This window comes from Halomonas sp. 3A7M, assembly GCF_014897875.1.
Classification (GTDB): domain Bacteria; phylum Pseudomonadota; class Gammaproteobacteria; order Pseudomonadales; family Halomonadaceae; genus Vreelandella.
On sequence record NZ_JABUZD010000169.1, the window covers coordinates 1 to 57,671 of the forward strand.

At 53.5% G+C, this 57,671-nt stretch carries 47 protein-coding genes, 2 tRNA genes and 1 pseudogene (1 of these 50 running past the window's edge); 36 read left to right on the top strand and 14 right to left on the bottom strand.

Annotation, left to right across the window (positions count from 1 at the left end; genetic code table 11):
- The first annotated feature begins 381 nt into the window (after positions 1-381).
- Positions 382-1,347, top strand: a complete 966-nt coding sequence (locus INT19_RS16625; RefSeq protein ID WP_193061561.1) for a L,D-transpeptidase family protein — start codon at positions 382-384, stop codon at positions 1,345-1,347.
- Here INT19_RS16625 and INT19_RS16630 read toward each other — a convergent pair.
- From INT19_RS16630 to INT19_RS16645, 4 genes are read right to left on the bottom strand one after another with little or no spacing between them, the layout of a single operon-like run.
- Positions 1,340-2,044: a response regulator transcription factor gene (locus INT19_RS16630; protein ID WP_226924686.1), complete on the bottom strand. Its 705-nt coding sequence runs from the start codon at positions 2,042-2,044 to the stop codon at positions 1,340-1,342. The genes INT19_RS16625 and INT19_RS16630 overlap by 8 nt on opposite strands.
- Positions 2,041-3,573, bottom strand: a complete 1,533-nt coding sequence (locus INT19_RS16635; protein ID WP_193061562.1) for an ATP-binding protein — start codon at positions 3,571-3,573, stop codon at positions 2,041-2,043. The genes INT19_RS16630 and INT19_RS16635 overlap by 4 nt, the downstream gene beginning before the upstream one ends.
- Before the next feature lie 6 nt (positions 3,574-3,579).
- On the bottom strand, positions 3,580-4,269 hold the full coding sequence (locus INT19_RS16640; RefSeq protein ID WP_193061563.1) for a 2OG-Fe(II) oxygenase: 690 nt from the start codon (positions 4,267-4,269) through the stop codon (positions 3,580-3,582).
- Positions 4,266-4,925, bottom strand: a complete 660-nt coding sequence (locus INT19_RS16645) for a CoA pyrophosphatase (protein WP_193061564.1) — start codon at positions 4,923-4,925, stop codon at positions 4,266-4,268. Before INT19_RS16645 ends, INT19_RS16640 begins: the two co-directional genes overlap by 4 nt.
- Before the next feature lie 93 nt (positions 4,926-5,018).
- Here INT19_RS16645 and INT19_RS16650 point away from each other — a divergent pair, with 93 nt between their 5' ends.
- Positions 5,019-5,576: an NUDIX hydrolase gene (locus INT19_RS16650; protein ID WP_193061565.1), complete on the top strand. Its 558-nt coding sequence runs from the start codon at positions 5,019-5,021 to the stop codon at positions 5,574-5,576.
- 60 nt (positions 5,577-5,636) lie between these two features.
- On the opposite strand, the gene INT19_RS16655 is transcribed toward INT19_RS16650, so the two are convergent.
- A complete protein-coding gene (locus tag INT19_RS16655; protein WP_089038794.1) occupies positions 5,637-5,948 on the bottom strand; it encodes an NGG1p interacting factor NIF3 in 312 nt (103 codons plus the stop codon).
- Between the two features lie 95 nt (positions 5,949-6,043).
- On the opposite strand from INT19_RS16655, the gene INT19_RS16660 reads away from it, so the two are divergent.
- From INT19_RS16660 to INT19_RS16730, 15 genes and pseudogenes are all read left to right on the top strand, one after another.
- On the top strand, positions 6,044-7,000 hold the full coding sequence (locus INT19_RS16660) for a sugar-binding transcriptional regulator (RefSeq protein ID WP_089038793.1): 957 nt from the start codon (positions 6,044-6,046) through the stop codon (positions 6,998-7,000).
- Between the two features lie 260 nt (positions 7,001-7,260).
- Positions 7,261-8,583, top strand: coding sequence for an ABC transporter substrate-binding protein (locus INT19_RS16665; RefSeq protein WP_193061566.1), 1,323 nt, complete (start codon positions 7,261-7,263; stop codon positions 8,581-8,583).
- Positions 8,584-8,661: 78 nt separating this feature from the next.
- Positions 8,662-9,552, top strand: coding sequence for a carbohydrate ABC transporter permease (locus INT19_RS16670; RefSeq protein ID WP_193061567.1), 891 nt, complete (start codon positions 8,662-8,664; stop codon positions 9,550-9,552).
- Between the two features lie 32 nt (positions 9,553-9,584).
- Positions 9,585-10,439: a carbohydrate ABC transporter permease gene (locus tag INT19_RS16675; protein WP_089038790.1), complete on the top strand. Its 855-nt coding sequence runs from the start codon at positions 9,585-9,587 to the stop codon at positions 10,437-10,439.
- A gap of 11 nt (positions 10,440-10,450) precedes the next feature.
- Positions 10,451-11,608, top strand: coding sequence for an ABC transporter ATP-binding protein (locus INT19_RS16680; RefSeq protein ID WP_193061568.1), 1,158 nt, complete (start codon positions 10,451-10,453; stop codon positions 11,606-11,608).
- Entirely contained in the window at positions 11,605-12,303 is a 699-nt protein-coding gene (locus tag INT19_RS16685; protein ID WP_193061569.1) for an HAD family hydrolase, read from the top strand. Before INT19_RS16680 ends, INT19_RS16685 begins: the two co-directional genes overlap by 4 nt.
- A complete protein-coding gene (locus tag INT19_RS16690) occupies positions 12,287-13,072 on the top strand; it encodes an L-iditol 2-dehydrogenase (RefSeq protein ID WP_193061570.1) in 786 nt (261 codons plus the stop codon). The genes INT19_RS16685 and INT19_RS16690 overlap by 17 nt, the downstream gene beginning before the upstream one ends.
- A 7-nt stretch (positions 13,073-13,079) precedes the next feature.
- Positions 13,080-13,700, top strand: a complete 621-nt coding sequence (locus tag INT19_RS16695) for a nucleoside/nucleotide kinase family protein (RefSeq protein ID WP_193061571.1) — start codon at positions 13,080-13,082, stop codon at positions 13,698-13,700.
- A gap of 37 nt (positions 13,701-13,737) precedes the next feature.
- A complete protein-coding gene (locus tag INT19_RS16700) occupies positions 13,738-15,225 on the top strand; it encodes a mannitol dehydrogenase family protein (RefSeq protein WP_193061572.1) in 1,488 nt (495 codons plus the stop codon).
- A complete protein-coding gene (gene xylB, locus INT19_RS16705; protein WP_193061573.1) occupies positions 15,225-16,709 on the top strand; it encodes a xylulokinase in 1,485 nt (494 codons plus the stop codon). Before INT19_RS16700 ends, xylB begins: the two co-directional genes overlap by 1 nt.
- Positions 16,710-16,798: 89 nt before the next feature.
- A pseudogene (locus tag INT19_RS16710) lies at positions 16,799-17,645 on the top strand (fructosamine kinase family protein).
- 379 nt (positions 17,646-18,024) lie between these two features.
- Entirely contained in the window at positions 18,025-19,494 is a 1,470-nt protein-coding gene (locus INT19_RS16715; RefSeq protein ID WP_193061574.1) for a TolC family outer membrane protein, read from the top strand.
- Between the two features lie 91 nt (positions 19,495-19,585).
- Positions 19,586-20,854, top strand: coding sequence for an efflux RND transporter periplasmic adaptor subunit (locus INT19_RS16720; protein ID WP_193061575.1), 1,269 nt, complete (start codon positions 19,586-19,588; stop codon positions 20,852-20,854).
- Positions 20,854-24,039 carry an efflux RND transporter permease subunit gene (locus tag INT19_RS16725; RefSeq protein WP_193061576.1) on the top strand — a complete coding sequence of 1,062 codons (3,186 nt, stop codon included), beginning with the start codon at positions 20,854-20,856 and terminating at the stop codon, positions 24,037-24,039. The genes INT19_RS16720 and INT19_RS16725 overlap by 1 nt, the downstream gene beginning before the upstream one ends.
- 206 nt (positions 24,040-24,245) lie before the next feature.
- Positions 24,246-24,920, top strand: coding sequence for a hypothetical protein (locus INT19_RS16730; protein WP_193061668.1), 675 nt, complete (start codon positions 24,246-24,248; stop codon positions 24,918-24,920).
- A 26-nt stretch (positions 24,921-24,946) separates the two neighbouring features.
- On the opposite strand, the gene INT19_RS16735 is transcribed toward INT19_RS16730, so the two are convergent.
- Positions 24,947-25,879, bottom strand: a complete 933-nt coding sequence (locus tag INT19_RS16735; RefSeq protein WP_193061577.1) for an alpha/beta fold hydrolase — start codon at positions 25,877-25,879, stop codon at positions 24,947-24,949.
- A 62-nt stretch (positions 25,880-25,941) separates the two neighbouring features.
- Positions 25,942-26,553 carry a TetR family transcriptional regulator gene (locus INT19_RS16740; protein ID WP_193061578.1) on the bottom strand — a complete coding sequence of 204 codons (612 nt, stop codon included), beginning with the start codon at positions 26,551-26,553 and terminating at the stop codon, positions 25,942-25,944.
- A gap of 209 nt (positions 26,554-26,762) precedes the next feature.
- Between INT19_RS16740 and INT19_RS16745 the strand changes: the two genes are divergently transcribed.
- A complete protein-coding gene (locus INT19_RS16745; protein ID WP_095602439.1) occupies positions 26,763-27,794 on the top strand; it encodes a succinylglutamate desuccinylase/aspartoacylase family protein in 1,032 nt (343 codons plus the stop codon).
- A gap of 311 nt (positions 27,795-28,105) precedes the next feature.
- Complete coding sequence (locus tag INT19_RS16750) at positions 28,106-29,560, top strand: catalase (protein ID WP_193061579.1); 1,455 nt, start codon at positions 28,106-28,108, stop codon at positions 29,558-29,560.
- A gap of 66 nt (positions 29,561-29,626) precedes the next feature.
- On the opposite strand, the gene dusA is transcribed toward INT19_RS16750, so the two are convergent.
- Positions 29,627-30,655: a tRNA dihydrouridine(20/20a) synthase DusA gene (gene dusA / locus INT19_RS16755; RefSeq protein ID WP_193061580.1), complete on the bottom strand. Its 1,029-nt coding sequence runs from the start codon at positions 30,653-30,655 to the stop codon at positions 29,627-29,629.
- Between the two features lie 334 nt (positions 30,656-30,989).
- Between dusA and INT19_RS16760 the strand changes: the two genes are divergently transcribed.
- Positions 30,990-31,571: a hypothetical protein gene (locus tag INT19_RS16760; protein WP_193061581.1), complete on the top strand. Its 582-nt coding sequence runs from the start codon at positions 30,990-30,992 to the stop codon at positions 31,569-31,571.
- A gap of 22 nt (positions 31,572-31,593) precedes the next feature.
- On the opposite strand, the gene INT19_RS16765 is transcribed toward INT19_RS16760, so the two are convergent.
- On the bottom strand, positions 31,594-32,118 hold the full coding sequence (locus INT19_RS16765; RefSeq protein ID WP_193061582.1) for a helix-turn-helix domain-containing protein: 525 nt from the start codon (positions 32,116-32,118) through the stop codon (positions 31,594-31,596).
- A 285-nt stretch (positions 32,119-32,403) separates the two neighbouring features.
- On the opposite strand from INT19_RS16765, the gene gltX reads away from it, so the two are divergent.
- The 3 genes from gltX (at position 32,404) to INT19_RS16780 (ending at position 34,246) form a co-directional block, all read left to right on the top strand.
- Positions 32,404-33,882, top strand: coding sequence for a glutamate--tRNA ligase (gene gltX, locus INT19_RS16770; RefSeq protein WP_193061583.1), 1,479 nt, complete (start codon positions 32,404-32,406; stop codon positions 33,880-33,882).
- 137 nt (positions 33,883-34,019) lie between these two features.
- Positions 34,020-34,095 (top strand) — tRNA-Ala (locus INT19_RS16775).
- Positions 34,096-34,170: 75 nt separating this feature from the next.
- Positions 34,171-34,246 (top strand) — tRNA-Glu (locus tag INT19_RS16780).
- Between the two features lie 420 nt (positions 34,247-34,666).
- Here the strand turns inward: INT19_RS16780 and INT19_RS16785 are convergent.
- Positions 34,667-35,548 (bottom strand): NAD(P)-dependent oxidoreductase, encoded by an 882-nt coding sequence (locus INT19_RS16785; protein WP_193061584.1) that lies wholly within the window; start codon positions 35,546-35,548, stop codon positions 34,667-34,669.
- Positions 35,549-35,690: 142 nt separating this feature from the next.
- On the bottom strand, positions 35,691-36,977 hold the full coding sequence (gene gltA / locus INT19_RS16790) for a citrate synthase (protein WP_083002030.1): 1,287 nt from the start codon (positions 36,975-36,977) through the stop codon (positions 35,691-35,693).
- A 486-nt stretch (positions 36,978-37,463) separates the two neighbouring features.
- On the opposite strand from gltA, the gene sdhC reads away from it, so the two are divergent.
- From sdhC to sucD, 9 genes are all read left to right on the top strand, one after another.
- Positions 37,464-37,841 carry a succinate dehydrogenase, cytochrome b556 subunit gene (sdhC, locus tag INT19_RS16795; protein ID WP_171880175.1) on the top strand — a complete coding sequence of 126 codons (378 nt, stop codon included), beginning with the start codon at positions 37,464-37,466 and terminating at the stop codon, positions 37,839-37,841.
- Entirely contained in the window at positions 37,835-38,182 is a 348-nt protein-coding gene (sdhD, locus tag INT19_RS16800) for a succinate dehydrogenase, hydrophobic membrane anchor protein (protein ID WP_038482412.1), read from the top strand. Before sdhC ends, sdhD begins: the two co-directional genes overlap by 7 nt.
- Positions 38,183-38,185: 3 nt before the next feature.
- Positions 38,186-39,958, top strand: coding sequence for a succinate dehydrogenase flavoprotein subunit (gene sdhA / locus INT19_RS16805; RefSeq protein ID WP_009722512.1), 1,773 nt, complete (start codon positions 38,186-38,188; stop codon positions 39,956-39,958).
- Between the two features lie 27 nt (positions 39,959-39,985).
- Positions 39,986-40,696: a succinate dehydrogenase iron-sulfur subunit gene (locus INT19_RS16810; RefSeq protein ID WP_009722513.1), complete on the top strand. Its 711-nt coding sequence runs from the start codon at positions 39,986-39,988 to the stop codon at positions 40,694-40,696.
- A gap of 434 nt (positions 40,697-41,130) precedes the next feature.
- A complete protein-coding gene (locus INT19_RS16815) occupies positions 41,131-43,965 on the top strand; it encodes a 2-oxoglutarate dehydrogenase E1 component (RefSeq protein WP_089040890.1) in 2,835 nt (944 codons plus the stop codon).
- Between the two features lie 38 nt (positions 43,966-44,003).
- Positions 44,004-45,569, top strand: a complete 1,566-nt coding sequence (odhB, locus tag INT19_RS16820; RefSeq protein WP_193061585.1) for a 2-oxoglutarate dehydrogenase complex dihydrolipoyllysine-residue succinyltransferase — start codon at positions 44,004-44,006, stop codon at positions 45,567-45,569.
- Between the two features lie 114 nt (positions 45,570-45,683).
- The gene (gene lpdA / locus INT19_RS16825) at positions 45,684-47,123 is read left to right on the top strand and encodes a dihydrolipoyl dehydrogenase (RefSeq protein ID WP_089038765.1); all 1,440 of its coding nucleotides are present in this window, start codon (positions 45,684-45,686) and stop codon (positions 47,121-47,123) included.
- 149 nt (positions 47,124-47,272) lie between these two features.
- A complete protein-coding gene (gene sucC / locus INT19_RS16830; RefSeq protein ID WP_009722517.1) occupies positions 47,273-48,439 on the top strand; it encodes an ADP-forming succinate--CoA ligase subunit beta in 1,167 nt (388 codons plus the stop codon).
- Positions 48,439-49,311, top strand: coding sequence for a succinate--CoA ligase subunit alpha (gene sucD, locus INT19_RS16835; RefSeq protein ID WP_009722518.1), 873 nt, complete (start codon positions 48,439-48,441; stop codon positions 49,309-49,311). Before sucC ends, sucD begins: the two co-directional genes overlap by 1 nt.
- A 66-nt stretch (positions 49,312-49,377) precedes the next feature.
- Here the strand turns inward: sucD and INT19_RS16840 are convergent, their stop codons facing one another.
- From INT19_RS16840 to INT19_RS16850, 3 genes are all read right to left on the bottom strand, one after another.
- Positions 49,378-50,418 (bottom strand): lysylphosphatidylglycerol synthase transmembrane domain-containing protein, encoded by a 1,041-nt coding sequence (locus INT19_RS16840; RefSeq protein ID WP_193061586.1) that lies wholly within the window; start codon positions 50,416-50,418, stop codon positions 49,378-49,380.
- Complete coding sequence (locus tag INT19_RS16845) at positions 50,396-51,514, bottom strand: glycosyltransferase family 4 protein (RefSeq protein ID WP_193061587.1); 1,119 nt, start codon at positions 51,512-51,514, stop codon at positions 50,396-50,398. The genes INT19_RS16840 and INT19_RS16845 overlap by 23 nt, the downstream gene beginning before the upstream one ends.
- A 132-nt stretch (positions 51,515-51,646) precedes the next feature.
- The gene (locus INT19_RS16850; protein WP_089040889.1) at positions 51,647-53,587 is read right to left on the bottom strand and encodes an exoribonuclease II; all 1,941 of its coding nucleotides are present in this window, start codon (positions 53,585-53,587) and stop codon (positions 51,647-51,649) included.
- A 254-nt stretch (positions 53,588-53,841) separates the two neighbouring features.
- Between INT19_RS16850 and INT19_RS16855 the strand changes: the two genes are divergently transcribed.
- The 4 genes in view from INT19_RS16855 to ptsP are tightly spaced (at most 29 nt apart) and all read left to right on the top strand, a layout consistent with a single transcriptional unit that may run on beyond the window.
- Positions 53,842-54,576, top strand: a complete 735-nt coding sequence (locus tag INT19_RS16855) for a GntR family transcriptional regulator (protein ID WP_089038762.1) — start codon at positions 53,842-53,844, stop codon at positions 54,574-54,576.
- Between the two features lie 8 nt (positions 54,577-54,584).
- Complete coding sequence (nagA, locus tag INT19_RS16860; RefSeq protein WP_193061588.1) at positions 54,585-55,700, top strand: N-acetylglucosamine-6-phosphate deacetylase; 1,116 nt, start codon at positions 54,585-54,587, stop codon at positions 55,698-55,700.
- The gene (locus tag INT19_RS16865; protein WP_089038760.1) at positions 55,701-56,720 is read left to right on the top strand and encodes an SIS domain-containing protein; all 1,020 of its coding nucleotides are present in this window, start codon (positions 55,701-55,703) and stop codon (positions 56,718-56,720) included.
- A gap of 29 nt (positions 56,721-56,749) precedes the next feature.
- A protein-coding gene (ptsP, locus tag INT19_RS16870) for a phosphoenolpyruvate--protein phosphotransferase (RefSeq protein WP_193061589.1) crosses the window boundary here: on the top strand, positions 56,750-57,671 show its 5' portion. Its footprint extends 1,658 nt past the window's final position; only the first 922 of its 2,580 coding nucleotides appear in the window; the start codon lies at positions 56,750-56,752; its stop codon lies beyond the right edge, outside the window.

Sequence of the window (57,671 nt, forward strand, 5' to 3'; positions counted from 1 at the left end):
TCTGTGAGAGGGATGAGGCGGTAACGCCTCACCCTACTCGATATGATTTTTTCTGGGTACGCAATAGCCGCTTTAGGCATTTATGAAAAGGCGTTTATGAAAGATAGATGCTATGCACTGTCTAGCAATGCTAATGAAGCACGCATAGTTAAGATCAAATTAAATGGACATCAGCGTCAAACCAGGGCGTGTTAGATTTATTAATAAACGTTAAAATCACTCTCAATGAAACGTCTCACCCACGTTGGTCGTTGAGATTGCTGCGACAGTCTGTCGAATTGACCCATTCAGACCGCTTGTTCATATTCGTACGCAAATTGCCCCACAGTGGCTTGCTTAACAGCAGGTAGCGCCTTGGGGCTATATAATAAAGGAGACCCCATGACAGTTGCCGCACGGTATCAAACGCTTCGACAGGTTAAAAAATTGTGGGCTAGCAGTGTCGCTTTGGGAGCTTGGTTGTTTGCATCCAGTGCCGTTGCCAGTGAAAGTGAATTACCCCAAGGCCACTTTTTGCTCCCTGATGAAGGGAATATGGTGGGCGAGGTGTATACCGTTACGGCGAAAAAAGAGGATACCCTGCTCGACATCGCTCGCGAGCATAATGTGGGTTACGAAGAGATTCGCATGGCCAACCCGGATACCAGTATTTGGATACCAGGCGAAGGTACTGAGGTGACAATACCCGGCCAATATATTCTGCCAGACGAGCCGCGTACGGGTATTGTGATTAATGTTGCTGAGCTTAGGCTTTACTATTACCCAGAGGTAGAAGAGGGCAAGGCACCGCGGGTAGAGACGTATCCTATTGGAATTGGTCGCGATGCGTTCAATACGCCGCTGGGCATTACTAAGACCACCATGCGTCTTGAGAATCCGGCATGGTATCCACCCGAATCTATTCGCCAAGAAGCTGCTGAACGCGGTGATCCTGCGCCCGCGGTTGTTCCTCCTGGTGAAGATAATCCATTAGGGCAATACGCTATTTTGCTGGATATCCCTGGCTACTTAATTCATGGCACTAATCAGCCTGACGGTGTTGGCATGCGCGCTAGCCGTGGCTGTATTCGGATGCACCCAGAAGATATTGAATCGGTATTTTGGCGTATTCCAGTCGGCACGCAGGTAAACATTATCGACAGCCCCGTTAAGGTGGGCTGGGGGAGTAACGAAAATGCCTATGTTCAAGCTTTTACGCCCACGGATGAACAGAGTTTTGGAATGGAAACGCTGTTAGAGGTGGTTAGCCTAATTGAGGCTCACGAGGGTGATGAGCACGGCATTGATTACGAGCAGGTGCGTAATGTGCTGGAAAAAGCCAATGGCCAGGTTGTGCCACTTAGCTAGGCCGTTCGCTATCAATAGGGGGGGCGCTGAGCGAGGAAACGAGCTCCAGCGCCACCGCTTGCCGCACCAGCTCTGCCAAATTTGCAGCGTGCATGGCCTTCATGGCTCTTAACCGATAGACCTCGACGGTTTTACCGCTAATCTCCATGTGCTCGGCAATTTCACGACTGGTCATTCCTTCTGCTACATGAATCACAATGCGCTGCTCTTTCGGGCGTAGCGATTGGTAACGTGTTCGCAGCATTGCCAACTGCTGCTGAGCGCGCTGCTGTTGGTGAGCGCTGCCCAACGCCTGTTGCACGCTGTCAATCAGCTGCTGGTGGTTAAACGGCTTTTCAATAAAATCAAATGCGCCGTTCTTTAGTGCAGCCACTGCCATGGGGACATCGCCATGCCCTGTCATCATAATGACCGGCAGGGTAGCGCCTTGGTCAACCAGCTGCTGCTGCACTTGCAGTCCACTCATGCCTGGCATGCGAACATCAAGCAGCAGTGCGCCCAGTTTATCGTGCTGACTCGCTAAGAATTGTTCGCCGTCATGAAACGCTTGAGCGGTTAATCCGACGGACTCAAGCAGCCAAACCAGCGATTCACGCAATGCTTGATCATCATCAACAACCGCAATGGTGGCGGTAGACTGTCGTTCAACACTGCTGGTCATTACTGGCCCCTGTTGATGCACTGATTGCGCAATCATACTGTTTCTGTGCGAAGTGTGATGTCAAAGCATGCGCCTTTCGCGTTTTGCTGGGGGCGCAGAGTCAGCGCCCCGCCCATGCTCTCGATTAGCGAACGGCTAATTGCCAAACCCATTCCCAATCCTTCATCGCGGGTGGTGAAAAAGGCATCAAAAATGGTGTCTTGATGGTCTGGCGCTACACCTGGACCCTGGTCTTCAACGCTAAGGGTCAGCTGTCGATTGCCGCTTTTTTGCGCGGCAACGATGACCTGATCGGCATCAGGGAAGTCACGGCTCGCGGTTAGCGCGTTGAGCAATAGGTTAACGATTACTTGCTCAAGGGCAATAGGGTCCGCATAAATACGTGGCAGCCCGTGGGGTAATTGCTGAATAAGCTGAACGGAGGCCTGCTTATACTGCCAGTCGCACAGTTGAAAGGCGGCGGCAATGACGTGTTCAAGTACTAGGGGCCTGACACAGTGGCTGCGTTTACGCACAAAGCTGCGCATATGGCGGAGTCGTTGGGCAAGACGCTGTACCTGCTCATCAATACGGGCCAGTGGCAACTGTAGTTCGCTGGCGGGTAAGTTAGGCGTATGCGTCGTTTTCAAAAGGGCGCCACTGGTGTAGTTGGCGATGGCACCAAGGGGCTGATTGAGTTCATGGGCAATATTAGACGCAAGCTCTCCGGCGGCGGCTAACCGGTTGGCATGGGCAATTTGTTCTTGGTGCCGGCGTGCCTGGGCTTCGGCAGCTTTACGCACGCTAATATCGCGATTAATTAAGGCAAAGTGCCCAGGTTCTACCCCGCGGCTGCGGTGGGTAAGCACGACGCTGAGCACAGGAACCGAGCCGTTTGTGCTGAGCATTTCCAGCTCGCCGCTCCAGGAGCCATAGCGTTCCACCGCCGGAAAGACGACCTGCTCCAGTAGTGCCAACGAGTCACTAGGGTAAAGCGCTGACAGGGCAACTTGCATGGCATCTCGTGGGAGTGAAAAACAGCGCCGTGCCGCTTCGTTGGCACTAAAAATATACTGATTAGGCCCTAAAAAAAGTACGTAGTCGGTAGTGGATTCGACCACCTGTGCTAAACGCTCTCTTGTGGCTTCGGCATGGACTCGGCGGCTCACGTCCCGAGAGACGCATAAAATATCAATTAGCTCGCCTGTGGCGGCATCTCGGCGGGTTCGGCTGGTGGTTTCAAACCAGATGTAGTGACCTGCCTTAGCCCGAAAGCGATACGTTTGCTGATAAAAACCGTCGTGATAGTAGACCCGAGGTGATTTGTTCAACAGATCACTTAGATCAGCAGGATGAAACAGCTGATAGGCCGATACGCCAATCAGCTCTTCCGGTTCGTACCCTAGTAAGTCTCGCGCCGCCTGGGAAGCATATAAAAAAGTACCGTCGCGGGCATGGCGAGATATCAAGTCAGTGGTACTTTCTGCCAGCCACTGATAATGACGCTTCTCTTCTTCCAGCACTGCATTTTGCGCTTCTAGGGCTTTGATTCTGGCGCTTAATGTGGCTTCGTTACTGGTGTCCATAGTGTTTCAACGCGCCGGGTCGAGCACGCCATCCAGCGAGGCGTTACGCCTAAACCAGCCAGCAATGCTGGCACGCGGATGCTGGGTTGGCAGCACCTCGTGGGGAATGGTTTCGGATAAAAAGCAGGCAAACGTACCTGCTTCAGGCACTACGCGGGCGACTTCCAGAGAAGGGGTGTCGGGGTGATAAATGACCATCTCTCCGCCGCCATCTAAGGGCCACTGAGGATTTAAGTAACCGACGGTTGAAATAACCCGGTTAGCTCGCCCTCGAAAACTGTCTAAGTGGCGTTGATAAAATGCGCCTGGTGGGTAGTGGGCAAAGTGGGCCTCATACTCAAACAACCCCAGGAAAAGCGCTTGATTGAGAGATAGCTGGAGTTCTGCCATGGCGTCAAGATAGCGACGCTGGGCTGCGCTTTCTCTATCCAACCAGTGAATGGCATCGCCGCGAATATCTTTGCGAAGATGATGTTCTTTGCCGCGGCCAATGCCAGCCTCATCAAGCACATCGTGTTCGGCCATATGGTGCAGCTCTCGGTGCAGCGCTTGGCAAAGATCAAGGTCTATCACGTTGTTACCCACGTACCAGCCTTGCTCAACAAGCGCATCAACCAGGGCAATATGGGCGATAGGGTTGATCGCTGGAGGGCTATTGCCATTGGGTAACGAGTTTGGCGCTGCAGAGGCAATCATTTCATGGTTCTCTTAGTCGGCATGCGAGCTGCTTTTGGTAGGCGGCTGCTTCTCTCAGGATAGTGACGTAACGCCCCTGGTGGGCGCTGGTAAAGGTCAATTGGCATGCCAAACCCTTCCGCCAGTAGTTCTACCAGCATCATGGCAGAAAGCCCCCAGATCACGTGGCCGTCGACATGGTAGCTAGGTACGTAGTGAGCAACGCCATCTACCGTTATTACATCGGTGTGGGTGCGCTTGTCGTCTAGAAAGTGGCTGAGTGGCACTTCAAAAATGGTGTCTAATTCTGAGGGATCTGCTACTAACGGTAAATCTGGCGGAATAATGCCGACCCATGGCGTGACTCGGATGCCATGTAGCGAAATAACGTCTGATAACCTTCCCAAGGGTTGTACAAGGGAAGGCGCTAGCGCAATCTCTTCTTGTGCCTCGCGAAGAGCCGTAGCATAGAGGTCGACATCGCAGGCCTCGCGTTTGCCGCCGGGAAACGCGACTTGGCCACTGTGAGTGCTGAGATGGCTCGCTCGCCGTGTAAACAGCAGTGTGGGCGATGGACGCTCAACAATAGGCATTAGCACGGCAGCCTCGGGCATTACAACGTGGTCTAGCCGTTGGGGGGAGTGCTGTTGCAGTTGTTTGCGCAGTTTCTCTAACATAGGGCTTCCATTTACTTTGTTCTCTTTTACCCAGCAGCGGTTATTGACGTCAAGTACGTTAAAGCCTTGCCCCATCAGCCGTAGAGAAACGCGATGAATTTTTGTAGTCAGTGTGGTGAAAAAGTCCGTTTTGCTGTTCCTGAAGGCGATGACCGTTCGCGCTATTTATGCGATGCCTGTGGCACTATTCATTACCAGAACCCGCGTATTGTGGCGGGGACGCTGCCGGTGATTGACGATAAAATATTGCTGTGTAAACGGGCGATTTCTCCGCGTAAAGGGTATTGGACACTCCCCGCGGGCTATATGGAAAACGCCGAAACCACTCAGCAGGCCGCCGCACGCGAGACCTGGGAGGAGGCCGTTGCAGAGGTCAAGCTGGAGGGGTTATACACGCTTATTGACCTGCCTCATATCAATCAAGTGTATATGATTTTTCGTGCAGAGCTTCTCGGTGGCTTTAGCGCAGGCCCTGAAAGCTTGGAAGTTGCGCTGTTCGAAGAGCATGAAATTCCTTGGGACGAGCTTGCTTTTCCAACGATTGAGCGCACGTTACAGCACTTTTATGAAGACAGTAAAAATGCCCACTACCCGCTGCATATCAGCTCAATTACCCCTGAAGATAGGGAGCGATATTTTGGCAGTGCCTAAGTTATATTGCTGTTTAGGCGTGGCTAGCAAGGTGATCTATTAAAGCCTTGTATTGCTGAATTACAGGTCGGCCAATTGCCAAACATCATAGGCCACCTCTTCATAGGGGTGGGCTAACTTCAATGCCGCAATCGCTGCCCGTATATACTCATCGCGGCAAACAAGTTCAACCTTCACTTCTTCGACAGTTTCCAGTGACCCTACGTGTCCAATATGAGGGTGCGCGCCCTCTAGTGGGCGGAACTGGCCGGTACCGCGGGTTTGAAAACAGCAGGCCTCATAATCACCAAGTCGGCCAGCGCCTGTTTCAAAGACCGCTTCTTTAACACTCTCGGCATCTTCAACGGGAACAAAAAAAGCAAGCTTGTACATAGTCATCTTTATCCTTATTAATAAACCATGGCGCAAGAGCCCTAGTGAAGGCGTTGTGCGACAATATTTCAAATTATAGGGCAGTGAGTGTGTCAATGGATAAGTTTGAGGTGAAGCTTGATCAGGCGGCCAGAGCTGCTTGGATGTCTTATGTCGGCGGTATGACTCAGGATGAAATTGCCAACCAATTAGGGGTTTCTCGACCCGGTGTCCAGCGCCTGTTAGCGCTCGCAAGGCAAGAAGGGTTGGTGAAGGTCCATATTGACCATCCTATTTCTACCTGTATGACATTAGGCAGCGTGCTTCGCGATCATTTCGGCTTGGCATATTGCGATGTTGTGCCCGCCGATAGCCAGGCTCCTGAAAGTGCTGCGTATTATTTAGCTGTTGCAGGTGCTGAACGGATGGCTCGTTTGGTGGAGCGCAGCGATCCATTAACGCTGTCTTTGGGGACTGGGCGCTCGGTTCGGGCTGCGGTAGAGGCTCTTAGCCGTATTGAGCGGCCCCAACATCGCTTTGTTTCTCTGGTAGGGAATGTTGCCAGGGATGGTTCGGCTAACCGCTACGACGCGGTCATGCTGCTGGCGGATAAAACGGGTGGCGAGCGCTTTTTACTACCTGCACCCGTGGTAGCGGAGTCGTTAGTCGAGAAAGAGGCCATGCTGACACAGCGCCTGTTTAAGGCGATTGCCGATGTGGCGAGAGAATCTGAAGCTGCCTTTATTGGAGTCGGCAGAATTGACCGGCAAGCCACGCTGTTTCAAGACCACTTCATCAGCGAAAGTGAGCTAGATGAGCTATTAAGCCTTAAAGCAGTAGGTGAGTTGCTGGGCTGGCCGCTTAACGACCAGGGAGAAGTGATTGATTGCTCAATAACACGGCGAGTGACCAGTTTGCCTCTAGAGCGGTTCGGTAAGCATCTTATGGTGGCAATAGCGGGTGGGCACGATAAAGCGCCCGCCATACGGGCAGCATTGCGAGGAGGCTGGTTAAAGGGATTGATAACGGATGAAATTGCGGCGAGACAAATCGTTAACACTATTGCTCAATGATTTATAGCGCAGTGCAACATGCAAATAGCTGAATGGATTAGCATAAAGTCTAAAAGGGTAGGCTTTGCTTTTTTTTGGCTTTCGTACGATCATTTGATCGACAGTTGATCAATTTGATCAATTTGATCAGTTTGGCTGCGGTGACAATAGCGACATTGCCAGTAACCACAGTCCTTAATAACCAGAGCCCTAATAACGACAATTCCAGTAATCGCTGTGCCGATAAAAACAATGCCAATATTTGCCAAGAGGAAAGCTGTATGCGTCTCGCACGTCATTTACCTGTCACGACCCTAGCGGCCGCTATTGCGGTAGCTGGCCAAGCCCACGCTCAAACAGAAATCACCGTTGCCACGGTAAACAATAACGACATGGTCATCATGCAGAGCCTGACCGATGCCTTTGAGCAAGCGCACCCAGACATCACTCTGGACTGGGTCGTGCTTGAGGAGAATGTGCTGCGTCAGCGTATGACCACGGATATTGCCACCGGTGGTGGGCAGTTCGATGTGATGACTATCGGTACTTATGAAGTGCCCATCTGGGCAGAGCGTGGCTGGCTTGAACCGCTGGAAAACTTGCCCGATGACTACAATGAAGATGATTTGCTGGCATCGGTACGCGATGGCCTAAGCCTAAATGGCACGCTGCACGCCCTGCCGTTCTATGCGGAAAGCTCCATGATGTATTACCGCACCGACCTGTTTGAGCAGGCTGGTATCGAGATGCCAGCGCAGCCCACCTGGGAACAGGTGCGCGACTGGGCCGAGCAGCTACACGGTAGCGAAGAGAACCTGGCAGGTATTTGCTTGCGCGGTAAGCCGGGGTGGGGCGAAAACATGGCCTTTGTCTCGACGCTGGTGAACACCTTTGGTGGCCGCTGGTTTGATGAGCAGTGGAACCCGGAGCTTAACTCCGAGGCCTGGAACAATGCGATTGCGTTCTATGTTGACCTGCTAAGCAACTACGGTCCGCCCGGAGCCAGCTCCAACGGCTTCAACGAAAACCTAGCGCTCTTTTCTCGTGGGAACTGCGCCATGTGGGTTGATGCCACCTCGGCAGCAGGCAAGCTCTACGATGAAAACGAGTCGGACGTGGCAGGTACGCTAGGTTTTGCGCCAGCACCCATCGCCGAAACCCCTAAAGGCTCTCATTGGCTGTGGTCCTGGGCGTTGGCGATTCCCGCTTCCTCTGAGCACAAAGAAGCAGCACAGGAATTCATTACCTGGGCGACTTCACAGGAGTACATCGAGCTTGTTGGTGAAACGAACGGCTGGACCAGCGTACCGCCGGGGACTCGTGAGTCGACCTATGCCAACGAGCAGTACGTTGATGCCGCGCCATTTGCCGATTTTGTGCTTAACGCCATACAGGAAGCTGATCCTACCGACTCCAGCCTAGAGCCAACCCCCTATATCGGCGTTCAGTTTGTTGGTATTCCAGAGTTCCAGTCGATTGGAACACAAGTGGGCCAAACGATTGCCGCCGCCCTGACCGGTGACACCTCAGTAACTCAGGCGCTTGATAGCGCTCAGCGAGCCACCGAGCGCACCATGCAGCGGGCTGGCTACATCGAACGTTAATGCACTCTTGCGTCTGCCCAGTCATGGGCAGTCGTATTTCAGTGGTTCTAGCAGGTCTGTTTTCTTGCAGGTATTTCCATGAATAGAACACGTGCTTCCGGCCGAACGGTCGGCGGGCTAAGAACGCTTTCGCTTCAAGCGCCCGCGGTATCGCTGCTGCTGCTCTGGATGATCGTGCCCCTGGGCATGACGATCTGGTTCTCTTTTCAGCGCTATAACTTACTCATGCCCGGGATGACCGGCTTCGCCGGGCTGGAAAACTATGAATACTTGCTGACTGACCCTGCCTTGTGGTCGGCGATGGGCACCACCCTGTTGCTGGTAGGGTCGGTACTGGTAGTTACGGTGGTGGGCGGCACGCTGCTCGCGGTGCTGTTCCAGCAAGAGTTTACCGGGCGTGGCATCGCCCGCGTGCTGGCGATTTCTCCCTTCTTTGTCATGCCAACGGTGAGCGCGCTGGTATGGAAAAACATGATGATGCATCCCTCTAATGGGGTATTAGCGTGGCTGGCGCAGTCGCTAGGGCTGCCAGCATTGGACTGGTTCTCATCGCTACCGCTGACCTCCATCATCATTATTGTGTCGTGGCAGTGGCTGCCGTTTGCACTATTGATCCTGCTCACCGCCATGCAGTCACTGGATGAAGACCAAGTGGAAGCAGCGCGTATGGATGGGGCTGGTCCACTGGCGATTTTCTTCTTCATTACGCTGCCGCACCTAAAGCGTGCCATTAGCGTAGTGATCATGATTGAAATGATCTTCTTGCTGACGATTTTTGCCGAGATTTTTGTCACCACCTCCGGCGGGCCGGGACTCGCGACCACTAACTTAGCCTATTTGATCTATATCCAAGCGCTGCTGGATTTCGATGTGGGCTTGGCCTCAGCGGGTGGGGTGATCGCCATCATTCTCGCCAATATCGTCGCGATTTTCCTTGTCCGTATGGTCGCTAAGAACTTAGAAGACTAACCCCGGTGACAGGGCGTCTTGGGAGCATTTCAATGACACTTCATCGTAATAGCGTCGCGCCAGCTAACGCTCGCTCGTTGCCCATCAGGCAACTGGTCTTAACCCTAGTGGGCTGGTCGATTGCTCTGATTATCTTTTTTCCCATCCTGTGGATGGTGCTGACCGGGTTTAAAACCGAAACGGCAGCGATTGCAGATCCAAGCTTTATCTTTTCCCCCACCCTTGAGAGCTATCAAGCCGTTCAAGCACGCTCGGGCTATGCGCGTTTTGCGCTAAATAGCGTCGTCGTGGCATTTGGCTCGACCTTTTTAGCACTGCTGATTGCCATTCCATCGGCGTATGCCATGGCCTTTTTGCCCACTAAGCGAACCAAGGGCACGCTGCTTTGGATGCTGTCTACCAAAATGCTGCCACCTGTCGGTGTCTTGGTGCCTATCTATTTGATTTTCCGCGATGTGGGGCTGTTGGATACCCGTACCGGGCTAATCATTATTTATACCCTGATGAACCTGCCCATTGTGGTGTGGATGCTCTACACCTTCTTCAAGGATATGCCCAAAGACATTCTGGAAGCCGGCAGGATGGACGGCGCGTCCACTCTGCAGGAGGTGTTTTTCCTGCTGCTGCCGCTAACGTTGCCGGGCATCGCCTCTACTGGGCTGCTCTCAGTGATTTTGAGCTGGAACGAAGCGTTCTGGAGTCTCAACTTAACCTCGTCGAAAGCGGCACCGCTGACCGCGTATATTGCCTCGTTCTCAAGCCCTGAAGGGCTATTCTGGGCCAAGCTTTCAGCGGCTTCCACCATGGCAATCGCCCCCATCCTGATCCTCGGCTGGATGACCCAAAAACAAATGGTGCGCGGCCTGACCTTTGGCGCCGTCAAGTAAAGGAGTTCCCCATGGCAACCTTACAACTGAAGAACATTATCAAACAGTTTGGCGACACCAAGGTCATCAAAGGCATTGATCTCGAGGTGAACGACCGCGAGTTCGTGGTGTTTGTTGGCCCTTCGGGCTGTGGCAAATCTACGCTGATGCGCATGATCGCGGGCTTGGAGAGTGCAAGCGACGGCGACATTCTGATCGATGGTAAGCGAATAAACGATGTGGGCCCCGCCGACCGCGGCTTGGCCATGGTATTCCAGAGTTATGCGCTATACCCGCACATGACGGTTGAGGGCAACATGGGCTTCAGCATGCGCCTCGCTGGGGTACCCAAAGAGGAGCGCCGCGCCAAAGTGCTGGAGGCGGCCAAAATTCTGCAGCTGGAGCCGCTGTTAGATCGTAAGCCTAAAGCGCTCTCCGGTGGACAGCGCCAGCGGGTGGCGATTGGCCGGGCGATTGTGCGTAATCCCAGCATCTTCTTGTTTGACGAACCGCTCTCCAATTTGGATGCGGCGCTGCGGGTGCAGATGCGTATTGAGCTGGCACGGCTGCATGAAGAACTAGATGCCACGATGATTTACGTCACCCACGATCAGATAGAAGCCATGACCATGGCCGATAAAATCGTTGTGCTACACGATGGCGTGGTGGAGCAGGTGGGCTCGCCAATGGCGCTCTACCACCATCCGCGCAATCGCTTTGTGGCGGGCTTTATTGGCTCACCGAAAATGAACTTTCTACTGGTGACGTTGACCGGCGTAACGCCTGAAGGCGTAGCGATTCGTCTGCCCGGCGGCGGTGAGCGCAGCGTGCCGGTCGATGGTGCACACTTGGATGCTAACGCCACTCTTGAGCTGGGTGTTCGCCCAGAACACTTGGTCCTTGATGAACAGGGGCCGCTGAGTGGGCAGATCAAAGTGCTTGAGCGCCTCGGCGGTCAAACCTCGCTCTACGTTCAAATGGACGATGAGTTGATCACTATTATGGCTGATGGCGATGTGGCCTACCGGGTCAACGATAGCGTGCGTTTTGGTTTTGCCCCCGAGCGCGCCCATCTGTTTGACGCAGACGGGCTAGCCCTACCTAGCTTGCAGCAGCACCCGTTAGCGGGGCTGACCCGCCAAGATAATCGCGCGGCTACGGAATCTGCCTCTCCGGGGGAGCAGGTATGAAAGCGCTGATTTTTGATTGTGACGGCGTTCTGGTGGATAGCGAAGCACTCGCTGAAGAGACTCTTGAAACCCACCTTGGGCAGTGGCTACCGGATCTGGATATCCCGACGTTGCTCAGCCAAGCCCTGGGCATGACGACGGCCAATATCCTCGAGCACCTGGAACAGCTAAGTCGCCACTTGTTGCCGCCCCATGCCGCTGAACTGATCGATAGCGCCATAGAGGCGCGCTTGGCGAGGGAATTAACCGCCATTGCGGGGGCGCATGCAGCCATCAGCGGGATCGACTTACCCAAGGCTGTGGTCTCGAACAGCCGCCGTTGCCGAGTGCTGGCATCGCTCGTTACTACCCAACTGAACGGCGCGCTAGGCGATGTGCCGATTTTCACCGCCGAGCAGGTCGAAAACCCCAAGCCGGACCCCGCTATTTATCACTTAGCGGCCAGTTCTCTTGGCTGCCCACCCAGCCGCTGCCTGGTGGTAGAAGATAGCGTGGCAGGAGTGACCGCTGCTTATGCTGCAGGCATGCGAGTGATTGGTTTTGTAGGGGCAAGTCATATAGATGAACAGCAGTCTTCACGGCTACTGGCGGCGGGCGCTTGGCGAATTTTGCCCCATATGCGCGGACTTCACGCTTTAGTAGACGAGTGGCAATCCCATTTGCAAGGACAAGATAACAATGAAACTGCTCAATAAACGCGCCGTCATTACTGGCGGTGCCCGTGGTATCGGTTTAGCCATTGCTCAGCGCTACCTCGCCGAAGGGGCGAAGGTCATTGTGGCCGACATCGATGCCAACGCCATTGACGATGCGCTCGCCACGCTGCAACAAGACGCTGGTGCCGAGCGCGTGATGGGTGTCGTGCTGAACGTGTGCGATCAAGCCTCTATCAACGCCATGGTGGAGCGCGTTACCGAGCGATTTGGTGGGATCGATATTTTAGTCAATAACGCCGCGGTGTTTGATATGGCACCGGTGCTCGAGGTGACAGAGGCCAGCTTTGACAAGCAGTTTGCGGTGAATGCCAAGGGGCTGTTTTTTACCCTGCAGATCGTGGCTCGCGCCATGGTGGCACAAGGCCAAGGGGGCAAAATTATTAATATGTCGTCTCAGGCAGGCCGACGGGGCGAGCCACTCGTCAGCGTTTACTGTGCGAGTAAAGCCGCTGTGATTAGCCTGACCCAGTCCTGTGGGCTGGATTTGATCAAGCACCGTATTAACGTGAACGGCATTGCACCGGGGGTAGTGGATACGCCGATGTGGGAAGAAGTCGATGCACTGTTTGCACGCTATGAGAACCGCCCGCTGGGCGAGAAAAAGCGTTTGGTTGGCGAGTCTGTGCCCTTTGGGCGTATGGGATTGCCGGAAGACCACACGGGGGCCGCCGTGTTTCTTGCTAGTCAGGATAGTGACTACATCGTTGCCCAGACGCTCAACGTCGATGGTGGCAACTGGATGAGTTGAGACGCCTATGACCCCTGATCTTGTTTCGTTAAGCCACCAACTGTTGGATGCCGCCGAAGGCAAAACGCGCTTTATGGTTGCCCTGGCGGGGCCCCCCGGGGCAGGTAAGTCTTATCGCAGCGCGCTGTTATGCGATGCGATTAATCAGCAGCGGCCAGGGCAGGCAGCCGTGGTGCCGATGGATGGCTACCACTTCGATAACGCCGTGCTAGGTGATGAGCAACTGCCGGTGAAAGGCGCGCCGCACACCTTCGATGTCGATGGCTTACATCATGATTTAGCGCGCATTCGTCGCGCAGATCAACCGGTAGCGGTGCCGGTGTTTGACCGTCCGCTGGATCTTGCTCGAGCCGGGGGGCGGTTGATTACTCCAGCGCAGCGCATTGTGATTGTGGAAGGTAATTACCTACTGCTGGATCAAGAACCCTGGCGGGCGCTGCACAAGCTGTTCGACTGGACGCTGTTTATCGATGTGGACGATGCCGTACTGGTTGAGCGGTTGGTGAATCGCTGGCTGTGCATGGGCCAAGACCATATCGGCGCTCTCGAGCGCGCTCATCAAAAAGACATGCTTAACGCTGAACTTGTAAAAAACGGCAGCGTGCCACCTGACCAGCGCTGGCGCTAGGGCGCGGCGTGGCTAACAAATGACCCGGAGAGTGACGATGACTCAGCTTAATAATCACAACATGGGTGCTCTCAGTGCGGCGGTTGAGACGCCTACTTATGATCGGCAGGCCGTGACGCCAGGCATCGTGCATATTGGCGTCGGTGGTTTTCATCGTGCTCATCAAGCGATGTACCTAGACGCACTAATGAACCAGGGTGAGGCGCTTGAGTGGGGCATTGTGGGGGTGGGAGTAATGCCCGGCGATAAGCGTATGCAGCAGGCCCTTGCTGCGCAAGACTATCTCTATACGCTCGTGGTGAAACACCCCGACGGCGAGTATCAGCCCCGTGTGATCGGCAGTATGGTGGATTACCTGTTTGCGCCAGAAGACCCCGAAGCGGTGATCGAAAAAATGGCCGATCCCGCCATCAAGATTGTGTCGCTCACCGTGACGGAAGGTGGCTACAACTTCCATCCAGTGACTGGAGAATTCAATCTGGATTCTCCACAGGTACGTGATGATCTCGCCCACCCAGAGCAGCCTTCCACCAGCTTTGGCTTAGTGGTGGAAGCTCTGGTTCGCCGCCGGGCGCGAGGCATTGCACCTTTTACGGTGATGTCCTGCGACAATATTCAAGGTAACGGTGACGTGGCTAAACGCATGTTCAGTGCCTACGCCCGTGCACGCAGCGCAGGGCTTGGCGACTGGCTAGCTGCCGAAGTGGCGTTTCCCAATGCCATGGTGGATCGCATCACACCAGTGACAGCGCCTACGGATATTGACGAGCTGGCCCAGCGGTTTGATGTAGAAGATGCCTGGCCAGTGGTATGCGAGCCCTTCACCCAATGGGTGTTGGAAGATCACTTTCCCTTGGGTCGCCCGGCGCTTGAGAAAGTAGGCGTGCAACTTGTCGATGATGTAGAGCCTTATGAGCTGATGAAGCTTCGACTGCTCAATGCCAGTCATCAGGCGCTTGCTTACTTCGGCTACTTGGCAGGCTACCGCTATGCCCATGAAGTTTGCCAAGACCCGCTGTTTGTCGAGTTTTTGCTGGGCTATATGCGTGAAGAGGGCACGCCTACGCTGGCGCCAGTGCCAGGGGTAGATTTAGAAACCTATCGGCTGACCCTGATTGAACGCTTCGCCAACCCGCAAATTAAAGACACTCTGGCACGACTCTGTGCTGAAAGCTCTGATCGCATTCCCAAATGGCTCGTGCCTGTCATTCGCCAGCAACTTGCCCTGGGAGGTGAGATTAAGCGCAGCGCCGCCGTGGTCGCCAGCTGGGCACGTTACGCTGAAGGCGTCGATGAGCAGGGAGAAGCTATCGATATTGTGGACCGTCTGCGTGAGCCATTGATGGCTATTGCCACTAACAACCGCACGAACCCCGCTGCGTTTGTCGAGAACCGCGAGCTGTTTGGCGACTTGGCTGACCAGCCTCGCTTTCTAAACGCTTACCTAAAGTCATTGACGTCGCTGCATGAACGGGGAGCACGGGCTACTCTTGAGGCTCTGGTCGCGTCCAAAGGAACGTTGTGATGTATATCGGGGTAGATTGCGGTACACAGAGTACCAAAGTTGTGGTGGTAGATGTGGAGCGTGGCGTCATCCTGGGTGAAGGCAGTCGTCCCCATAGCCTAGACGAGGGAGAGCATGGCCGCCGGGAACAGGCGCCAGCAGAGTGGCTGGCAGCGCTCAAAGGAGCTTTTTTTCAAGCACTTGAGCATGCTGGTATTGATGCCAAGCAGGTGCGGGGGATTGGCGTTTCCGGACAGCAGCACGGCATGGTGGCACTGGATGCGGATGGTGTGCCGGTGTATCCCGCCAAACTGTGGTGCGATACCGAAACCAGTGCTCAAAACAGCGATTTAGTCGACCGACTTGGCGGTGAAGCGGGCTGCCTGGAGAAGCTTGGTCTGGTGTTACAGACTGGCTATACCGCATCTAAAGTGGCGTGGCTGCGGGAGCATCACCCTGACGCCTACCAGCGTATAGCCACTCTGCTACTGCCCCACGACTACCTCAACTTCTGGCTGACCGGTGAGCGGGTCACTGAGGCGGGTGATGCGTCGGGCACCGGTTATTTTGATACCCGTGCCCAATGCTGGCAGAAAGAGGTATTTGCAGCCATTGCGCCGGAACTTGACCCTGACCGTGTGCTACCTCGCCTTATCCAGGCGCACGAGCCAGCAGGGCGAGTGCGCCCGCTAGTGGCGCAAGAGTTGGGGCTTCATGATGATGTGGTGGTGTCTTCTGGCGGCGGCGACAACATGTTAGGCGCAATTGGCACCGGTAATATTACTCAGGGGCTGGTGACGCTTAGTTTAGGAACCTCCGGCACGGTGTGCGCTTATTCACCTAATTCGGTGGTGTGCGATAGCGCCATGGTGGCCAGCTTCTGTGCCAGCCACGGTGGCTGGCTGCCGTTAATCTGCACGATGAACGTTACCTCTGCGACTACTCGCGTGCGTGAGCTGTTTGGGCTGGATTTAGCCGCCTTTGGCGACCAGGTTGCCAGCTCGCCGATTGGGGCCGAGGGAGTGATTGTACTGCCGTTTTTTAACGGCGAACGGGTGCCGATGCTGCCCAATGCGACGGGTGATTTTCTTGGTTTGACCAGCCTTAATATGACTCAAGCTAACCTCTGCCGAGGGGTGATGGAAGGCGCTACTTTTGGCCTGCGCTATGGCTTGGAACTATTAGGTGATCTAGCTGACGGCACCAGCCAGATTAGGCTGATTGGCGGCGGTGCCAAGAGCCCAGTCTGGCGGCAAATGGTGGCTGACATTACTAATACCCAGGTAATCTGCCCAGAGATTACCGATGCCGCCGCGTTAGGGGCGGCTATTCAAGCGGCTTGGTGCGACTTACATCAGGAGGGTGTGACCTTGGCATCGCTTTGTGAGCGCTTGGTGCACCTGGATGCCGCTTCCCTTGCCGACCCTGACGCTAAGCGTGTTTCTGCTTATGAGGTGATTTATCAGCGTTATCGCGAGGCGCTTGCTCAGCGTCATAACGTTTAATAATGCGGATTGCCTAGAAAGATATTGCTTTGCCTTGTACCGTTTAAGGAGAGATGCGGAGAGTACACGCGCCTTGAGTGGAGAGAGTCATGGATGCCGTTTTGCGCGATCTGCTAGATACGCTGGGATTAACCCCCACTGATAAGCTGCAGCCACTCAGTGGGGGGTGATATAGCCGCTGTTTACGCCTTGACTACTCGTCAAGGGCAAGTCGTTATCAAACACGACGATTCCGCGCGATTGCTTGGCGAAGCAGAAGGGCTTCGCGCGCTCAAGGGGGCGGGTACGTCATTAGTGATACCTGAGGTGCTAGGAGAGACGATGGGGTGGCTGGTGATAGAGTCACTCGATACCCAACCCGCAAACACCCAAAGTAGCGTCGCTTTAGGCGAAGGGCTGCGTGAGTTGCATGGTGTGATAGGTGATGCCCATGGCTGGCATCAGGACAATGCGTGTGGGCGTACGCCCCAACCCAACTCCCCGCTGGCAGATGGCCGTGCGTTTCAGCGCGAACGGCGTCTACTGCCTCTTACTCAAGCTTGTTATCAGCAGGGCCTGCTGAATGGCGCGTTGCGACGCCGTGTTGAACACCAAGCAGAGCAACTAGAAACATGGCTGCCAGATTCGTCTGCCAGCCTTATTCATGGTGATCTATGGTCGGGTAATGTGCTGACAACCACTAGAGGGCCGGCACTGATCGATCCTGCTGTTTATCGCCATTATCCCGACGTTGATTTGGCCATGCTGACCCTGTTTGGATCGCCTAGCGCACCTTTTTTTGATGCTTACTGGAACGGCGATAAGCCAACCGACTGGCCAAGACGCGAAGCGTTGTTTCAGCTTTATCCATTGCTTAACCATCTGCTGTTATTTGGTTCAGGGTATCACAGTGCCGTTGAACGCTGCGTGGCAGTATTGGAAGCTTTTGAGAGTTAATGGGGCAGCGTTTGGCGGAGCAATAGTGGTGATGGTGCTGATTTTCTCGCTTTATTAGCTATCTGTTTGGATTGCCAATCACTGCCGCATGTTGTTGAGAGACTCAAGCGCTCACTTTAGTTAGCGTGTAATTACATTAGCTGTAACATGGTTCACTTAAGATTCGAGTGGGTAAAGGAGCGCTAAAAAGCTGCAAGCTCATGGAGCTTTGGACTAAGGTAATAGAGAGTCTTGTGTAGTACGGTTATCTATACGTGACGCTGTTCATATATTTAGGTTAAGTTCAAGCCTAGCATACATACATGAATGTAACTATAATGCCACCCTTCAGAATGGCTATCATTATCGTCACCCTACGTTGACACCTAGAGGCAATCCCATGCGACTGGCACACTGGGCAGTCAATGCCCCTTTTCGTCCCCTGCTATTAGCAGTGCTGACATCTTCTTTCGTCCTGCCCGCTCAAGCGGCAGATTTAGTCAATATCACTCGCGATGCGCTTAATAACAACGCTGCCTTGGCCTCTGCACGTGCTGAATTTTCAAGTGTTGAAGCGGCAAGCGATGTGGCAAGTGGCGCGCTGTTGCCTCAGGTAAATGCCTCCGGCAATGTCGTCCATAACCAGCAGTACGAAAGCCAGTCCTCCTCTAGAGTTGGGCAGAGCGCTGGTGCCGGTTCTAATGCGGCGGGTGTCAGCGATGATCGCTACAACACCGCGTCATTAACACTTGAGGCGACCCAGGCACTCTTCAATGCTGTCACACGTGAGGAAGTGAATCAGGCTGAACGTCAGATTGATCAACAAGTGTACTTATTGGCCGCCACTGAGCAGCAGTTGCTGATTGATGTCGCGAGCGCTTATTTCGATATTTTGCGTGCCCACGAAGTGCTCGAGGCGCGTTTAGCTCAAGAGCGTGCGATTGGCCGCCAGCTTGAGCAGGCTCGAGAGCAGTTTGAAGTAGGTCTCATTGCTATCACTGAAGTAGAGGAAGCACGGGCGAGCTTTGATCAATCCCGCGCTGATCGCATAGCAGCAGAGAGTAATCTTCAGGTGGCATTTGAGGTGCTTGAACAGCTGACGGGGCAACGTTACGCCAGTATCGACGCGTTAGGCGATAGTATGCCGATTGCCCTGCCAACCCCTACGGATCGTAACTATTGGGTAGAGCAAGCCATTGAGCGTAACCCGCAGGTATTAGCGCAGCAGGCAGGCATTGAGCTTTCCCGCGTAGGCGTCGAGCTGGCGCGTGCTGGACGTATGCCGACGGTTCAGGCATTTGCTAACTACCAGTACTCGGATAGCGATAGTGATTTGGTGAGTGGCTACAACACGTCAAGCCAAGTGGGTGTCTCGGCGAACTTACCTATCTATACCGGTGGCACCACCAGCGCCCGTATTCGCCAAGGTACCTTCCAGCTTGAAAGTAGCCAATACGATTTCGAGTCCCAACGCCGTACTACCATCCAACAAGTGCGTTCGCTCTATACCCAGGTTAGCAACAACGTCGATACCGTTGAGGCTCGCCAGCAGGCCATCGTTTCTAACCGTAGTGCTTTAGAAGCTACCCGTGCCGGTTATGAAGTAGGCACACGTAATATCGTGGACGTGTTGAACGCTGAACAAAGCCTCTATAACGCTATCGCTAACTATGCCGAAGCGCGTTATGACTATGTGGTTAATTTGCTCTCACTGCGCCAGCAGGCGGGTCTGTTAGACGTTGAGGCGATTGAAGACGTCAATGCGTGGCTAACGGGAGATGAGGTGAACTTCACTCTGCCTGAGGGTGGCGACCCCGACGCCTACCAGAGGGCTATGGATATTGGCGCTCCACCCACGCCGGGTGCGTAAGCTAGCGAGTTGTTAGTTTTCTAACACATTAACCAACCTCTCGCTGTGCTGCTATCCGTCAATGTTGAAAAGATTAATGGGAAACCAACGTATGAAGAAAACGATTCACTCAGGTAGAGCGAGTCTAGTGACGCTGATAGCTGCATTGGCGCTAGCCGCATGCGGCCAGGAGCAACCTCAGCAACAGCAGGCTGGGCAGCAGGAAGCTCCGCCTCATGCGGTAGAAGTAGCTGAAATAACCCGCCAGGATATTCCTCTGAATAAATCCTACCCATCACTGCTGCGCAGCGACAGTGAAGTCACGCTTGTGGCACGGGTGAACGGGTTTCTTGAAGAGCGCCATTTTGAGCCAGGGCAACTGGTAGAGCAGGGGGACCGACTCTATACCATCGAGCCAGATCTCTACCAAGCAACCGTTAACCAGCGTGAGGCCGACTTGCAAAGTGCGCGCGCTGAACTGGCCCGTGCCCAGCGTGATGCGCAGCGTTTTGAGCAGTTGCTGAGCCAAAACTCGGTCAGTCGTCAGCAGTATGACCAAGCACTAGCTGACCAGCGCGTTGCCCAAGCAAGTGTCGCTCAAGCCGATGCTGCGTTAACCAGTGCTAATCTTGATTTAGGCTATTCAAACGTCACCGCACCGGTGTCTGGCATGATCAGTTTAAGTCAGATAAACGTTGGTAATTTGGTGACGCCAGGAACTGAGTTAGCCACTATTACGCCGCTTGATCCTCTTGAAGTGCGTTTTCAACTACCTCAGCGCGATGCTTTTGAGCTGCGTCGACAGCTGGGTGAGAGTGGTAGCGCATCAGACATAACCGCGCGTTTGAGTGTGCCAGGACAGTATGGTGACGACAGCGCTGAGCTTGAAGGTCGTTTGAGCTTCCTGGGTTCTCGTGTTGATAGCGGCACCAGTACGGTGCAGGCGTCAGCAGCGTTCGCAAATCCTGATGGCGCGGTATTGCCTGGTCAGTTTGTCCGGGTTCGTGTTGAAGGCTTGAAGCGTTTTGATGTACTGGCCGTACCAGAAATTGCCGTTACTCAAGGGTTAATGGGACCGCGGGTCTTTATTGTCGATGATGAAAATAAAGCGCGCGAGCGCACGGTTCAACTCGGTGAAGTGGCTGGCCCATGGCAAATCATTCATGATGGCCTGACTGCTGGCGAGCGTGTCATCGTAGGCGACCCCGCTGGTCTGGAGCCAGGAATGCTAATTGACCCCCAGCCATTTGAAGGTAACGCTGCCGACATCGTCGCAGAAGCTGAGCAGGAAGACGCCCAGCAAGAAGCCGGGCAGGCAGAGGCAATGCAGGATGGGGCGGCTGACGCACAGCCCGCTGAAGGGGAAGAGGGCGCGCAATAATGAACTTTTCCAACTTCTTTATCAGCCGACCGATTTTCGCCACCGTTTTGGCGATTATCTTGACGCTGGTAGGTACGATGGCGATGCGAATACTGCCGATAGAGCAGTATCCCAGCGTTGTACCTCCCACTGTGTCCGTTCAGGCTCAGTTCCCCGGGGCAGATGCTGAGACGGTTGCGCAAACCGTCGCGGCACCGCTTGCTGAGGCCATCAATGGTGTTGAGGACATGCTATATATGACCTCAAACAGCGCTGATAATGGTCTTATGAGCCTGAGTGTTGCGTTTAACATTGGCACTGATGGTGATATCAACACCATCAATGTCAATAACCGAGTGCAGGGCGCGCTTTCGCAGTTACCTGAGGCGGTTCAGTCTCAAGGGGTGACGGTTGAGTTACGCTCTGACTCTATTCTGATGCTTGTTGCCTTGACGTCTCCTAGCGGTGACTACAACAAAATCTACATGCAGAACTACGCCACGCTTAATATCTTGGATGAGCTACGCCAAGTGCCCGGCGTAGGGAATGCCGAAGTGTTAGGCGGTGGTGAGTTTGCGATGCGGGTGTGGATGGACCCTGACAAGCTGGCTCAGTATGACCTCACGCCCAGTGAGGTGGCCAGTGCTATTCGCGCGCAGAATACCGAAATTCCCGCAGGTAACTTAGCGGCAACACCGCAAAGCGAACCGCGTGCTTATACCTATACAATTACCGCCGGTGGGCGTTTATCGGGAACCGATGATTTCCGCAATATCTATCTGCGTACGAATCCTGACGGCTCTTCGCTGCGTCTCGAGGACGTAGCACGTATTGAACTAGGCGCTTCGTTCTATGGTGTTGATGCACGCTTAAACGGCGCCACAATGACGCCGATCATCATCAACCAGCAGCCGGGTGCAAACGCACTGGAAACCGCTGAAGCAGTGCGTGCCACGATGGAAGAACTATCGGGGCGTTTTCCGCCAGGGCTTGAGTATGTAACGCCTTACGACACCACGCTGTTTATTGATGCCTCGGTAGAAACCGTTCTGCATACGTTTATTGAAGCGTTCCTGATCGTTATCGTGATTCTGTTCATCTTCTTGCAGAACTGGCGCTTTACGGTCATTGCTATGTCGGTCGTGCCGGTCTCGGTTATCGGTACCTTTGCTGGTTTTTACTTGTTTGGCTTCTCAATCAACCTTCTAACGCTTTTCGCTCTGGTGCTGTCGATAGGCATCGTGGTGGATGATGCGATTCTGGTGGTGGAGAACGTTGAACGGGTATTGAGCGAAGAGGACGATATTACGGTTCGTGATGCCACTATCCGCGCGATGAAAGAGGTGGGTGGCCCGGTTATTGCCACATCGCTGATTATGGCGGCGGTGTTTGTACCCGTGGCGTTCCTGGGCGGTTTTACCGGCCAAATTTATCAGCAGTTTGCGATTACCGTGGCGATATCGGTGGCGCTATCGGCGCTGATGGCACTGACGTTCACCCCTGCGCTGTCGGCCATCTTCATTAAGCATAACCTGCATAAAACGAAACAGTCCGCGTTCCGGCGTGCGATTACCACGCCGCTGCGCCTGTTTGACCGCTTCTTCGCTGGTTTTACCGCCGTTTATATGTGGTTTGTGAAAAAGCTGGTGCGTTTCTGGGTGTTAGCGCTTGCGCTGACTGTGGCGGTGGGGGCCGGTTCTTACTGGCTCTATGCAAATACGCCTTCCACACTTGTGCCGGAAACTGACCAAGGTATCGTGCTGGTTAGCGTTTCATTGCCCGATGCTGCGTCGCTTAGCCGAACCCAAGCCTATATGAATGAGCTTAGCTCACAGATAGAAGCCATTCCGGGCGTTGAGTACTCCTCTGCTGTCGCGGGATACGACATTCTGTCGAGTGCGGTCAATACTGCACGGGGCATTATGTTTATCAACATGAAAACCTGGGCAGAACGTGACTTAACGGCTAATGAGTTGGTTGGCCGTATTATGCAGTTGGGGGCGAGCATTGATGGTGGTTCTGCGATGGCGTTTAACGTACCGCCGATCATGGGGCTTTCAACAACGGGTGGTTTCACCGGTTATTTGCAATCTTTTGAAGGCTCGTCACCTCGCGAGTTGTATCAAGCGTCATTGCAAATTATGCAGGCGGCTAACCAGCACCCGGCATTAAGCCGCGTTTTTACAACGTTTAACGTCAATGTGCCTTCTTACCGTGCGGAAATAGATCAGCAAAAAGCGCTGAGCTATGGTGTCGCCCTTGAGAATATCAACTCGGCGCTAGCCAACACCTTCGGTAATGGTTTTGTTAACTTCTTTAGCTACCAAAACCGTAACTTCCAGGTCTATTTACAGAATGAAGATAAATTCCGTAAAACGCCCGATGATGTGAGCAGCGTTTATGTACGTGGTGGCAATGGTGAGCGCATTCCTCTTTCTGAGTTTGTAACGCTCGAACGCCAAACGGGTCCATCTGTTGTTTCTCGCTTCGGTGTTTATGCGGGGGCTCAGTTCCAGGGTAATCCAGCGCCAGGCTACAGCTCTACACAGGCTATTGCAGCGATGGAGGAAGTGGTTCAGGAAACATTGGGCCAAAACTGGGGAATGGGCTGGACGGGGACTGCCTACCAAGAGTCTAACCTTGGCAATACCGCTTTGCTCGCCATTGTGTTTGGTATTTTGATGGTGTTCTTGATACTGGCGGCACAGTATGAGAGTTGGTCGCTACCACTAGCGGTACTTACTGCCACGCCGTTTGCTTTCTTGGGCGGCGTGGGTGGTATTGCGTTGCGAGGCCTGGATACCAGTGTCTATGTCCAGATTGGGATGCTGGTGGTTGTTGGCTTGGCCGCTAAGAACGCGATCCTTATCGTTGAGTTTGCGGAGTTGCAGCGCAAAGAGCATGGTAAGTCGATTCGTGAAGCAGCGATTACCGCCGCGGAGCTCCGTTTCCGTCCTATCGTTATGACCTCACTGGCCTTTATCTTCGGTACCTTGCCATTGGCACTGGCCTCTGGCGCGAGCGATGTGAGTAGCCACCACATAGGTACCACCGTTGCGGTCGGTATGGCGTCTGTTGCCGTGCTGGGAAGCCTGTTTATTCCAAGCTTCTACGCAATGATTGCCACGGTGTCTGATTGGCTCTATCGGAAACGCCACCCTGACCGGGATGGTAACAACGAGCAGGCAGCGCTAGGTCACGACTAAGCATAACGCTGTTTAGCGACTTGCTAGCGGGCACCATGTTTTCATGGTGCCCGTTTTTTTTACAAACTTGATCAAGAGCAATTAGAGAACCACATAAACGCGTAAGGTGGTCTACGCTAAAAGAGACCCTGTTTTTAGCTTGTGCTAATAAATATAACGTCAAGCGAAAACATCACCAGGCTTCGTCTGGAGGAGAACACGCCATGATGCAATCACTTGTTTCCGCCGTACTGCAATTTCCAACGATTGTCTTTACCTTCTTGTTGGCTTTGATATCGCTCTACTGGCTGCTGGTGTTAATCAGGCTTGCACCGTTGGAGCTATTTGAGCGCGATAGCCTACGCGACGATCATATGGCCAGCACACTGGTGTCTTTAGGCTTTGCAGGTGTACCTGCCACGCTTGCGTTAAGCTTCTTGGTACTTTTCGCGGGTGCTATTTCGCTGGCTATTGAGCTACTAGCCCTCCGCTGGTTATCGCTGGGTATGTTGAGGGTGCCTGTCGGTGTGCTCGTGCTGTGGATCTCATTTGCAGTTGCGTCGCCAGTTGCGGCAGCCGTGTGCCATTCATTGCAACGCGCGCTTCATCGCTATCAGCCATTCAATCGCCGCTGTTTATTGGGCGCTACGGTCGTTGTCTCGGAACGCCAGAATGATGAATATGCATCTGCTCAGCTGGAAAATGAACCCAGCAGCGCCGTCAAATTGCATTGCAAAGCGGGGGACTGCCCGCAAGCTGGCGAACGCCGAGTGCTTGTGAAATATCTTGCCAACGAAGGCGCGTACCGCAGTGTGCTTGAGCAACAGTATCTCGATACGCGCGTTCGCGTGAATAAGCTGCGCTTGCACCGCAAGCATCATTCAAACGGCTATTCCACCTAGCGAATGTTGTCTAGCCAACGTATTGTCTAGCCAAATAGGCGCCGCCACTGCTTAATGAGCCACTGGCCAACAGGGTGCGAAGTGGCGGTGACGCTTGTTGGTTTGCTACGGGGGAAGGCGCTGAGTGGCGTGTCGAGAAACTGACGGAGCGGTGTTACTTGCTCGGGTTGATTCAGCATAGGGGCATGGCCACAGCCTGGGGCGGTGAAAGTAACTAAGCTGGGTTGCACCTCTTTCATACGCGGCAGCGTTTCGGCATCCAGTAAGGTTGATTCGGCACCTCGAATCACCATCACAGGGCAGTGAATATTTGCCCAATCTGCCCATGTGTCTCGCGGTGTGTCATGGATAAATTGCTCGCCAATACGGGGGTCGAAGTGATAGGTCCAACTACCATCAGGGAGTCGTCGTGCGCTTCCCAATGCCAGCGCTTGCCATTCATCATCAGAGGTGATTCCAAAGCTTGCGTAGTGCTGTGTCAGCTCTTTTTGTAGGTCTGCAAAGTTCGTAAAACGGTGAGTTAGGCTGAAATAACTGGAGAGCGCGATTAGGCCGTCTTTATTCAACTCAGGCCCAACATCGTTCAGGATAAGCCTAGAAATCCGATGTTGATGTGTTTTGTCAGCAGCCAGCAGCATGCCCAATAGCCCGCCCATGGAAGTGCCCAGCCAGTCGACCTGCTTTAATTGAAAATGATCTAGCACGCCTATCGCCACGGTCATGTAGTGGCTGTAGAGATAATCGTGGGCAGGAAACAGTGACCAGCTGGAAAGGCCGCGACCAGGTGTATCTGGCGCAAGAATACGCCATTCGCTGCCCATCTGATGGGCTAGGGCTTCGAAATCACCGCCGTGGCGCGCAAGGCCATGCCATGCCATCAGCGTGCGGGGTGCGTCGGGATTCCAAATGCGCACAGCGATATCAAGTTCGCGGATACGAACAAATTCCAATGCATCCATAAAATTATCCTATGCTGACAATCCGTTCAGTATAGGTGTGTTGCTGCATTGCAGCGAGATGGTTAGCGCTTCATCATGGTGATTAATGTATCGATGAGCTCACCGCCGCGTTCGCGCAATGAAAAAGATTCTGGATTTCGCAGCCAGTCATGAAACAAGCCACCCAGTGCTGCCTGCATAAGCCGCGTTGCCACCTCAGGGGTTAGATCAGCGCGTAGCAACTGCTGCTGTTGGGCCAGTTGAAATACCGACAGCATTTCATCAAAACACTCGTCTGCGATCTCATCTTGCATCTGAATCGGGTTGATATCGCTAAAGAATTCACAGCGATGCAGCAGAATTGATAAAATGCGCTGATGGGATGGCTGCTCCATGCGGTTTAAGCCGGCATGGCAGGCAAGTTGTATGGCAGTTAGTGGTGAGATAGTCGGGTCGGCGTTATTTACCTCTTCCATTAGTGACTGGAAGGGCATGTGCACACGCTCCACTAGCGCCATAAAAAGGTCGCCTTTATTTTTAAAATGCCAATAAACAGCACCGCGCGTCAGGTCGGCGTGACGAGCAATTTGCTCCAGCGATGTGCGAGCTACGCCTTTTGCGAAAAACACCTCTTCAGCCGCATCCAACAGCGCTTCGCGAGTTGCAGCAGCCTCCGCTTTGGTTTTTCTTGCCATATAAAAACGTAACCTCAGTAATTGACACGTGATACGCCCATTTTATCTTATGTGCACCACTTTTTACATTCAAAACTGTATGGTTAATTACTTTAGCTCATAACGTGGATTAACAAATTCGTCATTTGTCAGTAAAAAGCGTATAAGATTAATTTGGAAACGCCGTTTCGAAACGAAACCGTTATTAGGCACGCTATAGGATTCTCAGCATGGCGCGAGCACCCTTTACCCTGGCTGGGCGCACTGTAATGCCTGGCCAACGCTTACAAATTGATGTGCCTGTAGCACGCCTGTATACCCACACGCAGCTGCATATTCCGGTCGAAGTCGTGCATGGGCGTAAAGATGGCCCGGTCATGCTGGTATGTGGAGGGATTCATGGCGATGAAATTAATGGAGTTGAAATTGTTCGTCGCCTACTGCGTTCCAAAGCAATCAATAGCTTGCGTGGCACGTTAATTGCTGTACCCGTCGTCAATGTTTTCGGTTTTTTACAGCAAACGCGCTATTTACCAGATCGACGAGATTTGAACCGCTGTTTTCCGGGCAGTGAAAAGGGCTCGTTAGGTGGGCGTATTGCGGCGCTATTTCGCGATGAAATTGTCGATCACGCCACGCATATTATCGACTTGCATACGGGTGCTATTCATCGCACCAATCTTCCGCAAATTCGTGCTCAGTTACAGCCAGGCAGTGAAACTGAGCGCATGGCCGATGCGTTTGGTGCCCCTGTGGTACTCAATGCAGAGCTCCGCGAAGGTAGCTTACGCCACTATGCTCAGAACCGTGGCATTCCGGTGCTTACTTATGAAGCTGGTGAGGCGCTACGTTTTGATGAGTGGGCAATTGCCCCCGGCGTGCGTGGCGTTTTACGCGTGATGCGCCGTTTAGGTATGCTGACCGGCGAGCAGCGTCGCCGCTCGCCAATGCCTGCTGAACTTGCCAATGGCTCCAGCTGGGCGAGGGCGCCTATTGATGGCATTTTGCGTCCTAAGGTGCGCCTGGGCGCTCGGGTAGCAAAAGGCGAGGTGCTCGGTAAAGTGGCAGACCCCTTCGGCAATGATGAAGGTGAGGTGCTCTCTATGGCCGACGGCATTGTTATTGGTATGAGCCGTCTGCCGCTAGCGAACGAAGGTGAAGCGCTTTATCACATCGCCCGCTTTGATGAGATTGAAGAAGCTGAGACGGCGATTGAAAATTTTCAATCAAGCCTGACGCCTCAGCCTGATGCGATGTATTGATACTCGGCTTTGGTACTTGGTACTGATGATGAGCACTGTTACTAAGTAACGGTGTTCTACCAAGAGACCTTTGAACATCTGCTCACAAGCCGTTGTTGAAAATTATTGTTAAAGGCTTTTCATTAAAAAATTATAGCTAAAAACTATTGGCTTAATAGAGAGAGTGACCGAGTCACAGGTGGCGTGATGCACGTGAGTTGGCTATATCTGTGGGGTGGCCGCTTTAGCTTAGATTAATATAGCCTGTTAAAGGCGGCCTTTTTCCAGTGGTACGAATCGTGCCATGTCGAATATGACAAGGAGGAAGTGTCATGAGCAGTGATAGCCAGCATCCCACTACGAATGAGTCAGGTATTCCGGTTTCAAGCGACGAGCATGCTCTGTCAGTAGGCCCTGATGGCCCCATTGTTATGCATGATCACTATTTGATGGAGCAAATGGCGGCGTTTAACCGTGAAATGATTCCTGACCGCCAACCTCATGCAAAGGGGAGTGGTGCGTTTGGGCATTTTGAAGTAACCCACGATGTTAGCCACTATACCAAAGCCAAGTTTCTACAGCCGGGCACTAAGACCGACGTGCTGATTCGTTTTTCGACTGTCGCCGGGGAGAGCGGCAGCCCTGACACATGGCGCGACCCCCGCGGTTTCTCGATTAAGTTTTATACCGAAGAAGGCAACTTCGACATGGTGGGTAACAATACCCCCGTGTTTTTTGTCCGCGACCCGATGAAATTCCAACACTTTATTCACTCGCAAAAACGCCGAGCGGATAATGGCCTGCGTGACCACGATATGCAGTGGGATTTTTGGACACTGGCACCTGAGTCAGCTCACCAAGTGGCATGGTTGATGGGCGATCGAGGCGTGCCAGCCACGTGGCGGCACATGAACGGTTACTCCAGCCACACCTATATGTGGGTAAATGCTGAAGGAGAACGGTTTTGGGTGAAGTATCACTTCAAAACTGATCAGGGGATTAAATGCATGACCCAAGAGCAGGCCGATCAGATGGCCGGCAGTGATGCCGATTATCATCGTCGTGACTTGTTTGAGGCCATTAAGCGGGGCGACTATCCTACGTGGACGCTCAACATGCAGATTATGCCGTTTGATGATGCCAAGACCTACCGAGTGAATCCTTTTGACTTGACCAAAGTGTGGTCTCATAAAGACTACCCGTTAATCGAAGTTGGTAAGCTGACGCTCGACCGTAATCCCACGGATTTTCATAGCGAAATTGAGCAAGCCGCGTTTGAGCCTAATAACATGGTGCTGGGGACCGGATTATCACCGGACAAAATGCTATTGGCACGCTCTATCTCTTATGCTGACGCTCACCGTGCCCGCTTGGGTGTGAACTACAAGCATATCCCAGTGAATACCCCAAAATGCCCCGTGCACAGCTATAGCCAAGGTGGTGCGATGCGTATTCGGCACGCTACCGATCCGGTGTATACGCCCAATAGCAAAGGCGGGCCGAAAGCCGATGCTCAGCGCTACCCAGAAGACGCGGTGTGGTCAACAGACGGAAAGTTTGTACGTGCGGCCTATACGCTCAGAAAAGACGATGACGACTGGAGCCAAGCCCATGCGCTAGTGCGTGAAGTAATGGATGATGCCCAGCGTGATCGCTTAGTGTCGAATGTGGTAGGACACTTATCCGGTGGCGTTACCGAGCCTGTATTAGCACGTGCTTTTGAGTACTGGCGCAATATTGATCAAGAGGTCGGCGAGCGGATTGAGCAGGGCGTTCGCAATCCATAGCGGCGTTTTACACCTAGCGCGTCCAAGCCGCTAGGCGTTCGTCTTAATATGCAGCCCGCAGCCGAGCTAGGTCGCGGGCTGTAGTGCTTCCTGAGTCTCTGTTTCGGGTTCGCGAACTAAGCTAAGCGCTTCATCGAAAAGGCGCAGGCCCGCGTCCTCTTTGTGCGCGTGTTCAGACAGGTGGCGACGGAAGCGTCTGCCACCGGGACAGCCCTGAAATAACCCCAGCAAATGGCGGGTAATGTGATTCAGCTTGGCCCCTTCATCTAACCGCTGCTGAATATACGGGCGAAATGCGTTAGCCGCTTCCAAGCGCGTACGCGCAGGCCCCGCTTCACCAAATAGCTGCTCATCGACCCCGGCGAGTAGCCACGGGTTTTGATACGCCTCGCGGCCCACCATCACACTATCTATGTGCTCAAGCTGGGCTTTGCACTCGGCTAGGGTTTTAATCCCCCCATTAATGCCAATATGCAGCTCTGGGTGGCTCTGCTTCAGACGATGCACGCGGGGGTAGTTAAGGGGCGGTACATCCCGGTTTTGCTTAGGCGACAAACCCTGCAGCCAAGCTTTGCGCGCGTGAACCGTAAAGATGTTGCAACCTGCAGCCGCCACAATCTCAATAAACCGCGCCAAGTCAGCATCTTCATCCTGATCGTCTATCCCGATACGGCACTTCACCGTGACCGGAATCGACACTGCCGCCTGCATAGCTTTCACCGCCGCCGCCACTTTTTCAGGGTGGCCCATCAAACAAGCGCCAATCATATTGTTCTGCACCCGGTCGCTGGGGCAGCCGACATTCAGATTGACTTCGTCGTAACCCCACGCCTCGGCAATGGCTGCACACTCGGCCAGCTCTCCCGCATCGCTGCCACCCAATTGCAACGCAATCGGATGCTCTACATCGCTATAGCCTAAAAAGCGCTCACGGGGCGTTCCATGCAAAATGGCACCAGTGGTCACCATCTCGGTATACAGCAATGTCCGCTTGGTTAACGTGCGTGCAAACGCGCGGTAATCGCGGGTTGTCCAATCCATCATAGGTGCCACGGAAAACAGACGAGCAGCATCTGCTGGGCTTGTTTTAGTCATATCAATCACTTGCATCATTCGATGCGGTATAAGCCAGTCGTGGTTGCTTAACAGCAGGGGGAGTCGTTGGCGAGCGATTGTACGCAAAAAGCGGGTTTGAGTACAAAGCACACGCGGCTCAATTGTGAGGGTAGAGGCCGGCAAAGGTGGAAGGTGAATATCGCTTGTTCAAAGTCCGGCGCGTAGGTATTGAATCCACAAAAACGAAATTAGTTTCGTTTGTCAATGAAATAAGCCTTTTGAGCCCTGCAGCACTTTGCTTGTTTTGCGGTCTTATTCAATGTGATGAGGGCTAGGCAGTGGTAAGCTGATATTTCGTTGTTGAGGAGTCTCTATGCATAAGACACTAGGTGGTATCAGTTTAGTGTTGGTGAGCGTGCTGCTGCTGGCTGGTTGTGGCGGTCAGGAGGAGGAGTCACCCTCAGAGTCGCCTGAGCCGGTCGTTGAAGTGCCTAGCCCACAGCAAAGTGCCGAACCACAAGAGGTGGTCGATCCTCTCGTTGTAGCCATTTCGGCTAGGGCCTCTCTGCGCTCTGATCGTCGTTTAATGGTAGAAGGCGAAACCAACCTGCCGGACGGCGCTCTTATTCAGGTAACCATTGAGCGTGAGATAAGCCGCGTGCGTTGGCAGGAGCGTACCAGTGTTTTACAAGGGCGGTTTAATGCTGGCCCCTTTGGTTCTGGCAGTGGCTTACCGGATGGACGATATAGTGTGCAGGTCCAGCTTTCAGAAGCCGCCGTGCAGCCAGAAGTGGTTCAGGCGCGCATTGGCAGTGAAGGGGAGCATTTGGCTGGCGAGCTGGTTAGCCAAACTCGCCATGGATTAGGGCAGGTTGCCACCTACTCGCGCAGTTTCTTAGTGGGCAGTGAACCAAGACGTACGCGCGACCAGGTGGACGTAGTTGAAGAAATGTAGGACGTGGGGGGATAAAGATGCTTTAGGCAGGAGACCAGTGTGCTAGCAGTACCGCATGTATGGTGGTGTCACTGGGCGCTTTAGCAAAATGCTCAATAACATAACCTTGTTCTTGCTGGATCAGATAATGACCAGCTTTGTGAAATACATGGGTAGGGCCTAATAGCACTAAGTCGCCTGCTAACACCGGTGAGAAATCCGTTTCTTGGCCGGGGGTTGCCATTATGCAGGGAGCTTTCCAGTCAATCTTTAGCGGCAGATGATGCGGCACCGTCATCATAGTTGCCTGAACCTGTTCCCAGGGGAGGGGACCAGTATGTGTCAGGATCAACAGAGGGGCGGCACTGTCACCTTCTAGTAGGGTTGCCAAAGAGCAATCAAGGGCATCGGCGAGCGCAACAAGGCGTTCGTGGCCGATTTGTTTGATAGCACCGGATTCCCAGTAAGAAATGGTGACATCTGATACGCCTACTTTACGTGCGAGGGCAGCTTTGTTGAGCTTGGCCCGAAGCCGCAGTTGCTTTATACGTGAGCCTAGCGATTCCATTTCATTTTCCTATCGTTGAGCTAAACAAGCTCGTTGAGTGTACTTCCACCCTATTCGGCGGCGCTCTGTGCATACTAGAAATCGCGAGGCGCTCTCAAGTATGAACACGAATCATAGGGGCTTCGCCATACTAAGCGATTGTGCTTTAACGCGCATCTTCCTATTAATGAGCCTCCAACTTCTGATCAGACGCTTTTAAGTCAAACTCGTTCCCTGCAAGGTACTGCTGGTTGCCTTAAGGGTGCGTATAATGCCGAGACGCTTTATTGCCAAAAGGACATTTTGATGACCGTTCGTACTCGTATCGCGCCTTCTCCAACGGGTGATCCGCATGTAGGTACTGCCTATATCGCGCTGTTTAATCTCTGTTTTGCGCGCCAGCATGGTGGCCAGTTCATTCTGCGCATTGAAGACACCGATCGGGTTCGGTCTACCGCTGAATCAGAACAGATGATTTTAGATTCGTTACGTTGGCTAGGGCTGGAGTGGGATGAGGGCCCTGATGTGGGCGGCCCTCACGGCCCATATCGACAAAGCGAGCGTGGTGATATCTACGCCCAGTACGCCCAGCAGCTTATGGATGCGGGGCATGCCTTTAAGTGTTACCGCACCAGTGAAGAGTTGGGTGAACTGCGGGAAGCTCGCAAAGCGGCGGGTATGCACTTGGCTTTGAAACCCGTTGACTTAGCGTTGGCTGCGGATGAGCAGGCTCGTCGTGAGCAGGAAGGCTGGCCTTATGTCGTTCGCATGAAGGTACCGAGCACCGGCGTTTGTGTGGTGAACGATATGTTGCGCGGCACAATCGAAGTTGAATGGGCGCAAGTTGATGCTCAAATTCTGCTGAAGTCGGATGGCATGCCTACCTATCATCTGGCAAACGTGGTTGATGATCACCTAATGAACATTACCCATGTGCTGCGCGGCGAAGAGTGGATTAATTCAGCGCCTAAGCATCAGTTACTTTATGAATACTTCGGCTGGGAAATGCCGCAGTTGTGCCATTTGCCGCTACTGCGTAATCCCGATAAGTCCAAGCTATCCAAGCGCAAAAACCCGACGTCGATTAACTACTATCGTCGTATGGGGTTCTTGCCTCAGGCCGTCACTAATTACTTAGGCCGTATGGGTTGGTCGATGCCTGACGAGCGCGAGAAGTTTAGCCTGTCAGATATGATGGCTGAGTTTGATATTCAGCGAGTATCGTTAGGTGGGCCAGTGTTTGATTTGGAAAAATTGACCTGGTTGAACGGCGTTTATATTCGTGAAGACTTAGATGACGATGCGCTGCTTCAGGCGCTTCGGGAATGGGCATTCAATGAAGAGTACGTGAAACAAATACTTCCTCAGGTGCGTCCTCGTGTGGAAACCCTTTCCCAAGTAATTCCGCTGGCGGGGCACTTTTTCTCTGGGCTGCCTGCGCTAACGGAAAACGACTTTGCTAGCGTGAAGCTTGAGAAAGAAGAACTGGTTAAGCTGCTGCAGTTCTTGGTGTGGCGTTTTGAAGCCGTGCCTGCATGGACGAAAGAAGTGCTCTTGGCAGACGTTAAAGTGCTTGCTGAGCATTTCGATATTAAGATGAAGGCTTTCCTTGCCCCTGTCTTTATTGCCATTACGGGCAGCACGTCGAGCACCTCTGTAATGGATGCCATGGCGATCTTAGGTTCCGACGTGACGCGAGCACGGCTACGTAGTGCCATTGACGTATTAGGCGGTGTTTCCAAGAAGCAAGCCAAACGCTTTGAAAAAGAGTTTCGTGATCTCTAATGTCTAGTTGATGTTTAGGATATGGCACTAGCGGGCTTTCTAAAGGTGTCTGTAATACGAGTGCTTGAAAAGGGTGCTTGAAAGGCTTGACGAAGGCGGGCGTAATCAGTAACATACGCTCCGTCTTCGAGACATGTGGGGCCTTAGCTCAGCTGGGAGAGCGCAACACTGGCAGTGTTGAGGTCAGCGGTTCGATCCCGCTAGGCTCCACCAATATCGAAAACTCTGGTTTTCAATACAAAGTTTTCAATATAGCGTCTCAAGGCCGTATTTATTTAGGTTAATAACGTCCCATTCGTCTAGTGGTCTAGGACACCGCCCTTTCACGGCGGTAACAGGGGTTCGAACCCCCTATGGGACGCCATCTCCTACTTCCTCGAAATTTATTTGCAGATTTATTGTCGGCAAACATTTCTCAAAATACGCATTTTAATTAAAGGCAATGAGGCAACTCATCTGTCGTTTTTTGCGTTCCCGTTATTATGGCTGTTGGCTGAAATCATTCTCATTTCAATCGTTTTTGGGCGATTTTGTGCTTGACTTGTCCACTTTTGCAAGTTTGCAGAAGGGGTTGTGCACAACCCTGAGCTGTTGTCTCAAAAAATCAGTGATTTAGCATTATTTCTTTTAAATCAATAAGTTACATTAGGTTAAAAAATGATCAATTTAAGGCTGGGTCACTGTTCATGGCGATTGTGGGACGTTTTGTAGTGGTTGTGAACAGGGTTATCCACAGATAGTGTGGAAAACCCTTTTCAAGATCGAGGCGCTTAAAAGTCAAGCATTATTCTGGCTTTTGGAGGCGCTTCAAGAGCGACGAAGTGTCCCAGCGTCCTCCATCCATACGTTGCACATCAGCATAAAATTGGTCAACAAGGGCGGTGACGGGTAGCGTGGCGCTCAGTCGACGAGCTTGCTCTAAGCAAATGCCTAAATCTTTGCGCATCCAGTCCACTGCAAAGCCATGATTGTACTCATTGGCAATCATCGTTTTGTGGCGGTTTTCCATCTGCCATGAACCAGCGGCACCCTTGGATACCACATCAATTACCTGTTGTTGATCCAGACCTGCTTGTTCGGCGAAATGGAGGCCTTCGGCAAGACCTTGTACTAAGCCAGCAATACAAATCTGGTTAACCATTTTAGTCAGCTGGCCACTGCTAGCGCTGCCCATCAGTGTGACGGCACGGGCGTAGTGATTAAGGATGGGGTGGACAGCGTCAAAGTGTGTCTGCTCACCACCACACATAATCGTCAGTGCGCCATTTTCAGCCCCTTGCTGCCCGCCGGAGACGGGGGCGTCTAAAAAGGCTACGCCTTGCTCGCGGCAGGTGGTGTCTAGTTCCAGAGCGAGGTCTGCAGAGGCAGTGGTGTGGTCGATCAGGTAGGTGCCGGTTGTCATGCTGCTTAGCACGCCGTCGGTGCCGGTAGTTACTTGCCTGACGTCGTCGTCATTACCTACGCATATCAAAACAAGGTCAGCGCCGTCAGCGGCTTCTTTGGGGGTGGCGTGTACGGTGCCGCCATACTCGTTTGCCCAAGTATCTGCTTTACTGCTTGTGCGGTTGTAAACACGCGTTGTAAGGCCTTGTTTGGCAAGATGGCCTGCCATGGGGTAGCCCATAACGCCCAGGCCAATAAAAGCAACAGTAGTGATGGTTCGCATAGAGCACCTTGTGGGTGTGTGATGAGTGCTAGGGGTGTGGAATATTTTGTGTAGAGTAATAAAAAAAGAATTTACGATAAGCAAAAGGCCACCCGTGGGTGGCCTTTTATTATCCTAGTGACGCTACGTTGTTACCGTGGCGTTATTTTTTAGGATAATCGCGCATGTCGTGGCCAATATACAGCTGACGCGGGCGGCCAATTTTGTAGCTTTCGCTGAGCATTTCATGCCAGTGAGAGATCCAGCCAATGGTGCGAGATACCGCGAAAATAACGGTAAACATATTGGTCGGTATGCCCATGGCTTTGAGAATGATGCCAGAGTAGAAGTCGACGTTTGGATACAGCTTGCGCTCAATGAAGTACTCGTCTTCAAGGGCGATTTGCTCAAGGCGCTTGGCGATTTTGAGCTGCGGGTCGTCAGCTAAGCCAAGCTCAGCAAGGACTTCATCACAGGTCTCTTTCATTACTTTGGCGCGCGGGTCAAAGTTGCGATATACGCGGTGCCCAAAGCCCATCAGCTTGAAGGGGTCATCTTTATCTTTGGCTTTGTCGACAAACCGCTGAATGTTTTCTTCAGAGTCGTCGCCAATTTCATCAAGCATATTCAGTACGGCTTCGTTGGCGCCGCCGTGTGCAGGACCCCAAAGTGCCGCAATACCGGCGCTGATACAGGCAAAGGGGTTGGCGCCGGTTGAGCCTGCTAAGCGTACTGTAGAGGTCGAAGCGTTTTGCTCATGATCCGCGTGCAACATAAAGATGCGGTCCATGGCTTTCGCGTATACCGGATTGATTTTGTACTCTTCGCATGGGTTGCTGAACATCATGTAGAGGAAGTTTTCTGCATAGCTCAGGTCGTTGCGGGGGTAGTTGAACGGCTGGCCAACATTATACTTGTGCGACATTGCGGCCAGGGTCGGCATTTTTGCAATGAGGCGAATAGCGCTGATCACGCGATCTTCTTCTTGGGTGATGTCCATGTGGTCATGGTAGAAAGCAGCTAGGCCGCCAACGACGCCACAAAGGATAGACATTGGGTGCGCATCGCGGCGGAACCCTTTGAAGAAATTGTTGATTTGGTCGTGCACCATGGTGTGGTTACGAATGCGCGACTCGAAATCTGCATACTGTTCATCGTTAGGTAGCTCACCGAATAGCAGGGTGTAGCATACCTCGACAAAATTAGACTCTTTGGCCAGTTGGTCGATAGGGTAGCCGCGGTGTAGCAGCACGCCCTTGCCGCCATCAATATAAGTGATAGCGGACTGGCAGGAAGAGGTGGCCATGAAGCCGGGATCGTAGGTAAACAGGCCTTCAGCACCTAAGCCGCGTACGTCGATGACGTCGGGGCCAAGTGTGCCGGAATACATGGGTAGTTCGATCGATTTTTCTAGACCGTCTACCGTCAATGTCGCTTTCCTGTCAGCCATGCTGGCCTCCTTTCGAATTCGGTTTGGGACGTAATGTCGTTGTTTCGCATACCGCGCCGGCGAAAAGGCTCGCCTACTATAGAAGTGTGCGACATTTTGTCAATTAGCCTAAGCGCTAGGTATCCTTGTACAGCTGTTGTTGTATTGGGCAATCTTTGTATATGGTAAGTGTGGAGTTCGTGGTAGAGGCGTCAGGGGGTTGACGACACGTTAACGGACTTATCAAACCATCAATCTCCTGTCACTATAACCATGCTGCAACGCAAAATCGACTCAGGTTGACCTCAATTTTCTTGCACCATAGTCGAGTTAAGCTTGAGTTCGGTTTGTCAGCAGGGGCGAAGGTTCTTATAATCCACGGCGCGCGACCGGCAGGTAGGAGGTCGTGCTCGACTTGGCAACGGCCGAGCCCCTTCCAGCAACCACTGCCCGCTCGGGCCATGCCCGACCTGTCGCAGAGCGGGCCAAGAGAGTGTGTATAACGCCGTGAATAGCAAACGACCCGTAAACTTAGACCTTACTACGATACATTTCCCACTACCGGCGCTAACGTCGATTACACACCGTATTACGGGTGTCATCCTCTTCGTTGGCCTGATCTTCGCTTTTTGGGCGCTGGGTAAATCACTATCGTCTCCGGCTGGCTTTGATGCCGTCAGCAACGCATTGGCCAATAACTTTTTCGCCAAGTTCATTGCCTGGGGATTGTTATCCGCATTGGCATTCCATTTTGTAGCAGGTATCAAACACCTGTTGATGGATGCGGATATCGGCGTGACCCTAGAAGGTGGCGTGAAAAAAGCACAAATCACTGTTGTCGTCAGTGTCGTTCTGATCATCCTGGCAGGAGTTTGGGTATGGTAACCAACATCACAAGTTTTGGCCGTAGCGGGTTATCCGATTGGCTAATGCAGCGCGTTTCAGCGGTAATCCTGGCTGTATATACCGTCTTTATCGTCGCCTACCTGCTGCTCAATCCTAATCTGGATTACTACGCTTGGAGTGGACTGTTCGATCAAACTTGGATGCGTATTTTCTCGCTGCTCGCATTTGTTTCCATTGCAGCGCACGCCTGGATCGGTTTGTGGACGGTCACCACCGATTATCTCAAGTCCACTCGCCTGCGCGTGGGTGCCCAGACTCTGATTATTCTGGCCATCTTCGTATATCTGGTGTGGGGCATTCAAATTCTGTGGGGAGCTTGATACATGTCTAACCTTCGTAGCCTGACATTTGACGCCATTATCATCGGTGGCGGTGGCTCTGGCTTGCGTGCTGCTTTAGAACTTGCCAAATCTGGCAAAAAGACAGCCGTACTGTCCAAAGTGTTCCCGACACGCTCTCACACGGTTTCTGCCCAGGGTGGTATTACTTGCGCCATCGCATCGTCAGATCCGAACGATGATTGGCGCTGGCACATGTACGACACTGTTAAAGGCGGCGACTACATTGCCGACCAAGACGCAGCTGAGTACATGTGTTCAGAAGGCCCGAAAGCGGTGTTTGAACTTGAGCACATGGGGCTGCCGTTCTCGCGCTTTGATAATGGCCGTATTTATCAGCGTCCGTTTGGTGGCCAGTCGAAAAACTTCGGCGAAGGCGGTCAGGCGGCACGTACCTGTGCAGCCGCTGACCGTACTGGCCACGCACTGCTTCACACGCTCTACCAAAACAACCTCAAGAACAACACCACGTTCTTGAATGAGTGGTACGCGGTAGATCTGGTGAAAAACAGCAACGGTGATGTGGTCGGTTGTATCGCCATGTGCATCGAAACTGGCGAAGTTGTCCACGTTAAATCGAAAGCCACTGTTCTGGCCACGGGTGGTGCAGGTCGTATCTATGCCTCTACTACTAATGCCTTGATCAATACTGGCGATGGTATCGGCATGGCGCTACGTGCTGGCTTCCCGATGCAGGACATGGAAATGTGGCAGTTCCACCCGACCGGTATTTATGGTGCGGGTACGCTGGTCACTGAAGGTTGCCGTGGTGAGGGTGGTTACCTGATCAATAAAGATGGCGAACGCTTCATGGAACGTTATGCGCCGAACGCCAAAGACTTGGCAGGCCGTGACGTTGTTGCTCGCTCAATGGTCATGGAAATTCTGGAAGGTCGTGGTTGTGGCGAGAAGGGCGATCACGTCTTCTTGAAGCTTGATCACCTGGGCGAAGAAGTTCTTGGTAAGCGCCTGCCGGGTATCGTTGAGCTGTCGAAAACGTTTGCTCACGTTGATCCTGCTAAAGATCCGATTCCTGTCGTGCCTACTTGTCACTACATGATGGGCGGTATTCCGACCAATATTCATGGTCAGGCAATTACCCAGGACGAAAGCGGCAACGATCATATCGTTAACGGTTTGTTTGCTTGTGGTGAAGCGGCGTGTGTATCGGTTCACGGTGCTAACCGCTTGGGCGGTAACTCACTGCTGGATCTGGTGGTCTTCGGTCGTGCGGCGGGTATGTTTATTGAAGGCGCGCTGAACGAAGGTATTGATTACCTGGATGCTTCTGAATCTGATATTGAATCAGCGATGAAGCGTATTACGCGCTGGAATGAATCGGAAGGTGGCGAGAGCATTCCTGAGCTTAAAGCAGAGCTCCAAGACATCATGCAGACTTCTTTCGGTGTATTCCGTGAAGAGAAGAATATGCAGGAAGGTGTCAAGAAACTGGCGGATCTGCGCAGCCGAATTGCCAATGCGCACCTGCCTGACAAGTCCAATGCGTTCAACACGGCGCGTGTTGAAGCTTTAGAACTTGATAACCTAATGGAAGTGGCAGAAGCAACGGCGATTGCTGCCCTTGAGCGTAATGAGAGCCGTGGTGCGCACTCGCGCTACGACTATCCTGACCGTGATGATGTCAACTGGCTGAAGCACTCGCTTTACTTCCCGGCCACGAAAGAGCTGAAGAAGCGCGACGTTAACTTCAAGCCGAAAACTGTTGATACATTCGAGCCTAAGGTTCGCACCTACTAATCTCTGCACTGACGAGAGGGAGTCACCATGTCTAACCTTCAGGTATCCGTATACCGCTACAATCCGGAAACCGACTCCGCGCCCTATATGCAGGAGTTCCAGGTCGATACCAAAGGCCGCGATCTGATGGTGCTGGATGTTCTGCATCTGATGAAAGAGCAGGATAGCGGACTTGCGTTCCGTCGCAGCTGCCGTGAGGGCGTATGCGGTTCCGATGGCATGAACATGAACGGTAAAAACGGCTTGGCATGTATTACGCCGCTGTCAGATGTTGTGAAAGGCAATAAGCTGACCTTGCGCCCATTGCCGGGTCTGCCGGTTATCCGCGATATGGTTGTGGATATGGGGCTGTTCTATAAGCAGTACGAGCGCATTCAACCGTACTTGCAGAACGATGAGCCTGCACCGGCGATTGAGCGTCTGCAATCACCAGAAGAGCGCGACAAGCTAGATGGCCTGTATGAGTGTATTCTTTGTGCATGCTGCTCTACGTCATGCCCATCGTTCTGGTGGAATCCAGACAAGTTTGTCGGTCCGGCTGGTTTGCTTCAGTCTTATCGCTTTCTTGCGGATACACGTGACACGGCTACCCGCGAACGTCTTACCAGCCTGGAAGATCCGTTCTCCGTGTTCCGTTGCCGCGGCATCATGAATTGCGTTGCGGTTTGTCCAAAAGGACTAAATCCGACCCGTGCAATTGGTAAAATTCGTGAAATGTTGTTGGCTGATGCGACGTAAACGCCTAATCCTATGAAAAAAATGCGATCGCTACGTAAGTTGCTGCACAAAGCCACTTAAATCGTGGAGCTTCGCTTGTTATCATAGGGGCGTTAGGTGGTGCGGCGACGCGTCGCACCATCTAACCAGTCAAGTTTAAAAGCCGGTGCCGCAAGTACCGGCTTTTGAGCATGAACTGATTGAGTATGACTAGATAAAAGAAGCCTTCGTATTAACGTAGTGAGTAGACGAAGGTATAATAGTACGTAGTGAAATAGAGCGTACTGAAGTGGTACGTAGTGAAAATGTAGTACTTACAGCTAGTATGAATAGGGCTTCCGGCCTTCGGTCGGCGCCGCCGGCATATGTCCCGCCCCGCCGGCAGGGCAATAGCGATGTCGTTGCGCGATTGCAGCGATACCGATACCACCCCATCAGTGCAGGGTGACCGAGAGATGCAACAAGGCATAATGGAGTTGATGTGGCGTTCCTCTCACGTTAGTGGTGGCAATGTCCACTACGTGGAAGCGCTTTATGAGCAGTACCTCGCCGATCCTGATTCTGTCTCAGATGAATGGCGCAGCTATTTTGATCAGTTGCCTCGTTCTGAGGGCAGTGCCTCCCACGATGTTCCACTAAGCCCCACTCGTGATCAGTTCTACCAACTGGGTCGTGAAAGTCGCCCAGGCCGGGTAGCCGCCGCCTCCGATAGCGGTGAGAATAAAAAGCAGGTAAAAGTCCTGCAGCTGATTAACGCATACCGCTTTCGTGGCCATCAGAAGGCCAATATCGACCCGCTAGGACTGCGTAATCCCACCCCCGTCCCAGACCTCGATCTGTCATTTCATCAGCTTTCCAAGGCTGATCTTGACACCGAGTTCCAGACCGGCTCGTTTTTTCTAGGTATTGATAAAGCACCGTTGCGTGAGATCGTTGACGCGCTGGAGCAGACTTATTGTCGCTCTATCGGTTGCGAGATCATGCACATTGTTGATACCGAAGAGAAACGTTGGTTGCAACGGCGTTTTGAATCGGTGCGCAGTGCGCCGAAATTCAGCGACGATGTGCGTAAGCATGTGCTTGAGCGCCTTACCGCTGCCGAAGGTTTGGAAAATTACCTAGCGTCTAAATATCCAGGCACCAAACGCTTCGGTCTTGAAGGTGGTGAATCATTTGTTCCGATGATGGACGAGTTGATTCAGCGCTCCGGTGGCTATGGCACTAAAGAAGTTGTTATTGGCATGGCTCACCGTGGCCGTTTGAACCTGTTGGTTAATATTCTGGGGAAAAATCCCGCTGAATTGATCGACGAATTCGACGGTAAAAAGGTGATCGAGCGTGGTTCTGGTGATGTGAAATATCACCAAGGCTTCAGCTCTAACGTCATGTCGCCTGGTGGCGAAGTTCACTTGGCAATGTCGTTTAACCCGTCGCATTTGGAAATTGTTGCGCCGGTAGTAGAAGGCTCGGTACGCGCACGTCAAGATCGCCGTAATGATGAAGAGGGCAGCAAAGTTCTGCCAATCAACGTTCATGGCGATGCAGCGTTTGCTGGTCAGGGCGTGGTCATGGAGACATTCCAGATGTCTCAAACCCGTGCCTATAAAACCGGTGGCACAGTACACATCGTGATTAACAACCAGGTGGGCTTTACGACGTCGAACCCCTTGGACGCGCGATCCACCGAATACTGTACTGACATCGCTAAGATGGTTCAGGCGCCGATTTTCCATGTTAACGGCGATGATCCTGATGCGGTTATCCATGCGACCCAAGTGGCGTTGGATTACCGGCAACAGTTTAAGAAAGACGTTGTTATTGATCTGGTGTGCTACCGCCGCCGCGGCCACAACGAGGCCGACGAGCCATCGGGTACCCAGCCGATGATGTACGCCAAGATTAAAGATCATCCTTCTTCGCGTTCACTCTATGCGAAGCGTCTGGTCGAACAGGGCGTATTGTCAGAAGAAGACGCTAAGGCAATGGTTGAAACCTACCGCGATGATCTTGTGGCAGGCAATCACGTAGCTAATGCCTTGGTGCAGGAGCCTAATACATCACTCTTTGTGGACTGGGCTCCCTACCTGGGGCATGAGTGGACCGGTAATGCAGACACTACCTTCGATATGAAGCGTCTGCAGCAGCTGGCTGCGAGAATGTGTGAGGTTCCTGATGGCGTCGAAGTACAGCGCCAAGTCGCTAAAATCTATGAAGACCGTCGCAAAATGCAGGCGGGCGGCATGGGGCTTAACTGGGGCTTCGCTGAAACGCTAGCGTATGCCACGCTGCTTGATCAAGGGCATCCGATTCGTATTACCGGTCAGGATGTTGGTCGTGGGACGTTCTCTCACCGTCATGCGGTTATCCATAACCAGAAAGATGGTTCTACGTACGTACCGCTGCAGAATATGTCAGACGGTCAGCCGCGCTTTACCATTCACGACTCTTTCCTATCGGAAGAGGCTGTGCTGGCGTTTGAGTACGGCTACTCCACGACAGCGCCGGGTGACTTAGTCATTTGGGAAGCCCAGTTTGGTGACTTCTTCAACGGTGCCCAAGTCGTGGTTGACCAGTTTATCTCTTCTGGTGAGACCAAGTGGGGACGACTGTGTGGACTGACCATGCTGTTGCCGCATGGTTATGAAGGTCAGGGGCCAGAGCACTCCTCCGCGCGCTTAGAGCGCTTCTTGCAGCTGTGCGCTGAGCACAACATGCAGGTGTGTGTGCCGACGACGCCCGCACAGATTTATCATCTGATGCGACGTCAAGTCATTCGTCCGTTGCGTAAGCCACTGGTAATCATGTCGCCGAAGTCGCTACTGCGCCACAAAGAAGCGGTATCTAGCCTAGAAGATCTTGCTCACGGCAAGTTCTACATGGTGCTACCGGATCAGGCGAATCTTGAGGCAGAAAAGGTGACTCGCGTTATTATGTGTGCCGGTAAGGTGTACTACGACCTAGCCAACTGGCGTGCAGAAAACGAGCGTGATGACACGGCGATTATTCGTCTCGAGCAACTCTACCCCTTCCCGAAAGAAGAACTTCTGGAAGTGCTCCAGGCGTATGCCAATGTGGAAGACATCGTGTGGTGCCAGGAAGAGCCGCTAAACCAGGGCGCTTGGTACTCAAGTCAGCACCACATGCGCGCCGTCGCCGATATGCTGAAAGATGGTCTCGGACGTGATTTGAAATTTGCAGGACGTCCTGCCTCTGCCGCACCGGCAGCGGGCTATATGTCCGTCCACACTGAACAGCAGCGCCAGCTGGTGGAAGACGCTTTTAACCTATAAGCGCCCACCGGGTTTAGAGAACATATAAGGGAAACGACATGGCTACTGATATCAAAGCGCCAACCTTTCCGGAATCCGTTGCCGAAGGCACTGTGGCTGCGTGGCATAAAAAGCCGGGTGACAGCGTCGAACGTGACGAGCTGATTGTTGAAATCGAAACCGACAAAGTGGTGCTAGAAGTCGTCGCACCGGAAGCGGGTACCCTGACTGACGTGATGGCAGAAGAAGGCGATACCGTTGAGTCAGAGCAAGTGTTAGGCAAAATCGGTGAAAGCAGCGCAGCAAGTGGCAAAGAAGATACATCTTCTGATGATGCTAGTGCTAAAAAGCCTGCTGAGAAAAGTGAAGAGAAAAAAGCCAGCGGCGGTAACGGCGGTGGTAAGCAACATGACGTAAAAGCCCCAAGCTTCCCTGAATCTATCCAGGAAGGCACCGTGGCAACGTGGCACAAGAAGGTTGGTGAAGCGGTTAAACGCGATGAAGTGTTAGCCGACATCGAAACCGACAAGGTAGTGCTCGAAGTTGTCGCACCTGCCGACGGCGCACTGGCAGAAATTAAAGCCGAAGAAGGCAGCCAGGTTGAATCCGAAGCGGTTCTGGCCATCTTTACCGAAGGTGCTGGTGGCGCCGGTGAAGAGAGCAGCAGTGCCTCTGCTTCAAGTGCTGCGGGTAGCGATGATGAAGGCGCTGATGAGAAGGTCGGCGATAAGATCCTAGCGCCGGCGGCACGCAAGATGGTTGCTGAGCATGATTTGGATGTTGCCAAGATTGAGGGCACCGGCAAAGGTGGCCGCATCTTGAAAGAAGACGTGCAAAAAGCCGTGAAAGATGGTTCTGCCAAAAAAGCAGCGAAATCTTCAGCGCCGGCGAAAGCAGCTGCCGCCGCACCGGCAGTGGAAGGTGATCGCGTCGAGAAGCGCGTTCCGATGACGCGTCTGCGTCAAACCATTGCTAAGCGTCTGGTTCAGGCGCAGCAAACGGCTGCCATGCTGACCACTTATAACGAAGTGGACATGACTGAAATCATGGCGCTTCGTGCGCAGTACAAAGATACGTTCCAGAAAACCCACGATATTAAACTGGGCTTTATGGGCTTCTTTGTAAAAGCGGCTTCTGAAGCACTCAAGCGCTTCCCGGATGTTAACGCCTCTATTGATGGTACCGATATCGTTTACCACGGTTATCAAGATATCGGCGTTGCGGTATCAACGGATCGTGGCCTGGTGGTACCGGTGCTACGTGATACCGATAGCATGAAAATTGCCGACGTTGAGCGCACGATTGTTGATTTCGGTAAGCGTGGTCGTGACGGTAAGCTGGGCATGGATGACATGATCGGCGGTACCTTCACTATCACTAACGGCGGTACATTTGGTTCTTTGATGTCGACCCCGATTATCAATCCACCTCAAACCGCTATCCTGGGTATGCATAAAATCCAGGATCGTCCAATGGCTGTGAATGGTAAGGTCGAGATTCGCCCGATGATGTATCTGGCGCTGTCCTACGACCACCGCATGATTGATGGTAAAGATGCGGTACGATTCTTGGTTACTATTAAAGAGCTGCTGGAAGACCCGGCTCGCTTGCTGCTGGACGTATAACGGAGCGCGCTGATCCGCCTCCTCTGCTGTATTAGCGTTCTAATGCAATCGCACCTTGCCTCCTGCCCGTTTTAAGTTCAAACGGGGGGAGGCAACCAAGCTAAAGGAGCCAACATGGCTGACAAGTTTGATGTGATCGTTATCGGTGCAGGTCCTGGTGGCTACGTAGCGGCTATCCGCGCTGCGCAGCTGGGCCTGAAGGCCGCCTGTGTTGAAAAATGGATTGGTAAAGAAGGCAACGTCGTTCACGGCGGTACGTGTTTGAACGTCGGCTGTATCCCGTCTAAAGCGTTGCTTGAAGCCTCGCACAAGTTCGTCGAAGCCAAGCACGATTTCGACGACATGGGTATTAATGCCGGTGACGTCACGATGGACGTCAAAAAAATGATGGCTCGCAAGGACAAGATCGTTAAGAACTTGACCGGCGGCATCTCTGGCTTATTTAAAGCCAATGGTGTTACGGCTATTGAGGGCACCGGTAAAGTGGTTTCCGGTAAGCAAGTCGAAGTGACCGATCTAGACGGCAATACCACCACTTACGACGCTGATAACATCGTTGTTGCTGCAGGTTCCGTGCCGGTTGAAATTCCACCGACGCCGCTAACCGAAGGCTTGATTGTTGACTCTACCGGCGCGCTGGAATTCCAGGAAACGCCGAAGCGTTTAGGCGTTATTGGTGCTGGCGTTATCGGCCTAGAGCTGGGTAGCGTTTGGAACCGCTTAGGTTCTGAAGTTACTGTTCTGGAAGCGATGGATAGCTTCTTGCCGATGGTCGATACGGCGATCGCAAAAGAAACACAGAAACTGCTCAAAAAGCAGGGGCTGGATATTAAACTGGGCGCCCGCGTAACAGGCTCGGAATCCAATGGCGATGAAGTCATCGTTAAGTACACCGATGCCAATGGCGAACAGGAAATGACCTTCGACAAACTGATTGTTTGCGTTGGTCGCCGTCCGTACACCAAGGGTGTGATTGCCGATGGTGTGAGCGTTGAACTGGACGAACGCGGTTTTATCTTTGTTGATGACCAGTGCCGCACGAACGTACCCGGTGTTTATGCTATTGGTGACTGTGTGCGTGGCCCCATGCTGGCGCACAAGGCATCTGAAGAAGGCATCATGGTCGCTGATATCATCGCTGGCCACAAAGCCGAGATGAACTACGACACGATTCCGAACGTGATCTACACGTTCCCGGAAGTCGCTTGGGTCGGTATGACTGAGCAAGATGCCAAAGCGAAAGGTATTGAAGTTAAGACTGGTAGCTTCCCGTTCGCGGCAAGTGGTCGTGCGATGGCGAATAACGCCACCGAGGGTAGCGCCAAGATTATCGCCGATGCGGAAACTGACCGTATTCTCGGCATGCATATTGTTGGTCAGCACGCGGGTGAGATGATTGCCCAGGGCGTGATTGCAATGGAATTCGGCTCTAGCGCTGAAGACCTAGCTCTGACCTGCTATGCACACCCGACTATGTCGGAAGCTGTGCATGAAGCCGCTCTTGCGGTAGACGGCCATGCCATTCATATGGCTAACCGTAAGAAGCGCAAGTAATTCGCTAAGCAACAACCAAGCGCCACCGTCAGGTGGCGCAACACTTTCGGCTCTGTGAGAAATCAGCGGGGACGAAGGTACGGGGATGCCCCGCTCTTTTAAAGCAGCGGGTCATCGTTCGAGTCACATGCAACCAATGGCATGAATCGATGAACCTTCACGAGTATCAAGGCAAACAGCTGTTTGCTGATTATGGTCTACCAGTGTCTAAAGGCTTTGCCGTGGACACTCCCGAAGAAGCTGAAGAAGCGTGCAAAAAGATCGGCGGTGACATGTGGGTGGTTAAAGCCCAGGTTCACGCTGGCGGCCGCGGTAAAGCGGGTGGCGTTAAGCTGATTAAAGATCCGGCTGAAGCAAAAGCTTTCGCCGAGCAGTGGTTAGGTAAGAACCTGGTCACCTTCCAGACTGACGAAAAAGGTCAGCCGGTTGCTAAAATTTTGGTTGAGACTTGCACCGACATCGCTGACGAGCTGTATCTCGGCGCCGTCGTCGATCGCACCACCCGTCGCGTGGTCTTCATGGCCTCTACCGAAGGTGGTGTTGAAATCGAGACCGTTGCAGAAGAAACGCCAGAAAAGATTTTGAAAGCTGAAATCGATCCGCTGGTCGGCGCACAGCCCTACCAAGCGCGTGAGCTGGCATTTGCTCTGGGCCTGAAAGGCGATCAGATCAAGCAGTTCACCAAGATCTTCCTGGGCCTTTCTAAGCTGTTCCATGACAAAGATCTGGCACTGTTAGAAATTAACCCGCTGGTTATTACCGACGAAGGCAATCTGCACTGCCTCGACGCCAAACTGGGGCTCGACAGCAACGCGCTGTACCGTCATCCAGACCTTCAAGCGATGCGCGATCCTTCCCAGGAAGATCAGCGTGAAGCTGATGCAGCGAAGTGGGAACTGAACTATGTAGCGCTTGATGGCAACATCGGCTGCATGGTTAACGGTGCTGGCCTGGCCATGGGCACCATGGACATCGTCAACCTGAGTGGCGGCAAGCCTGCTAACTTCCTGGACGTTGGTGGTGGCGCGACCAAAGAGCGCGTTGCAGAAGCGTTCAAGATCATCCTGTCTGACGACAACGTCAAAGCGGTTCTGGTGAACATCTTCGGCGGTATCGTTCGTTGCGACATGATTGCTGAAGGCATCATCGGTGCTGTTGAACAAGTTGGTGTTAACGTTCCAGTGGTTGTGCGTCTGGAAGGTAATAACGCTGAATTGGGCGCTGAAAAACTGGCGTCTAGCGGTCTGAACATCATCGCTGCTACCAGTCTGACCGACGCGGCTCAGCAGGTTGTAAAAGCAGCGGAGGGCAAGTAATGAGCATCCTGATCGATAAGAACACCAAGGTCATCTGCCAAGGTTTCACGGGTGGCCAGGGCACGTTCCACTCCGAACAGGCGATTGCCTATGGCACGCAAATGGTCGGTGGTGTTACGCCGGGCAAAGGCGGCCAGACGCACCTGGGCCTGCCCGTTTTCAACACCGTGAAAGAAGCGGTTGAGAAAACCGGCGCGGAAGCCAGCGTGATCTACGTTCCGGCACCGTTCTGTAAAGACTCGATTCTTGAAGCTGCTAACGCTGGCATCAAGCTGATCGTGTGCATCACCGAAGGTATCGCGACGCTAGACATGCTCGAAGCAAAAGTAAAATGTGACGAGCTGGGCGTGCGTCTGATCGGCCCGAACTGCCCAGGTGTTATCACGCCTGGCGAATGTAAAATTGGCATCATGCCGGGCCACATTCACCAGCCGGGTAAAGTCGGTATCGTGTCGCGTTCAGGCACCCTGACTTACGAAGCCGTTAAGCAGACAACTGACCATGGTTTCGGTCAGTCTACCTGTGTAGGCATCGGTGGTGACCCGATTCCGGGTTCTAACTTTATCGACATTCTTGAAATGTTCGAGAAAGACCCGAAAACCGAAGCGATCGTGATGATCGGTGAAATCGGTGGTACGGCTGAAGAAGAAGCAGCGGCTTACATCAAAGCCAACGTTTCTAAGCCTGTGGTTTCCTACATTGCTGGTGTCACTGCACCTCCTGGCAAGCGTATGGGCCATGCGGGCGCAATCATCTCTGGCGGTAAAGGTACTGCGGATGAGAAATTTGCTGCCCTGGAAGATGCCGGTGTTAAAACCGTGCGTTCTCTGGCTGAAATCGGCGATGCACTGAAAGAAGTCACTGGCTGGTAAGCTATCGACCTCTAGTCGCACGCGATAAGGGCGCCCCTCGGGGCGCCCTTATTCGTTGGTGCACGGTTATCCTTCCGGCGTTTTATTATCGGATTTTCTGTTTAGCATTCGGTAGCTGTACAGAATAAATAGTGGTGCCCCCACCGCTAAATAGAGGTGGTAGCTCACCAGACGCCACACTAGGACGGCTGCTGCGGCCTGCTCGCGTTCCATCAAGGGCAGTAACAAACTGCCTACGCCGACTTCAGCCGCACCTGCGCCGCCAGGAAGAAAGCTCAGCTGGCTGGCCGCCATGGCCAGCATTTGGGTTAAAAACGTCCACATCCAATCGGCATGGCCGCCCACGCCCAGCACCGCGACATAGAGCAAGCTATAGCGCATTAGCCAATGCGCTGCGGTAAGCATCATCATCGCGAGCAGCGTCGTAAAAGGCAGCGCGAGTGTGACCTTGAGCGCATATCGGCATCGTAATAAGCGCCTTACTATCCAGCGCCGTCGGTAACGGCTTGGCCATGTCGTTATAACGCCACCTGCACGCAGCAGGCTGGGTAAATAACACATCACACCACTGACCAGCGTCGCCATAAATGCTAAACCGACCAGTGACCACTGTACTAGTGACTGATGCGGCCACTGGGTATCGCTGGCCAGAGAGAAGAGCATCAAACCGCTCAGCATGGTAAGGAAGAACAGCAAGTCACAGCCTTGGTCAATCAAAAACACCGCTGCCCCTTTGGCGGGAGGAAAGCCGCGTCGTGCAAGCAGGATAAGTAGAGTGGCTGGCCCTCCACTCCCTCCAGGCGTAGCGCACAACGCAAACTTTGATGCCAGCTCAATGCCCAGCGCACCACGTTGGCCAAGTTGCCCTGCACGGCCACCTAACATTAGCCGCAGCCTTGCTGCATTCAGGTTCCAACACAGAAACGCTAATAGCAGCATCAACAGCAATAACGCCAATGGAAAATGTTTAATACGCTGCAGCGCCTCAGCACCGCCCAGCCAAGTGGTAAGCACTAGCGGGGCCAAGAGTGCCCCCGCCAGTAGAAAACCATGCAGCGGGCGAAAACGCAGTAATCGTTGGGGCTTAGTGGTGGTGGGCGAGGGCATTGGGCCGTTCAATGTTGCAAAGGTCGATGTAGTGCTCAAGAAGAGACTGGATAACGCTATCCCAACTGAACTGGCGTTCGACAAAATGACGGGCATAACGCCCGCTGGCGGCGATGTCATTACTGAACAAGGCCGTGCATGCCTCGGCCATGGCCTCCGGGTCGAGTGGCTGACACAGAATGCCTGCGCCTAATGGCACATTTTCGACCAGCGCACCGGCCCTAGCACCCACGACAGGGATACCGCAGGCCATCGCTTCTTGAGCGATCAAGCCAAAGGTTTCCCGGGTGCCCGCATGCAGAAGGGCATCGCTACTGGCGAGTGCTTTGGCCACTTCATGTGCGCCGCAGCAGCGATCCACGACAGTGACATTGTTGGGTACCTGATGGGGCATGCCGGGACCCATCAGCAATAAATGGTAATCACTGCCGAGCTGGCGCATTGTCGCCAGCAGCACATCAATATTTTTCTCGCGGGAATTGCGACCGACAAAGATCAGCAGCTTTTTATCGCTGGGAATACCCATGCCTTGGCGGAAGGCGGGATCTCGCTGCTGGGGGTGAAAATGGTTTAAATCGACCCCTAATGGCTGTACGCGAACGTTATCGACTCCCCACTCCCTGAGTCGATTAGCCATAGCGTTACAGGGGGCCAGCACGCTATCAAATTGGCAGTAGAGGTCTTTGACATAGCGCGTTAAGCGTTTCTCTACGTAGCGGCCAAAGCGATCCCCCATTAAGCGTGGAAGGTCTGAGTGATAAAATCCGACCACCGGTACGCCAAGCGTTTGGCCTGCGGCAAGGGCTGCCCATGCCGTTACATAAGGGTCGCCAGCCTCGATAAGATCAGGTTTTAGCTCGATTAGTGCATCGCGCCAGCGTGACCCTCTCAGCGGAAAGCGGTAGCCCTGGCCCAAGGGGAGGTGTAGCGCTGGCAAGGTGTGGTGGTCACCCAGGCTATCGCGCTCAGCTCCCGGCACTAACAAGCTAGTGCGTAGGTTTGCCGTGTGCGCTAGCACCCGGTGTTTAGCTTGCAGATAAGTACGAACGCCGCCGCTTGCCGGGGCGTGAAACATGGTCACATCAGCGATGTGCAAGGTAACCTCCGAACTACAAGGGTGTCATCGGATTACCATAAGGAAGAAATAAGTCAGTTCTGCGACAGTTAATGGGTGGCGGGAAAATAAAACGCCACGGCAATGCCGTGGCGTGGGCGGTGCAAGGTAACGTTATTCTGTGGGTTTGGCGACCAGCGAGCGGGTTTCCTCACGGGCTTCTGTTAGCGCAATGCGCAGGCTGTCGCCCAGCTTGTAGCGCTCTTCGCCTTCAATTTGAATGCGACCCTCTTTATCATCAATGACCACTTTATCGCGATCGCTGTGCATTAGCGGGGCGGGTACGAAGGCGGTAGCACCATTTTCCAGCAGGCGTACTCGCATACCACCACGGTTGATCGCCATGATCTCTGCGTCGAAGGCGTCTTGGTTTTGAGCCGCTGGCGTTAAGTAGCGAACGTAGAGCCAATCTTTTACGTCGCGTTCTGCCATACGGTTCAGGCGCCGCCGCTCGGTGAGTTGCTCGGTGAGCTGCTGGCTGGCTTCTGCCGGAGCCTGTTCACCTTTAAGCACTCGCTTGATCAAACGATGGTTGACCATATCGCCGTACTTACGAATTGGCGACGTCCAGGTGGCATAAGCCGGTAGCCCAAGACCAAAGTGCGGGCCAGGTTGAGCGGACATGCTGGTAAAGCCTTGGAAGCGGCGCAGACGCGCGTCCAGCCAGGCATCATCACGGCTTTCCAGAGCGCGCTTTAGCTCTTTGTAGTGAGCCAGCTCAGTCAGCGCTTCCTGGGCGACCTCAATCTCCTGAGTTGCTAAGAACTCTTGAGCAGATTCGGCTTTTTCAGGCTCAAAAGCGCGGTGCACATTAAAGATACCGTGACCGATATGTTTGGCGAGGAAGTCCGCGCAGCAAGCGTTAGCGGCAATCATCGACTCTTCAATCATACGGTTGGCAATGCGGCGATCTTCGGTGCGAATGCCTAAGACGTTGCCCGCGTCGTCCAGGTCGAAAACGTAATCAGGACGATCTTTAAACACCAGCGCATGTTCGTTGCGCCAAGCGGTGCGCGCCTCAGTCAAATCGCGCAGTGCTTTCAGCTGTTCAGCGATATTGTCAGCGGGAGCCCACTCGCCTTGACCGTCAATCCAGTCGGAAACGCGGTCATAGACTAGTTTGGCGTGGGATTTTACGTTAGCCGCAAAAAAGCGGTAATCACCTAGGCTGCCGTCGGCATTAATGTCCAGCGAGCAGGCAAGGGCAGGGCGGTCCTGACCTTCCCATAGCGAGCAGAGGTCATCTGCCAGCTGTTCAGGCAACATCGTTACATTTTGGCCGGGTAAGTAGACCGTAAAAGCACGGGTGCGCGCTTCAAGGTCGGCCGCATGGCCTTCTTCAACGTAGGCCGTTGGGTCAGCGATCGCAACGCTTAGCCGCCAACCGCCGCTCTCCAGCGCTTCCACGTGTAGCGCGTCGTCCATATCGCGGGTTTTTTCGCCATCGATAGTAAAGAAGGGCTGCGCTGTGAGGTCTTCACGGGTTAACCCTTCATCATGCAGTGGCCACTCGGTACCTGCGTCCGGGCACTCTTGTTCCAGCGCATGGCGGGCAAGGGTGACGCGCCACGGAACGGCGGGGTCGTCGGCCTTAGCCACTAGCTCATCAATTTGCGTGAAGAAGCCGCGATCGTTCTCTTTCAGCGGGTGGCGTACCAGCCGCGCGACAACCCAGTCGCCATCAGCAATGGTGGCTTCATCCAGGCTGTTCTTTATGCGCGCCTTCAGCACATTGCGAATCGACGGATGGTCGGGCACAACGGCTAAACGGTCTTCGCGCTTCTGAACACGGGCAACAAAGCGGTCAAGCCCAGCTTCGATCAGCTTCTCAGGCTCTACGGACTTTTTGTCGCCGTTTTCATGGATCACCGCCTCGACGCGATCGCCATGGAGTACTTGCTTCATGGCGGGGGGCGGCACGAAATAAGATTCACCGCTGTCGGTTTCAAGAAAACCGAAGCCTTTTTCGGTGGCTTTGATCACCCCTTCAGCGCGTGGAGTGGTGTCACGGATCTGTTGCTTGAGCTGGGCAAGCAATGAGTTGTTTTGCAGCATGTGTTCAATCAGTTGGCGAGAGTAGCCTGCCACTATACGGATTCCCAAAGGCCGCGCCAATCGTGGTTACCCTGAAGTTCGCTTTGGCCCCAAACTATCAACGATCTGCGTTCAATTATGTGCGCGCTTTATTGCCTTATTGGCCAGGGCGGATGTCACTATTCAACCATAGTTGTAGCTAATTGGTATTTGATTGGTATCTCATTGGGTCTATAGTGGTATCTAATTGGTATGGCCGCTACTGGGAGACACTCATGGACCCACGCTTTACTCAGCTACATCTTGATCCTCAGGGCGCAACACCGCTTTATCAGCAGTTAGCGCGCCAGCTAGAACAAGCAATTGAGACGGGCGCCTGGCAAGCCGGCGAGGCGTTGCCTTCTGAGCGCAACTTGGCCGAAAGCTTAGCGGTTTCGCGCATTACTGCGCGGAAGGCGTTAGATCGCCTAGCAGAACTTGGGCTGATTCGCCGAAGCCGTGGTTCGGGCACGTTTATTGCCCCTCGCCTCAATCAGTCCTTGTCACGGCTCGCCAGTTTTACCGAGCTGCTCACCCAGCGTGGGTTTACGCCGAGTTCTCATTGGTTGGAACGCAAGCTGGCCAACCCCAGTGCAGAAGAGAGCATGCGCCTTGGCCTGGGGGCTGACGCTCAAGTCGCGCGTCTCAAGCGTTTGCGTTTAGCCGATGAGGTGGTAATGGCGGTGGAAGAGAGTTGCCTGCCCATCTCGGTGCTGCCCGATCCTCTCCGGGTCGATACATCGCTTTATGCAACGTTGGAAGCCAGCGGCAGAGGCATAGCACGTGCTTTGCAGCATGTGACGGCTATCAATGCCAGCGCAGAACTAGCCATGCTGGCTGAGGTGCCTGAGGGCCAGGCGCTGCTCAAAGTGACGCGTCTAGGCTATCTCGCAGATGGCTCTCCGGCGGAGCTTACCGTTACCTACTGCCGCACTGATTATTACGACTTTATGGTCGAGATGACCCGCTAGGAGGTTTTATGCAGTTTGGCAATATTCTCACCTCTGAGGGCTGGCGCCTGGGAGAGATCCACTGGGAAGACGGGCGTATTAGGCGCATTGACGGCGATCCGGTAGATCCTGATACCAATGACCATCCACGCATTATTCCCGGCTTTATAGATTTGCATGTGCATGGTGGTGGTGGTGCCGACACCATGGAGGGCGGCACAGCTGTTGCCACCCTAGCGCGCACCCATGTGCGCTTTGGAACTACCCGTTTGCTTGCTACCACCATGACGGCGCCAGATGAGCGGATCCGTCAGGTGCTAGGCGATATCGCCCGCTATATGGAGGCGCAGGAGCCGGACGCCGCCAAGGTGTTGGGCGTCCATTTGGAAGGTCCTTATATCAATCCTGGCAAGCTGGGTGCTCAACCCGCCTATGCGCGTAATGGGGTGATTGAGGGGGTGGATGAGCTGTGTGCTTTGGCCCCCATCCGCTTACTGACACTTGCCCCTGAGTTAGCTGGCCACTATGCATTAATTCGCCATCTCAGCGAACGCGGCGTGCGGGTTCAGATAGGGCATACGCTTGGCAGCTATGAAGAGGGCGTTGAGGCATTGGCTCATGGTGCCTGCGGGTTTACTCATCTGTTCAATGCCATGACCGGACTGCATCACCGCAAGCCGGGAATGGTCGGCGCAGCGCTCGCCCATGCGCAGTACGCCGAAGTGATTCCTGATCTGCTGCACGTACACCCTGGTGCCATCCGTGCCGCCTTACGTTGCATCCCTAATCTCTACGCGGTTACCGACTCCACGGCAGCGGCAGGCATGCCAGACGGTGATTACCGTCTAGGTGAGCAGACCGTCACCAAATGTCTGGGAGGTGTGCGTTTGGCTGACGGCACTTTGGCAGGCAGTACGCTGACCATGGATCAGGCGTTACGTAACTTCGTTAGCCTCGGTCTTACCCTGGCGGACGCCTCGGATCGCCTGTCACGTTTCCCCGCCGACTTCCTGGGGATCGACGACATTGGCCGCCTGCAAGAGGGCGCATTGGCGGATCTGGTCATCCTTGACCCCCAACTTCAACTCCAAGCGGTCTATGTCGAAGGCCGTCATATCTGTGGAAACGCCCAAGGAGCCTCATAAATGTCTTTGATGCTTGAAGAAACTCGCAACGCCCCTGAACGTGTTCGCGGTCAGTTGCAGCGTAATCACGCGTTGCTTGCTGCACTAGGTGAACGCTTGCGCCTTGCCGAGCCGACTGCCGCAGTCACCGTGGCGCGGGGCAGTTCCGATCATGCCGCCAGCTACTTCGCCTACCAATGTATGCAGCGTAAAGGCATTCCGGTGGCCTCGCTGCCTCCCTCGCTGACTACCCTGGCTAAGGCGCCTTGGCGACTAACAGGGCAATTATCCTTGGCGGTTTCCCAATCTGGACAAAGCCCTGACCTAGTGGCGATGCAGCAGTCGCTCGCTGCCGCTGGGGCTCGAACGATAGCGTTAGTCAATACGCCGCAGTCGCCTCTGGGCGCGGCCAGCGATAGTGAAATTCCGCTCTACGCGGGAGAAGAAAAAAGTGTCGCTGCCACCAAAAGCTACTTGGCCACGCTTTCTGCCATGGCGCAGCTTATCGGCCACTGGCAGGAAGACCGCCTGCTACTCACTGCTTTGGAACAACTTCCAGAACGACTGACCCAGGCCCTGGCGATGGATTGGTCCCCAGCCATCGAGGCATTACTAAATGCCGACAAGATGATGGTGATTGGTCGTGGAGCGGGTCTTGCAGTCGCTCAGGAGGCGGCGCTCAAGTTTAAAGAAACCTGTGCGATTCAAGCGGAATCCTTTAGCGGTGCCGAAGTTCGCCATGGTCCGATGGCGCTGATTGGCCCTGATTATCCGGTGTTGGTATTCGCGCCACCAGGGCCCGAACAGGCTGGTTTGCTGGAGTTAACCGATTGGCTCAAGAGTGTTGGCGCCCGAGTCGTCCTTGCTGCCGACAAGAGCGTGGTACAGCGCAATTTGACCTTGGTAGATGCTGGTCATGAGGCTCTGCAGCCACTGTCGGTGATTCAGAGCTTTTATCAAATGGTGGCTGGTCTTGCAGAGGCCCGGGGAAGCGATCCAGATCGCCCACGGCACCTCAATAAAGTTACCTGCACCCTGTAACGTATAACAACAATCTTGGGAGTCCTCCCATGTCAGATTCAAATCAGTCATTAACGCTGCGGGCCCCCGTGGCGGGGGTTGTGGTACCCCTAACAGCGGTGCCCGATCCGGTTTTCGCCAGCCTAACCCTGGGAGAGGGCATTGCTCTCGATCCACTGGGCGAATGCCTGCATGCTCCCTGTGATGGTGAAGTGGTGCAGTGCGCGCGTACCCATCATGCGTTCACCTTGAGAACCGAGGCGGGTGCTGAATTACTGCTTCACCTTGGCCTGGATACGGTTGAGTTAAACGGAAAAGGTATTGAGCCTTTGGTCGCCGTAGGTGATCAAGTGCGCGCGGGTGACCCGCTGTGCCGCTTCGATGCCGATGCGTTAGCGCTGGGCGCAAGTGCGCTGATTACCCCATTGGTGATCACCGAAGCGGTTGGTTGGCAATTACTGCCGTCGAAGCACCGCGAGGGTGAGCAGGTTTCCCTTGGCGAGCCTTTGCTGGTGCTAACCCGCACGGCTACTGAGCAATCCGATACACGTGCTGAAGGGCCGTTAGCTGAGCGCCGGGTGACCCTAGCCTTGGCATCGGGGCTGCATGCGCGACCGGCTGCCCGACTGCGTGCTATTGCTCGCGAGCATAACGTTAATCTGACGGTGCAACATGAGGGTTCAAGCGACAACGCTGCCAGTGCTAGCGCCGCTAGTCTTAGTGCATTAATGAACTTGGGCCTGACCGAAGGCGCAACGTTAAAACTGACTGCCCAGGGAGGGGCTGCTGAGGTTGCGCTGGATGCCGCCGAGCGTCTGTTGACCACGCCTGAAGCCGACGAACATAGCGCACCTGCGTCGTCTACATTAACCGCAGTGGCACTTAAAGAGGGCGAACTGGCTGGCTTAGTGGCTAGCCCTGGTTTAGCCATCGGTCCGCTTGTCTCTTATCAATTGCCGCTACCCGCCGTGC

Excerpts from the sequence above, each read along its gene's own strand:
- sdhA (WP_009722512.1), top strand. The coding sequence starts at position 38,186 with ATGTCTAACCTTCGTAGCCTGACATTTGACGCCATTATCATCGGTGGC.
- INT19_RS16810 (WP_009722513.1), top strand. The coding sequence starts at position 39,986 with ATGTCTAACCTTCAGGTATCCGTATACCGCTACAATCCGGAAACCGAC.
- INT19_RS16660 (WP_089038793.1), top strand. The coding sequence starts at position 6,044 with ATGGATAAGTTTGAGGTGAAGCTTGATCAGGCGGCCAGAGCTGCTTGG.
- INT19_RS16720 (WP_193061575.1), top strand. The coding sequence starts at position 19,586 with ATGAAGAAAACGATTCACTCAGGTAGAGCGAGTCTAGTGACGCTGATA.
- sucC (WP_009722517.1), top strand. The coding sequence starts at position 47,273 with ATGAACCTTCACGAGTATCAAGGCAAACAGCTGTTTGCTGATTATGGT.
- INT19_RS16690 (WP_193061570.1), top strand. The coding sequence starts at position 12,287 with ATGAAACTGCTCAATAAACGCGCCGTCATTACTGGCGGTGCCCGTGGT.
- INT19_RS16760 (WP_193061581.1), top strand. The coding sequence starts at position 30,990 with ATGCATAAGACACTAGGTGGTATCAGTTTAGTGTTGGTGAGCGTGCTG.
- odhB (WP_193061585.1), top strand. The coding sequence starts at position 44,004 with ATGGCTACTGATATCAAAGCGCCAACCTTTCCGGAATCCGTTGCCGAA.
- sucD (WP_009722518.1), top strand. The coding sequence starts at position 48,439 with ATGAGCATCCTGATCGATAAGAACACCAAGGTCATCTGCCAAGGTTTC.
- INT19_RS16675 (WP_089038790.1), top strand. The coding sequence starts at position 9,585 with ATGACACTTCATCGTAATAGCGTCGCGCCAGCTAACGCTCGCTCGTTG.
- INT19_RS16815 (WP_089040890.1), top strand. The coding sequence starts at position 41,131 with ATGCAACAAGGCATAATGGAGTTGATGTGGCGTTCCTCTCACGTTAGT.
- INT19_RS16640 (WP_193061563.1), bottom strand. The coding sequence starts at position 4,269 with ATGATTGCCTCTGCAGCGCCAAACTCGTTACCCAATGGCAATAGCCCT.
- INT19_RS16745 (WP_095602439.1), top strand. The coding sequence starts at position 26,763 with ATGGCGCGAGCACCCTTTACCCTGGCTGGGCGCACTGTAATGCCTGGC.
- INT19_RS16735 (WP_193061577.1), bottom strand. The coding sequence starts at position 25,879 with ATGGATGCATTGGAATTTGTTCGTATCCGCGAACTTGATATCGCTGTG.
- INT19_RS16630 (WP_226924686.1), bottom strand. The coding sequence starts at position 2,044 with ATGATTGCGCAATCAGTGCATCAACAGGGGCCAGTAATGACCAGCAGT.
- INT19_RS16715 (WP_193061574.1), top strand. The coding sequence starts at position 18,025 with ATGCGACTGGCACACTGGGCAGTCAATGCCCCTTTTCGTCCCCTGCTA.
- gltX (WP_193061583.1), top strand. The coding sequence starts at position 32,404 with ATGACCGTTCGTACTCGTATCGCGCCTTCTCCAACGGGTGATCCGCAT.
- INT19_RS16655 (WP_089038794.1), bottom strand. The coding sequence starts at position 5,948 with ATGTACAAGCTTGCTTTTTTTGTTCCCGTTGAAGATGCCGAGAGTGTT.
- INT19_RS16700 (WP_193061572.1), top strand. The coding sequence starts at position 13,738 with ATGACTCAGCTTAATAATCACAACATGGGTGCTCTCAGTGCGGCGGTT.
- INT19_RS16650 (WP_193061565.1), top strand. The coding sequence starts at position 5,019 with ATGAATTTTTGTAGTCAGTGTGGTGAAAAAGTCCGTTTTGCTGTTCCT.
- INT19_RS16665 (WP_193061566.1), top strand. The coding sequence starts at position 7,261 with ATGCGTCTCGCACGTCATTTACCTGTCACGACCCTAGCGGCCGCTATT.
- INT19_RS16765 (WP_193061582.1), bottom strand. The coding sequence starts at position 32,118 with ATGGAATCGCTAGGCTCACGTATAAAGCAACTGCGGCTTCGGGCCAAG.
- INT19_RS16750 (WP_193061579.1), top strand. The coding sequence starts at position 28,106 with ATGAGCAGTGATAGCCAGCATCCCACTACGAATGAGTCAGGTATTCCG.
- INT19_RS16865 (WP_089038760.1), top strand. The coding sequence starts at position 55,701 with ATGTCTTTGATGCTTGAAGAAACTCGCAACGCCCCTGAACGTGTTCGC.
- INT19_RS16740 (WP_193061578.1), bottom strand. The coding sequence starts at position 26,553 with ATGGCAAGAAAAACCAAAGCGGAGGCTGCTGCAACTCGCGAAGCGCTG.
- INT19_RS16855 (WP_089038762.1), top strand. The coding sequence starts at position 53,842 with ATGGACCCACGCTTTACTCAGCTACATCTTGATCCTCAGGGCGCAACA.
- INT19_RS16730 (WP_193061668.1), top strand. The coding sequence starts at position 24,246 with ATGCAATCACTTGTTTCCGCCGTACTGCAATTTCCAACGATTGTCTTT.
- INT19_RS16645 (WP_193061564.1), bottom strand. The coding sequence starts at position 4,925 with ATGTTAGAGAAACTGCGCAAACAACTGCAACAGCACTCCCCCCAACGG.
- INT19_RS16625 (WP_193061561.1), top strand. The coding sequence starts at position 382 with ATGACAGTTGCCGCACGGTATCAAACGCTTCGACAGGTTAAAAAATTG.
- sdhD (WP_038482412.1), top strand. The coding sequence starts at position 37,835 with ATGGTAACCAACATCACAAGTTTTGGCCGTAGCGGGTTATCCGATTGG.
- dusA (WP_193061580.1), bottom strand. The coding sequence starts at position 30,655 with ATGACTAAAACAAGCCCAGCAGATGCTGCTCGTCTGTTTTCCGTGGCA.
- INT19_RS16785 (WP_193061584.1), bottom strand. The coding sequence starts at position 35,548 with ATGCGAACCATCACTACTGTTGCTTTTATTGGCCTGGGCGTTATGGGC.
- gltA (WP_083002030.1), bottom strand. The coding sequence starts at position 36,977 with ATGGCTGACAGGAAAGCGACATTGACGGTAGACGGTCTAGAAAAATCG.
- INT19_RS16725 (WP_193061576.1), top strand. The coding sequence starts at position 20,854 with ATGAACTTTTCCAACTTCTTTATCAGCCGACCGATTTTCGCCACCGTT.
- INT19_RS16670 (WP_193061567.1), top strand. The coding sequence starts at position 8,662 with ATGAATAGAACACGTGCTTCCGGCCGAACGGTCGGCGGGCTAAGAACG.
- INT19_RS16850 (WP_089040889.1), bottom strand. The coding sequence starts at position 53,587 with ATGCTGCAAAACAACTCATTGCTTGCCCAGCTCAAGCAACAGATCCGT.
- INT19_RS16685 (WP_193061569.1), top strand. The coding sequence starts at position 11,605 with ATGAAAGCGCTGATTTTTGATTGTGACGGCGTTCTGGTGGATAGCGAA.
- INT19_RS16840 (WP_193061586.1), bottom strand. The coding sequence starts at position 50,418 with ATGCCCTCGCCCACCACCACTAAGCCCCAACGATTACTGCGTTTTCGC.
- xylB (WP_193061573.1), top strand. The coding sequence starts at position 15,225 with ATGTATATCGGGGTAGATTGCGGTACACAGAGTACCAAAGTTGTGGTG.
- lpdA (WP_089038765.1), top strand. The coding sequence starts at position 45,684 with ATGGCTGACAAGTTTGATGTGATCGTTATCGGTGCAGGTCCTGGTGGC.
- nagA (WP_193061588.1), top strand. The coding sequence starts at position 54,585 with ATGCAGTTTGGCAATATTCTCACCTCTGAGGGCTGGCGCCTGGGAGAG.
- INT19_RS16695 (WP_193061571.1), top strand. The coding sequence starts at position 13,080 with ATGACCCCTGATCTTGTTTCGTTAAGCCACCAACTGTTGGATGCCGCC.
- INT19_RS16680 (WP_193061568.1), top strand. The coding sequence starts at position 10,451 with ATGGCAACCTTACAACTGAAGAACATTATCAAACAGTTTGGCGACACC.
- INT19_RS16635 (WP_193061562.1), bottom strand. The coding sequence starts at position 3,573 with ATGGACACCAGTAACGAAGCCACATTAAGCGCCAGAATCAAAGCCCTA.